Origin of the sequence: Paenibacillus sp. A3M_27_13 (genome assembly GCF_024213315.1) — a bacterium.
Taxonomy (GTDB): Bacteria; Bacillota; Bacilli; order Paenibacillales; family Paenibacillaceae; genus Paenibacillus; species Paenibacillus polymyxa_B.
Genome location: NZ_JANAVE010000009.1, coordinates 57,672 through 115,342 on the forward strand (window position 1 = coordinate 57,672; position 57,671 = coordinate 115,342).

The 57,671-nt window shown below is 45.6% G+C and carries 55 protein-coding genes (2 of these 55 cut by a window edge); 20 read left to right on the forward strand and 35 right to left on the reverse strand.

All coding sequences use genetic code 11. From position 1 onward, the window contains the following. The 3 genes in view from NLX82_RS23030 to NLX82_RS23040 are tightly spaced (each overlapping or abutting the next) and all read right to left on the reverse strand, a layout consistent with a single transcriptional unit that may run on beyond the window. Window positions 1–544, reverse strand: partial view of an ABC transporter permease subunit gene (locus NLX82_RS23030; protein ID WP_023986612.1) — the 5' portion only. The gene continues 224 nt to the left of window position 1, outside the view; the window shows 544 of its 768 coding nt (coding positions 1–544); it begins with the start codon at window positions 542–544; its stop codon lies off the left edge, out of view. Then, entirely contained in the window at window positions 541–1,254 is a 714-nt protein-coding gene (locus NLX82_RS23035) for an ABC transporter ATP-binding protein (RefSeq protein ID WP_023986611.1), read from the reverse strand. Before NLX82_RS23035 ends, NLX82_RS23030 begins: the two co-directional genes overlap by 4 nt. Continuing rightward, window positions 1,251–1,664 (reverse strand): GntR family transcriptional regulator, encoded by a 414-nt coding sequence (locus tag NLX82_RS23040; protein ID WP_023986610.1) that lies wholly within the window; start codon window positions 1,662–1,664, stop codon window positions 1,251–1,253. The genes NLX82_RS23035 and NLX82_RS23040 overlap by 4 nt, the downstream gene beginning before the upstream one ends. Window positions 1,665–1,876: 212 nt before the next feature. Here NLX82_RS23040 and NLX82_RS23045 point away from each other — a divergent pair, with 212 nt between their 5' ends. Together NLX82_RS23045 and NLX82_RS23050 are read left to right on the forward strand one after the other, a co-directional pair. Continuing rightward, the gene (locus NLX82_RS23045) at window positions 1,877–2,449 is read left to right on the forward strand and encodes a hypothetical protein (RefSeq protein WP_023986609.1); all 573 of its coding nucleotides are present in this window, start codon (window positions 1,877–1,879) and stop codon (window positions 2,447–2,449) included. Between the two features lie 190 nt (window positions 2,450–2,639). Next, the gene (locus tag NLX82_RS23050; RefSeq protein WP_023986608.1) at window positions 2,640–3,185 is read left to right on the forward strand and encodes a GNAT family N-acetyltransferase; all 546 of its coding nucleotides are present in this window, start codon (window positions 2,640–2,642) and stop codon (window positions 3,183–3,185) included. 51 nt (window positions 3,186–3,236) lie between these two features. On the opposite strand, the gene NLX82_RS23055 is transcribed toward NLX82_RS23050, so the two are convergent. Continuing rightward, window positions 3,237–3,569, reverse strand: coding sequence for a hypothetical protein (locus NLX82_RS23055; RefSeq protein ID WP_013308359.1), 333 nt, complete (start codon window positions 3,567–3,569; stop codon window positions 3,237–3,239). A 187-nt stretch (window positions 3,570–3,756) separates the two neighbouring features. On the opposite strand from NLX82_RS23055, the gene NLX82_RS23060 reads away from it, so the two are divergent. Beyond that, on the forward strand, window positions 3,757–4,575 hold the full coding sequence (locus NLX82_RS23060) for an alpha/beta fold hydrolase (RefSeq protein WP_023986607.1): 819 nt from the start codon (window positions 3,757–3,759) through the stop codon (window positions 4,573–4,575). A 109-nt stretch (window positions 4,576–4,684) separates the two neighbouring features. On the opposite strand, the gene NLX82_RS23065 is transcribed toward NLX82_RS23060, so the two are convergent. The 3 genes from NLX82_RS23065 to abnB form a co-directional block, all read right to left on the reverse strand. Beyond that, complete coding sequence (locus tag NLX82_RS23065) at window positions 4,685–4,900, reverse strand: cold-shock protein (protein ID WP_013308357.1); 216 nt, start codon at window positions 4,898–4,900, stop codon at window positions 4,685–4,687. A gap of 131 nt (window positions 4,901–5,031) precedes the next feature. Beyond that, the gene (locus NLX82_RS23070; protein ID WP_007428290.1) at window positions 5,032–5,232 is read right to left on the reverse strand and encodes a cold-shock protein; all 201 of its coding nucleotides are present in this window, start codon (window positions 5,230–5,232) and stop codon (window positions 5,032–5,034) included. 386 nt (window positions 5,233–5,618) lie between these two features. Further along, complete coding sequence (gene abnB / locus NLX82_RS23075) at window positions 5,619–8,054, reverse strand: arabinan endo-1,5-alpha-L-arabinosidase AbnB (protein ID WP_254349120.1); 2,436 nt, start codon at window positions 8,052–8,054, stop codon at window positions 5,619–5,621. A gap of 430 nt (window positions 8,055–8,484) precedes the next feature. Between abnB and NLX82_RS23080 the strand changes: the two genes are divergently transcribed. From NLX82_RS23080 to NLX82_RS23110, 7 genes are all read left to right on the forward strand, one after another. After that, window positions 8,485–8,829, forward strand: a complete 345-nt coding sequence (locus NLX82_RS23080; protein ID WP_023986605.1) for a DUF805 domain-containing protein — start codon at window positions 8,485–8,487, stop codon at window positions 8,827–8,829. Between the two features lie 153 nt (window positions 8,830–8,982). Next, window positions 8,983–10,578, forward strand: coding sequence for a spore germination protein (locus NLX82_RS23085; RefSeq protein ID WP_023986604.1), 1,596 nt, complete (start codon window positions 8,983–8,985; stop codon window positions 10,576–10,578). Window positions 10,579–10,614: 36 nt separating this feature from the next. Continuing rightward, window positions 10,615–11,820 (forward strand): Ger(x)C family spore germination protein, encoded by a 1,206-nt coding sequence (locus tag NLX82_RS23090; protein WP_023986603.1) that lies wholly within the window; start codon window positions 10,615–10,617, stop codon window positions 11,818–11,820. Between the two features lie 74 nt (window positions 11,821–11,894). Further along, entirely contained in the window at window positions 11,895–12,146 is a 252-nt protein-coding gene (locus NLX82_RS23095; protein ID WP_023986602.1) for a hypothetical protein, read from the forward strand. Between the two features lie 15 nt (window positions 12,147–12,161). Next, window positions 12,162–13,313: a GerAB/ArcD/ProY family transporter gene (locus NLX82_RS23100; RefSeq protein WP_068938339.1), complete on the forward strand. Its 1,152-nt coding sequence runs from the start codon at window positions 12,162–12,164 to the stop codon at window positions 13,311–13,313. Next, window positions 13,303–14,424, forward strand: a complete 1,122-nt coding sequence (locus NLX82_RS23105) for a GerAB/ArcD/ProY family transporter (protein ID WP_254349149.1) — start codon at window positions 13,303–13,305, stop codon at window positions 14,422–14,424. Before NLX82_RS23100 ends, NLX82_RS23105 begins: the two co-directional genes overlap by 11 nt. 255 nt (window positions 14,425–14,679) lie before the next feature. Beyond that, a complete protein-coding gene (locus NLX82_RS23110) occupies window positions 14,680–15,078 on the forward strand; it encodes a hypothetical protein (protein ID WP_023986599.1) in 399 nt (132 codons plus the stop codon). A gap of 127 nt (window positions 15,079–15,205) precedes the next feature. On the opposite strand, the gene pyk is transcribed toward NLX82_RS23110, so the two are convergent. Continuing rightward, window positions 15,206–16,621 carry a pyruvate kinase gene (gene pyk, locus NLX82_RS23115; protein WP_023986598.1) on the reverse strand — a complete coding sequence of 472 codons (1,416 nt, stop codon included), beginning with the start codon at window positions 16,619–16,621 and terminating at the stop codon, window positions 15,206–15,208. A gap of 179 nt (window positions 16,622–16,800) precedes the next feature. Here pyk and NLX82_RS23120 point away from each other — a divergent pair, with 179 nt between their 5' ends. Then, a complete protein-coding gene (locus tag NLX82_RS23120; RefSeq protein ID WP_028541943.1) occupies window positions 16,801–17,589 on the forward strand; it encodes a helix-turn-helix domain-containing protein in 789 nt (262 codons plus the stop codon). Window positions 17,590–17,687: 98 nt separating this feature from the next. Here the strand turns inward: NLX82_RS23120 and NLX82_RS23125 are convergent, their stop codons facing one another. From NLX82_RS23125 to NLX82_RS23155, 7 genes are all read right to left on the reverse strand, one after another. Next, complete coding sequence (locus tag NLX82_RS23125; protein ID WP_023986596.1) at window positions 17,688–18,092, reverse strand: hypothetical protein; 405 nt, start codon at window positions 18,090–18,092, stop codon at window positions 17,688–17,690. Between the two features lie 103 nt (window positions 18,093–18,195). Then, entirely contained in the window at window positions 18,196–18,783 is a 588-nt protein-coding gene (locus NLX82_RS23130) for a hypothetical protein (protein WP_028541942.1), read from the reverse strand. Window positions 18,784–19,157: 374 nt separating this feature from the next. Continuing rightward, entirely contained in the window at window positions 19,158–20,576 is a 1,419-nt protein-coding gene (locus NLX82_RS23135) for a sucrose-specific PTS transporter subunit IIBC (RefSeq protein ID WP_081326318.1), read from the reverse strand. A gap of 67 nt (window positions 20,577–20,643) precedes the next feature. Beyond that, window positions 20,644–22,119 (reverse strand): glycoside hydrolase family 32 protein, encoded by a 1,476-nt coding sequence (locus NLX82_RS23140; protein ID WP_254349121.1) that lies wholly within the window; start codon window positions 22,117–22,119, stop codon window positions 20,644–20,646. Window positions 22,120–22,303: 184 nt separating this feature from the next. After that, a complete protein-coding gene (locus NLX82_RS23145; RefSeq protein ID WP_053326521.1) occupies window positions 22,304–23,326 on the reverse strand; it encodes a LacI family DNA-binding transcriptional regulator in 1,023 nt (340 codons plus the stop codon). 166 nt (window positions 23,327–23,492) lie between these two features. Further along, window positions 23,493–24,335: an aldo/keto reductase gene (locus NLX82_RS23150; RefSeq protein WP_254349122.1), complete on the reverse strand. Its 843-nt coding sequence runs from the start codon at window positions 24,333–24,335 to the stop codon at window positions 23,493–23,495. A 31-nt stretch (window positions 24,336–24,366) separates the two neighbouring features. Continuing rightward, a complete protein-coding gene (locus NLX82_RS23155; protein WP_254349123.1) occupies window positions 24,367–25,563 on the reverse strand; it encodes an MFS transporter in 1,197 nt (398 codons plus the stop codon). Window positions 25,564–25,750: 187 nt separating this feature from the next. Here NLX82_RS23155 and NLX82_RS23160 point away from each other — a divergent pair, with 187 nt between their 5' ends. Beyond that, the gene (locus NLX82_RS23160) at window positions 25,751–26,116 is read left to right on the forward strand and encodes a winged helix-turn-helix transcriptional regulator (protein WP_028541937.1); all 366 of its coding nucleotides are present in this window, start codon (window positions 25,751–25,753) and stop codon (window positions 26,114–26,116) included. A gap of 76 nt (window positions 26,117–26,192) precedes the next feature. Here NLX82_RS23160 and adhP read toward each other — a convergent pair whose 3' ends face one another. After that, window positions 26,193–27,209: an alcohol dehydrogenase AdhP gene (adhP, locus tag NLX82_RS23165; protein WP_023986589.1), complete on the reverse strand. Its 1,017-nt coding sequence runs from the start codon at window positions 27,207–27,209 to the stop codon at window positions 26,193–26,195. Between the two features lie 217 nt (window positions 27,210–27,426). Here adhP and NLX82_RS23170 point away from each other — a divergent pair, with 217 nt between their 5' ends. Continuing rightward, window positions 27,427–28,263 carry a carbonic anhydrase gene (locus NLX82_RS23170; protein ID WP_254349124.1) on the forward strand — a complete coding sequence of 279 codons (837 nt, stop codon included), beginning with the start codon at window positions 27,427–27,429 and terminating at the stop codon, window positions 28,261–28,263. Window positions 28,264–28,374: 111 nt separating this feature from the next. Here the strand turns inward: NLX82_RS23170 and NLX82_RS23175 are convergent, their stop codons facing one another. After that, on the reverse strand, window positions 28,375–29,661 hold the full coding sequence (locus NLX82_RS23175) for a Gfo/Idh/MocA family protein (RefSeq protein ID WP_028541935.1): 1,287 nt from the start codon (window positions 29,659–29,661) through the stop codon (window positions 28,375–28,377). A 138-nt stretch (window positions 29,662–29,799) separates the two neighbouring features. Between NLX82_RS23175 and NLX82_RS23180 the strand changes: the two genes are divergently transcribed. After that, window positions 29,800–30,636 carry a helix-turn-helix transcriptional regulator gene (locus tag NLX82_RS23180; RefSeq protein WP_053324428.1) on the forward strand — a complete coding sequence of 279 codons (837 nt, stop codon included), beginning with the start codon at window positions 29,800–29,802 and terminating at the stop codon, window positions 30,634–30,636. A gap of 79 nt (window positions 30,637–30,715) precedes the next feature. Here the strand turns inward: NLX82_RS23180 and NLX82_RS23185 are convergent, their stop codons facing one another. From NLX82_RS23185 to NLX82_RS23210, 6 genes are all read right to left on the reverse strand, one after another. Next, window positions 30,716–31,819 (reverse strand): hypothetical protein, encoded by a 1,104-nt coding sequence (locus NLX82_RS23185; protein ID WP_254349125.1) that lies wholly within the window; start codon window positions 31,817–31,819, stop codon window positions 30,716–30,718. 433 nt (window positions 31,820–32,252) lie between these two features. Beyond that, entirely contained in the window at window positions 32,253–32,981 is a 729-nt protein-coding gene (locus NLX82_RS27835; RefSeq protein ID WP_254349126.1) for a LytR/AlgR family response regulator transcription factor, read from the reverse strand. A gap of 414 nt (window positions 32,982–33,395) precedes the next feature. After that, entirely contained in the window at window positions 33,396–34,694 is a 1,299-nt protein-coding gene (locus NLX82_RS23195; RefSeq protein ID WP_367995896.1) for an ABC transporter substrate-binding protein, read from the reverse strand. A 217-nt stretch (window positions 34,695–34,911) separates the two neighbouring features. Then, entirely contained in the window at window positions 34,912–37,584 is a 2,673-nt protein-coding gene (ppdK, locus tag NLX82_RS23200; RefSeq protein ID WP_254349128.1) for a pyruvate, phosphate dikinase, read from the reverse strand. A 271-nt stretch (window positions 37,585–37,855) separates the two neighbouring features. Then, window positions 37,856–38,413, reverse strand: a complete 558-nt coding sequence (locus tag NLX82_RS23205; protein ID WP_254349129.1) for a GNAT family N-acetyltransferase — start codon at window positions 38,411–38,413, stop codon at window positions 37,856–37,858. Window positions 38,414–38,548: 135 nt separating this feature from the next. Further along, a complete protein-coding gene (locus NLX82_RS23210; protein WP_068938346.1) occupies window positions 38,549–39,577 on the reverse strand; it encodes an iron ABC transporter permease in 1,029 nt (342 codons plus the stop codon). A gap of 118 nt (window positions 39,578–39,695) precedes the next feature. Between NLX82_RS23210 and NLX82_RS23215 the strand changes: the two genes are divergently transcribed. Together NLX82_RS23215 and NLX82_RS23220 are read left to right on the forward strand one after the other, a co-directional pair. Further along, on the forward strand, window positions 39,696–40,571 hold the full coding sequence (locus NLX82_RS23215) for a hypothetical protein (protein WP_231517208.1): 876 nt from the start codon (window positions 39,696–39,698) through the stop codon (window positions 40,569–40,571). Beyond that, the gene (locus NLX82_RS23220; RefSeq protein ID WP_076265106.1) at window positions 40,564–41,178 is read left to right on the forward strand and encodes a hypothetical protein; all 615 of its coding nucleotides are present in this window, start codon (window positions 40,564–40,566) and stop codon (window positions 41,176–41,178) included. Before NLX82_RS23215 ends, NLX82_RS23220 begins: the two co-directional genes overlap by 8 nt. A gap of 70 nt (window positions 41,179–41,248) precedes the next feature. On the opposite strand, the gene NLX82_RS23225 is transcribed toward NLX82_RS23220, so the two are convergent. The 9 genes from NLX82_RS23225 to NLX82_RS23270 all read right to left on the reverse strand — a co-directional run bounded on the left by NLX82_RS23225 (window position 41,249) and on the right by NLX82_RS23270 (window position 50,969). Beyond that, on the reverse strand, window positions 41,249–41,704 hold the full coding sequence (locus NLX82_RS23225) for a hypothetical protein (RefSeq protein WP_069080540.1): 456 nt from the start codon (window positions 41,702–41,704) through the stop codon (window positions 41,249–41,251). 49 nt (window positions 41,705–41,753) lie between these two features. Beyond that, the gene (locus NLX82_RS23230) at window positions 41,754–42,716 is read right to left on the reverse strand and encodes an ABC transporter ATP-binding protein (RefSeq protein ID WP_316243178.1); all 963 of its coding nucleotides are present in this window, start codon (window positions 42,714–42,716) and stop codon (window positions 41,754–41,756) included. After that, window positions 42,709–43,746 carry an ABC transporter ATP-binding protein gene (locus NLX82_RS23235; protein ID WP_076265109.1) on the reverse strand — a complete coding sequence of 346 codons (1,038 nt, stop codon included), beginning with the start codon at window positions 43,744–43,746 and terminating at the stop codon, window positions 42,709–42,711. Before NLX82_RS23235 ends, NLX82_RS23230 begins: the two co-directional genes overlap by 8 nt. 58 nt (window positions 43,747–43,804) lie before the next feature. After that, a complete protein-coding gene (locus NLX82_RS23240) occupies window positions 43,805–44,650 on the reverse strand; it encodes an ABC transporter permease (protein WP_013308329.1) in 846 nt (281 codons plus the stop codon). 4 nt (window positions 44,651–44,654) lie between these two features. Continuing rightward, entirely contained in the window at window positions 44,655–45,605 is a 951-nt protein-coding gene (locus tag NLX82_RS23245) for an ABC transporter permease (protein WP_023986565.1), read from the reverse strand. Between the two features lie 72 nt (window positions 45,606–45,677). Further along, window positions 45,678–47,297: an ABC transporter substrate-binding protein gene (locus tag NLX82_RS23250; RefSeq protein WP_028541924.1), complete on the reverse strand. Its 1,620-nt coding sequence runs from the start codon at window positions 47,295–47,297 to the stop codon at window positions 45,678–45,680. A gap of 156 nt (window positions 47,298–47,453) precedes the next feature. After that, window positions 47,454–47,816: a DUF1304 domain-containing protein gene (locus NLX82_RS23255; RefSeq protein ID WP_028541923.1), complete on the reverse strand. Its 363-nt coding sequence runs from the start codon at window positions 47,814–47,816 to the stop codon at window positions 47,454–47,456. A gap of 130 nt (window positions 47,817–47,946) precedes the next feature. After that, window positions 47,947–49,458, reverse strand: a complete 1,512-nt coding sequence (locus NLX82_RS27660; protein WP_302055945.1) for a methyl-accepting chemotaxis protein — start codon at window positions 49,456–49,458, stop codon at window positions 47,947–47,949. A 257-nt stretch (window positions 49,459–49,715) separates the two neighbouring features. Further along, complete coding sequence (locus NLX82_RS23270) at window positions 49,716–50,969, reverse strand: cation:dicarboxylate symporter family transporter (RefSeq protein ID WP_023986561.1); 1,254 nt, start codon at window positions 50,967–50,969, stop codon at window positions 49,716–49,718. Between the two features lie 211 nt (window positions 50,970–51,180). On the opposite strand from NLX82_RS23270, the gene NLX82_RS23275 reads away from it, so the two are divergent. Together NLX82_RS23275 and NLX82_RS23280 are read left to right on the forward strand one after the other, a co-directional pair. Continuing rightward, window positions 51,181–52,485 carry a sensor histidine kinase gene (locus NLX82_RS23275; RefSeq protein ID WP_076159906.1) on the forward strand — a complete coding sequence of 435 codons (1,305 nt, stop codon included), beginning with the start codon at window positions 51,181–51,183 and terminating at the stop codon, window positions 52,483–52,485. 5 nt (window positions 52,486–52,490) lie between these two features. Then, window positions 52,491–53,420, forward strand: a complete 930-nt coding sequence (locus NLX82_RS23280) for a response regulator (protein WP_023986559.1) — start codon at window positions 52,491–52,493, stop codon at window positions 53,418–53,420. Window positions 53,421–53,623: 203 nt separating this feature from the next. Here the strand turns inward: NLX82_RS23280 and NLX82_RS23285 are convergent, their stop codons facing one another. After that, complete coding sequence (locus NLX82_RS23285) at window positions 53,624–54,127, reverse strand: MarR family transcriptional regulator (protein WP_028541919.1); 504 nt, start codon at window positions 54,125–54,127, stop codon at window positions 53,624–53,626. Window positions 54,128–54,446: 319 nt separating this feature from the next. Between NLX82_RS23285 and NLX82_RS23290 the strand changes: the two genes are divergently transcribed. Both NLX82_RS23290 and NLX82_RS23295 read left to right on the forward strand, forming a co-directional pair. Further along, entirely contained in the window at window positions 54,447–54,944 is a 498-nt protein-coding gene (locus tag NLX82_RS23290) for a DinB family protein (RefSeq protein ID WP_023986557.1), read from the forward strand. A 203-nt stretch (window positions 54,945–55,147) separates the two neighbouring features. Beyond that, window positions 55,148–56,347, forward strand: a complete 1,200-nt coding sequence (locus tag NLX82_RS23295; RefSeq protein WP_279835009.1) for an MFS transporter — start codon at window positions 55,148–55,150, stop codon at window positions 56,345–56,347. Window positions 56,348–56,370: 23 nt separating this feature from the next. Here the strand turns inward: NLX82_RS23295 and NLX82_RS23300 are convergent, their stop codons facing one another. Next, entirely contained in the window at window positions 56,371–57,192 is an 822-nt protein-coding gene (locus tag NLX82_RS23300) for an endonuclease/exonuclease/phosphatase family protein (RefSeq protein ID WP_028541917.1), read from the reverse strand. Between the two features lie 5 nt (window positions 57,193–57,197). Beyond that, window positions 57,198–57,671 carry the final stretch of a PTS transporter subunit IIBC gene (locus NLX82_RS23305; RefSeq protein ID WP_076159890.1) on the reverse strand. Its footprint extends 1,191 nt past the window's final position, so 474 of the gene's 1,665 nt are visible here — the last part of the coding sequence; the start codon falls outside the window, past its right edge; it ends in the stop codon at window positions 57,198–57,200.

Sequence of the window (57,671 nt, forward strand, 5' to 3'; positions counted from 1 at the left end):
AGGTGCTGTATTTGGTACTGGCCGTCAGCAGACCCAGCGCAATAACCAACGGTGTGAAGGCGATAATCATCACAAACCAGTTCAATCCAGCTATAATAAAGGACGCTGCATCCGCAAACGTATAAGGCTGGATGGTGGATGAGATGAACAGCGCGTACAGAGAACCTACCACAAACAGGGACAAGGTCACGACCACGGCTTGTAAAATAGCAGCAATCCATTTGGCGCTAATCAGCCACATACGCGGATAGGGCAGAGTCAGCCACCATCCGTAGGTGTCATTCTCCCATTCTCTTCTCAGACTTCCCACACCCATGAAAATGATCATGTACGGCAAACCCAGGGTGACATACCACAGCCTTGTCAATTCGAGTTGGTTATGAAGCGCGAAATACAAGGAAATAACGAACGCCGCAATTAGAAATAATGAGAAATACACAAGTCTCCACGATCTCGGTAGTCGATTGCGGCTCTGCTTTCTCCAGCTTCCTTTATTTCGAAATTCATGGCGTATCAAATCTTTGAACAGCCCTGATGAATTCACGCCTTCCACTCCTTTTTGTACAAATTGCGGAACACCTGATTCAGCGAGCCATGCTCTGCACGCAGATCGTCCGAATCACCAGACCATATAACCCGTCCGCGGTCCATCATGACCGTGTAGTCAAACAAGCCTTCCACTTCCTGAATATCATGCGTGCTAATGAGTATAGACTGCTGGCGACCCTCCAAATAATCAATAATCCCAGCCACAATCGCCTCTCTGGAGAGGACATCAATGCCCGCAAACGGTTCATCCAGGATCATGAGCGGAACCTCACGCGCCAGACATAAAATCAGTAGCACACGTGCCTCCTGTCCGCGACTCAACCCGGCCATTTTCAACTCCAACTCCACGTCCATATGATCAGCAAGTTTATAAGCATCTTTTATATTGAAGCCAGGCAAAAAGGATTCCCCCCACTCCAGTGTCTGCTGCACCGTATGATTGGGGTACCAGCGAGCCCGGTCAGGCAGGTAGGATATACCACGATTGGTTTCCCAACCCGGCTTTTGCCCCAACACCTGAAGCTCGCCCCCATCTGGCCGAATTAATCCGGTGATTGCTCGAAAAAAGCTGGACTTCCCACAGCCATTGGGTCCAAGCACCCCTACAATGCGTCCCGCCGGAATGACGACATCCAAGTGGTCCAGCGCTTTTTTACTTTCATATTGCTTCGTCAGATGACTCGCAACCACAATAGATTCCGTCATGCCCCTTCGCCTCCTCCCTCGTCATTTCCGTCCTGTTTGCTTCGTATATACTGCTGTACATCTTCCCACGATAACCCCAGGCTGCTCATCTGTCCGAGAAACTGATCTATATACGTTATAGCCAATTGTTCCCTAAAGCTGGCAATCCGTTCACTGGACGAAGTAACATAAGTGCCTAACCCGCGCCGCTTCTCAGTCAATCCGTCCCGCTCCAGCTCCTGATACGCCCGCATCACAGTATTCGGATTCATGCGTAGTTCCTGCGCCAGATCACGAACAGATGGCATTTTGCTTCCCATTTCGATCTCCCCTTTAGCAATGGAGCTTCGTACTTGATTTAATATTTGCTCATATAATGGCTGACTGAAGTCAATTAAAAACCGGAACGAGCCAACCCGTTGTTCTTCCATGGGTGTTTCCCCCTAATCGGCTGCATCTATCGTGCCTGTAGTGTATTATATCACTTAATACACGTAATACAAGTACCATCTTACTAAAATGTTAGTCATGCTTCCAAATTTCATTCAGTAAATGCTCAGCTTGCACTCAGATAGCATTCAAGTTGATGCCTTATGATGTATCACGTACCAAACAAACCATAACCGAAAGGTGGAAAATGAAGATGAAGAGCACCAAGAAAGCAATTTTGGCTGGAACGATGGCCTTGGCATTTTTAGGAGGCGGTGCACTATACTCCACAAGCGCAGCCCATGCTGCTTCAACTACACCTGAGAAGGCTCCCATTGCAGACAAAGCACAAGCACCTAAGGGTAACCCCGGAGATGCTAACGGCCCTAAAATGGCAGGAGGAAACTATGCTGAGAACAAAGCTCTCCTGAAATTATTGAAATTGTCCTCCAGTCAGTTGGATACACAGTTGAAAGCAGGTAAATCCCTTGCTACGATCGCCAAAGCACAAGGCGTGAGCGTAAATTCCGTTATTGATGTGATGGTTTCAGATATGAAAGCGAAACTGGCTACGGAAAAACAAAACGGCAAGATTACAGCAACTGAATATAACCAACGTGTCTCTAATCTAAAAAAAATGATGACAGATATGGTGAATGGCGTAAAACCCTCCAAACCACCAGTAGATGGCGGTAAAGCGGATGCAGGTAAAGCTCCTGCCCAAGGAGATGCAGCCAAGGCTCCTGCTAAAACCAATGCAGCTAAAGCCTCTGCTAAGCAGAAATAGCTAAAGCCACCCATGTATAATAAATCTCTATCCGGCTTCCCTGTACGGATAGAGAAATCAATAAGCCTGTCCCCTGCTGCGATACAACATAAGGAGACAGGCTTATTTGTCATGTAAACAAGATAATATGTGGTAGACTAACATGATCCAGAGGTCATTTTTCACTAAAATTCATAATAAGGAGAATGTAATGAAAATAAATAAACAGGAATTTGATATACGAGGAATGAGCTATACGATCAGATCTGCCATGATTCAAGATGCGAAGAATTTGTCTGAAATCCGTTTGCTGATTGATGGAGAGACTGAAAATTTAGACAGAGAGAAGGGAGAAGCGTTTATAAGTACATCCGGTTTTGAACAGCTCATTGAATCAGATACAGAGAATAACAGAAACCTATTTTTAGTTGCGGTAGTTCATGATAAAATCGTCGGCTTTTCAAGATGTGAGGGCCATGTTCTGAGCAGATTCTCTCATAAAGTTGAATTTGGCGTATGCGTACTAAAGGATTTTTGGGGTTATGGGATCGGGACGTATCTTTTAAAAAAATCTATTTCTTGGGCTGACTCCAATGGCATCAAGAAAATAACTCTACAAGTTTTGGAAACGAATGATAAAGCCATTGAGCTCTATAAAAAACATGGATTTGAGATCGAAGGGTTATTAAAAAACGATAAGGTTCTTTCAGATGGCAAATACTACAACACCATAATCATGGGGAGATTTCATAAATAAAAAAAGACCCTGTTCAACAGGATCTTTCATCTTTGTATCGCCACACATCCCCTAGTAGCGATAATCATCATAAGGATTGCGATTACGATACTGATCACGCGGCTGCTGGGCTGCGGTAATCATCAAAAATATGCCTGAGATCAAATGCATCAACCAGCCCACAATCGGAATCCATCCAATAACCGAGGTCACGATCCCTAAAATAGATCCATAATAAGACTCTCTATTCGTCACCGATAGCACCAACGTAACAATGTGGAAAATCAGCATAAAGAACAATATAGTATACGCGGAATTTACGACGAGCAGCCCGCCCAAAACGGGAATAGCTAAAAACAGCTCCAATCCGCCTGTAATCCATTTTAATGTTTTTGATGGTGTCATTGTTCCACTCTCCCGATGCTGTTTCATTCCATAATTATATCCCATCCCTATCTAGGATGACATACATTTTTTAACATAATATATGCTTATATCGTGACAGTCTCATCCCTTTTTCGAATGAGCTAAGCCCTGGCTACATATATGTGAGAGAGAATGAAATTTCGTGATTTCTAAAGGGGTGAACACGATGGGATATTATATTGAGGTGGAACGCGGCGTGAAGCTGTATGTCGAGGATATTGGAGAAGGCATCCCTGTTCTGATGGTTCACGGCTGGCCGCTGGATCACCGAATGTACGAATATCAGGCCGCCTTGTTGCCTGCTTACGGGTATCGCTGTATTCAGGTTGATCTTAGGGGGTTCGGCAAGTCTGATCGACCATGGCATGGATACAATTATGATCGATTGGCGGACGATCTGCTGGCTGTTATGCAGGCGCTTCAGTTAAACCAGGTACGGCTGATCGGTTTTTCGATGGGGGGAGCTGTGGTCACACGCTACATGAGCAGGCACCGGGGATTTGGCGTCAATCAGTTGATCTTGATCGGAGCAGCTACGCCCCGATTCACCCCAACCAGCGACTTCCCTTACGGTACTCCTGTCACAGAGGTAGATAAACTCATCAAACAAGCCTATACAGATCGTCCACAACTGGTAACTTCTTTTGGCGAGATGTTGTTTGCCAATCCCGTTAGCCAGAGCTTACGCGATTGGTTACGTGATCAGGGTTTCGCGGCTACAGTTCATAGCATGGCTTGTACTTTGTATTCACTGCGTGACTCTGATTTGCGCGCTGACCTACCATGTATACACGTGCCTACTTGGATTCTACACGGCAAGCTGGATCGGGTCTGTCCTTTCCCCCTGGCTGTCCAAACTCAAAAAGGAATTGCCGGATCAAAGCTTATTCCTTTCGAACGAAGCGGGCACGGTGTATTTTACGAAGCGCTACCCGAATTTAATTCTATCTTACTGAGCATACTAGCCCCATCCTCCACACCATAATTGAAAACCTGTTCATTCTTATGTATAATTCATATTTATAAAAAACAAAAAAGACGCCTCAGCGCCGTTAATGGCTATGGGGCATCTTTCACTACAAACATTTATCCGTTTAGGATTGTTTGGTATGATTAAAGCTCGTATTATTTAAAACAGCCAGCTTTTTCTCGCCCTTCACCATGGCAGAACCGCAAATGGGGCATGTCGGCTCGACAGAAAAAGCGAAGTTATCCCGCATCCAGCCGTTACATGTATCGCTGGCGCAATTCCAGACAGTTGTAATTTCCTCAGGAATCTCATCCATTGGCTTTTTCCGTGAATTGTACATAAACATCCCTCTTTCTTCATGATTTATAAAGCGATAAGATGTAATCAGTTCAAAAACGGTCTTGTGAACAGATAAAAACAAATGCCCCAAACGCTATGTTCGGGGCATCTGAAGTAGGCTGTAATTTTAAATTACAGTTTTACAACGTTCTCAGCTTGTGGTCCACGGTTTCCTTCAACTACGTTGAATTCTACGCGTTGGCCTTCGTCCAAAGATTTGAAACCTTCGCCTTGGATTGCGGAGAAATGTACGAATACGTCGCTTCCACCTTCAACCTCGATGAAACCGAAACCTTTTTCTGCGTTAAACCATTTAACTGTACCTGTTTGCATGGAATTACCTCCAAAATGTATTTATATGACCTTTATTTTTGACAAATAAAAATTCACATATTGCACAAGGTTATTTCAACCTAAAACAATAACCCTCTACAATATGTGAATCTCAGGTCACAATTTCAATATACTCATATTACCATAAGTGTATTGAAAACGCAAGCACTGGTGAATTTAATTTATGCAGAGTGCTTATGTCTTCTATTGCTGCTTCAAAGCTGTGTTCATTCGGCGGGAGTGAGTCATTAACGCCTACTTAAAACATTATATCCGCAGTTGCTTCCTATTATACCAGCAATCAAGAAATAAATATACAAAACATTGTGCAGGAGACGAACTTCTTACTAAAAGCTCATCTCCTGCGTTTATTTGCTCATTTTGAATTACAATTCTGCCAGTGCTTTAATTTCCTCTGCTGTCAGCGCTTTGTTATACATTTGAACTTCATCCAGGCTGCCATTGAAGTAAGCATCGGCGGCAAAGCGGCTTTTGCCGAGATAAGCCTCGCTCGTCAGCAACTCATTGGGATTAAAGGTAATGCTGTCATTAACGGCTACTTCCTCACCATTTACATACAGCTTTCCTGTATTCCCTTTCAGTGTAACCGCTACATGCGTCCACTGGTTTAGAGGTAATGATGATTTGGAAAGCAAGCTTTGATCCGTACCCTCATGGATTGTAAACTGGAGCACACCGTTTCCTTGGGAAGGGGTAAGAAACATATGCCGGGCTTGGCCGTTGCCGAAGTCAAAAATCCGTTGCCAAGCTGCACCGCCCTTCCAGTTCACCCAAGCGGAAAAGGTAAAATCCTTCGCATCTGTTACTGTATTTGGTAGTTGCACGTAACCATCCTTACCGTTTAGGACAAGCGCACCGCCAAGCTTCCCGTCTTTATCCCATGCAGCACCACCATAAGTCTTACCATTGAATTGATTGTATGTGCTGTCGACAACCGAAGTTCCTTGATCTTCACTCCACGAATAGCGTGCGAGCTGAGGACCTTGGGCCTGCCCGGGAACAATGGCTGTAAAGTTTTTCTTGGCTGTGGCTTTGTCCTTTTTGATGGTCGCTGTCAATGTAACTGTTACTGGCTGAGAACCGGCTTCTGGACGGTATACTTCACCTGTCACAGAAATATTCTCCGGGTGGGTGGATTCCCATGAAATAGTGGTATCTTGTGCTGCTTGAGTAGGTAGCGTCAGATTATAAAGAACATTGCTCGTATCGCCCAGGCTCAGATCCTTCTGCACAGCAGCTACAATTTTGCTGGCCTTCAGGTCAGGCTTTAGCGAACCCCATACCGCAACACCCTTGGAGGACAACGCGGTAAAAGCAAGCGTCTTGGCACCTGTGTCTGGATCACGGTGCCGCAGGAATACACCTTTGTACATCGTGCCCTCTGCTGTAATTTCCAGCTGATTGCCTGCCCCCAACTTCCATGTACCGTTCACTCCACCAGACAGCTTGCCGCCACTATCCAGACTGACGTTAACGGCTTGCTTAATATTTGCCGAAATTTCCTTCCCGTGATTTACATACGAATATTGACCGAGGACATCCTTTTCTGACAGCTTTTTCAGTGAATCTTCATCTCCCGAATAACGATAAGGAGCAACCACAGGCCAACCGTCAGCGTTCATGAACATTTCATGTACCCGCACTTCAAACTGTTCGCCTCTCCCCGGGAAACGGGAATGGAAAATGACAAAATGCTTTTTCGTCTTGGGATCATAATAAGCCGAGTTGTGTCCGGGTGACACATAACCTGCACCCAGTCCAGTACCCGGATCACCAATTTCTCTTGGAATCAGGTAATTACCTATCAGTTTGACACCGTATGGTTCAATGGAAGCGTCATCAAAAAGTGGTTTATCAGGATTCGCCTTGACCTTGATCATATCATTGCCTTCAGCATCGTAGAAAGGACCATCCGGTGTTTTGGACCGAGCCACCCGCAAGTTGTATCCGCCATCCGCTGACAATCCACCATAGGACAGGAACAAGTAATAGTAGTCCGTTTGCGGACTGTATTGTATGTACGGCCCTTCCATACGAGCATGATTACCGCCTGTCAGCTTTTTACCGTAGCCTTGACCAGGGAGCGGCCTCCCTGTTTTTTCATCCATCTGCATAATGAAGATGCCTCCTGAGTAGGAGCCATATACCATCCACAGTTTGCCGTTCTTATCATAAAAGGTGTCCGGGTCTACGGCATTTGGATGCTTGGTTGCGTCATAGATCGTCCCATCCTCACTCGGTTGGTCCCACATGCCGGATTTTAGAAAAATGCCTTTATTCTTATAAGGCCCTTCAATTTTATCAGCAACTGCTAGGCCCATTGCTGAACGCGGTGAGTCACCCTTGCAAGCGTTATAATACATATAGAACTTGCCATCTGCCAGTTGAATGACATCAGCTGCCCACAGGGTGTCTGTCTGTGCCCAATCCAGTGCTTCCTTTAATTCTTCTTTGACGTTGGGAATCAATGCATTACCATTCGCCACTCCTGTAGCAATCGTATCCCAATTCATGAGGTCTTTGGACTTGGCAGCCGCTAGATGTGAGCCGAAAATGTAAAATGTGTCTTTCACTTTCAGAATGGATGGATCATGTACGGAAGTCTCCTTGAAAGAGACAGCCTTTTTACTTTGAATTGAAAAGTTTTCTAGGTCTTGAGCTTGAAGGGAAGTTTGCCCCACATTTTGAATTCCATCTGTATCTGAATTGAGTGTTTGCTCGGCGCCTACCAAAGAAGCAGGCAACAACAGCGCACCTGCCAGTGAAGCTGCTGTTACTTTACGAACAAATGATTGCTTCATAAATCAATCTCCTCTCGTTTTGAACATCCCTGATAACATAAAAAAATATTGAGAAAGCGGTCAGGATTATGTTTGTATTAACTTCTTCAGCCTCGAATTTAATGTTGCTCATCCCTCCTTTTTCATCATTAAAGCGCTTTCACTTGATTTGAAAATAAAAGCACCTTCTGTTAAGAAGGACGTTTCAAACCTAGCGGTTAACCGTACCTCTATATTATTCAATGGATATGGAAAATTCAATATGTAATTTTATATTTTTATAAATTATTCATCGAATTATTAACATTAATAAATGTATTGCGTAAATTTCTAGTTTAAAGTTATAATTTTACAAGTAAAATTTTATATGTTTCCTGCCGATATACCTAAAAGGACAATTTTACGGATACTGTAAAGAACCGTTTAGATTTTATAAGGAGGTGAAAAATATATGCAATGGTATTTAAATGCATTAAAAAACTATGTAGGATTCCAAGGTAGAGCAAGACGTACAGAGTATTGGATGTTTATCCTATTTAGTGTAATCGTTAGCTTTGTAATCAGTCTGATCGATAGTCTTGTTGGCTTATCACCGATATTGACTTACATTTATTCTTTGGCTGTCCTGCTGCCATCCTTGGCCGTCCTGGCCCGTAGACTGCATGATACAGGCAGAAGCGGATGGTGGATTCTAATCGCTCTGATTCCTCTGGTAGGGTCAATTATTTTGATTGTATTCACATGCCAAGACAGTCAGCCTGGCGACAATAAGTATGGGAAAAACCCTAAATTGTAATGGTTGTAGATGTTAAAACCTCTTTCACAAAAGTGAAAGAGGTTTTTTTTCATATCCGCCTCTCCCCCATCGAAATTTCAGCAGTAAGTTTATCTGGAGACCCCTGCGTCCATACTGGATTAAAAAGTATCCTCAAAGAGAGGGAGAACGTTCATGCGTTTTCGGAAAAGAATCCCCCCTAACAAAGTTAAAAAGCCGCCAGTCCAGCACAGCGAAAGTAAGTCTGAGCATTCAGGAGAGCAGCTCAGTGCGAATATCGGAAGCAATCTTCAGCAAATCAGACAAGCACTCGGTAACAGCACTGACATCATCATAAGAGAAGTTCGTATCGGCAAAGATGGTGACCAGCTCATTGCAATTCTCTATACGGACGGTTTGGCGGACAAAAATATAGTCTCCGACTTCATTATGGAATCGATGATGCTGGATAGTAGCTTGTCCAGAGACGTAGAGTGCAGGCTCCAGAACTCCTCTAGTGTCATGCAAGTATTGAAAGATTATGCCCTAACCATTGGAAGCATCCGGGAGATTATCGACTTTGAAACCTTATATAACGCGCTGTTGTCCGGGGATGCTGTCATTTTGATTGACGGTGAGACACAGGGAATAGTAGCCAGCGCACGTGGATGGAAGGATCGCGGTGTCACCGAGCCTGCCTCGGAAAATGTCGTCCGTGGGCCGCGGGAAGGATTTTCTGAGACACTGCGCACGAATACGGCATTGATTCGGCGTAAGATTAAAGATCCGAATTTGTGGCTGGAAACCAAACAAATCGGTCGTGTAACCCAGACCGAAGTCGCTGTCATGTATATCAAAGGGATCGTGAACCCTAAATTGGTCGAGGAAGTGCATGAGCGATTGAATCGCATTGATGTAGACGGCATTCTCGAAAGCGGTTATATCGAGGAGTTAATCCAGGACGAAACTTTCACCCCTTTTCCAACAGTATATAACTCCGAACGTCCAGACGTCATCGCCGCCGAGCTGTTGGAAGGAAAAATCGCGATCCTGGTGGATGGGACCCCGTTTGTGCTTGTCGTACCTGCGCTGTTTGTTTCCTTCCTGCATGCGGCGGAGGATTATTATCAGCGTGCGGACATCAGCAGCTTCATCCGGGTTCTTCGTTACACCGGAGTTTTTATCTCCCTGTTAGGTCCGTCCCTATATATTGCCATCACTACGTTTCATCAGGAAATGCTGCCGACCTCACTGCTGATCGGTCTGGCAGCACAGCGGGAGGCCGTTCCCTTCCCCGCCTTTATCGAAGCACTCATGATGGAATTAACTTTTGAAATATTGCGGGAAGCTGGAGTTCGTATGCCGAAGTACATCGGGGCAGCCGTCTCTATCGTAGGCACACTCGTCATCGGGCAAGCTGCCGTCGAGGCGGGCATCATATCTGCAGCAATGGTTATTGTCGTATCGATTACGGCGATTTCAAGCTTTGTTCTCCCTGCCTATAATATGTCCATCGCTTTTCGTATGCTGCGGTTCCCCTTGATGGGACTTGCCGCTTCCTTTGGGCTGTTCGGGATTATCGTTGGAGGCATTGCCCTGGTCCTGCATATGTGCAGCCTTCGTTCGTTCGGTGTTCCCTATATGACTCCTTTTGCACCTCTAATACCGACGGACACCAAAGACACCATATTTCGGTTTCCTCACTGGATGATGACTTCACGTCCACGGTTAGTCGATCAGAAGAATGTCAAACGTCGAAACAGCGCTCCACCTCGCAAATCAAGGGAATAAAAGAAAAGAGAAACAGTCGGAAAGGAGTGGATAATCATGAAGCGGAAGATAGCGATTCTGTGCCTGATTCTTGCACTCGTTTTACTTCTGACGGGCTGTTGGAATCGCAGGGAGTTGAATGAACTTGCCATCGCCGTTGGTATGGGGATTGATAAACAAGGAGATCAATTCCGGGTCTCTCTCCAAGTGGTGGACCCTGGAAAAGCATCGGCCAAAAAAGGAGCAGGCGGTGGTGCTCCAGCCACCTTGTATACAGAAGAAGCGGATACCATATTTGAAGCGATCCGAAAAATAACAACGATTAGCCCCCGGAGAATGTATTTTTCTCATCTGCGTATATGTGTAATCGGTGAATCGATGGCCACCGAAGGAATGGCGAAATCTTTAGATTTACTCTCCAGATATCATCAGTTCCGAACCGATTTTTATATTGTAGTGTCCAAGGGCACTAGTGCGGAGGATACGTTAAAAATTATGACACCTTTAGATCCGATTCCCGCAAACGACCTTTTCTCCTCTCTGGAAACATCACAAAAAAACTGGTCACCCAGTACGACAGTAACTTTGGATGAATTGGTATCAGCACTCACCAGTGAAGGAATGCAGCCTGTCTTGACAGGACTCCGAATCGTTGGCAATAAAGAAACGGGAGAAACAAGCGGCAATGTGCAAGAGATCGCCCCATCCGCCCGATTACAGTATTCCGGACTTGCTGTATTTAGAAAAGATCGATTAATCGGGTGGTTAAATGAAACTGAAAGTAGAGGCTACAATTTCATCCGCGGCAAAGTGCAGAGCTCTGTCGGCTTTGTAGCTTGCCCCAGAGGCGGCAAAGTCGTTTCGGAAATCATTCGTACCCAAACAACTATAAAAGGGAACGTTTATAGGGGGGAGCCCCAGGTCAATATAAAAATGCAGGTTGAGGCCAACGTGGGAGAAGTCGAGTGTAATGACCTGGATCTGACCCAGGTGGGGACGATTTATGACATTGAGAAGAAAGAGGAAGAAAAGATAGAAGAGATTATGAAAATGGCTGTCAGAAAAGCTCAAAAATCATACAAAGCTGACATTTTCGGATTCGGTGAAGCCATTCACCGCGCTGACCCGAGAACCTGGAAATCCATTAAAAAAAATTGGGATTATGAGCACTTTGCAGAATTACCCGTAAATATCAAGGTCAATTTCAAGATTCGGCGCTTGGGCACGATTGGCAGCTCATTTTTGAATGATATTAAGGAGTAAATCCCTTGTCAGATACGGCGGGGGATCTGGCTCCTGTATAGAACCTTACCCTACAAAAGAAGGTGTTTCCCAAGATGCTATCTCATATGGTGAAAGTTCTGGGCATATTACTAACCGCTGCTGCAATCAGCTTGATCGAGGTCCCCTACATGTGGAAAAAGGGGTTAAAAAAAGAGCTTTGGTTATTCTCCATCCTTCTCCTTTTTGCCGTCGGAATTTGCTGCGCCAAGGCATTAAACTGGCTTATTCCAACTCCTCTGGATTGGATAACAGCGGTATATAGACCTTTCAGTGATTTCCTGACCCATATCGGTCTAATAAAATAAGACGAGGTGAAATAGGTGCCCGCACAGATCAAAATCTCAGCACGCCAAATTATGATATTAACGGCTCTATTTACGATCGGGAGTGCAATCCTCATCATTCCTTCAGGCATGGCGTTGGTAGCCAAACAAGATGCGTGGATTGCCGCGCTCGTCGGGGTCGGGGCCGGGCTCCTTGTCTTGTATTTGTACAGCAAGATTGCAGCTCTGTATCCAGAGATGACTCTGATTGGGATTATGGAAACCCTGCTCGGAAAATGGTTAGGCAAAGCCGTCGGTCTTCTGTTTTTCACCACACTTTTCATCAATGCTCCCGCTCCCGTTTTATTTTATTTAGGGAATTTTATGACTACTCAAATGATACCAGAAACACCAATTCTAGCGGTAAATATCCTTTTTGCGCTTATTATATTGTTGGCTGTTCGGCTGGGCCTGGAAGTGCTGGTCCGTTCTGCCGAACTGATGTTTCCGTTATTTACTCTTCTTTATATTTCTTTTACAGGTTTAGTGGTGTCCAATATTAAATTAGAAAACATTCAACCTGTATTAGAGGCGGGATTGGGACCTATTTGGCCTGCTGCCCTGTCCTTTGTTAGCACTGTGTTTATACCTCATATTATTCTGCTCATGATCTTCCCGGCTTCTGTAAATCGTTCCGATCAAACCCGTAAAGCTTTTTTCATAGGCAGCCTAATTGGCGGATTAATGTTGGTCGTGGTGGTTGCACTGGCAGTTTTTGTATTAGGTCCTGATTTAACGGCAAGAAATATTTATCCTAGCTATGCGTTAGCCAAAAAAATTAGCATCGGCAATTTTTTACAGCGTATCGAAGCAATTATGGCTACCATGTGGTTTATTTCACTCTTTTTCAGAATCACGCTGTACATGCACACTACTGTGACAGCAATAGCCCAAATCTTTCGTTTGAAAAACGACCGGCAACTGGTGCTTCCTCTCGGGATGATTTTAGTCATCATGTCCGTCATCGTGTATCCCAATGTCCCATATCAACAAATCTATGATACAAAGACGTGGGTTCCTTATTCACTATCAATCGGGTTGTTTCTTCCCTTACTGCTGCTCAGTATACATGCCCTGAAAAGGTTGGGGACAAAGAAGAATAACAAGCCGGATGATAAACGTGAAGATAGAGGTGAAGATGGTGCCTAAGCAAGTTAAAATCTCCACACGGCAATTGTTGATCTTAACGATATTATTTACAATCGGCACTGCAATCCTCGTCATCCCTTCCGTTATGGCCGCCACTGCTAAACAGGATGCATGGATCGCAGCACTCGTCGGAGTGGGCTCCGGGCTGCTGTTGATATGGCTGTACAACACGATTACCATCCTGTATCCACAGATGACCCTGATTGAAATCATGGAGACCCTTTTGGGCAAGTGGTTGGGGAAGTCTGTTGCTCTGCTGTTTATGGTTATGTTTTTTCTGGGGGGTCCTGCTGCGGTGTTGTATGATTCGGGGAATTTTTTGACTACTCAAATGATGCCGGAAACGCCGATGCAAGCGGTCAACATCCTCTTTGCGCTCATTGTATTGATGGGCGTGCGCCTGGGACTGGAAACGGTAGCCCGGTCTGCTGAACTATTGTTTCCCTTGTTCATTTTGCTGTATACAGCTTTTGTCATTTTAGTCGTATCCAATATCAAACTGGAGAACGCCCAACCGATGCTGGAGAAGGGAGGCGGACCTGTTTGGTCTGCCGCCTTGTCCTTTATTAGTATTGCGTTTCTGACCCATATTGTTTTTCTCATGATTTTTCCGTTTGTCGATCAGCCCGATCAAGCGCGCAGGGCTTTTTTAACAGGGGGACTGATTGGCGGGTTGATTTTGGTTGTGGTCATTGTATTGGCCGTTTTGGTTTTCGGCCATGAATTAACAGCAAGAAGTATGTATCCGAGCTATTCATTAGCCCAAAAAATAAACATTGGAAATTTTCTTCAGCGTATTGAAGCGATCATGGCCGCTATGTGGTTTATTTCGCTCTTTTTCAGGCTGGCTCTGTATATGCAATCGATTATGATAGCCATTAGCCAAATCTTTAATCTAAAAGATGATCGTCCGCTGATCTTCCCTATCGGAATGATCCTGATCGTCATGTCGGTGATCATATACCCAAATGTCCCATACCAGCAATCCTGGGATGCAAAAATATGGACACCTTTTTCCTTATCTATGGGCCTTTTTCTGCCTCTCCTGCTGCTCTGTATGCATGGGATACGAAAAATCTGGTCAAAGAAAAAAATAGGGACCGAAGGATAGATCACATCCATCGTACGAGCCCTCCTACGAGCATCGGTAAAATTTTTTTGCTGTTACCTGTTTACATCCTCCTCTTTTAGTTTATTTTAAACGAGTATTAAGCTGGCGCTAAGATTGGGTGTGTATGATGTATATTAGAATCTGGTAACTACATAAGCCGGATCGGCTAAAGGCATAAACATTACTCCCGTTGGATATCCATATAAGACTCCACCCTGGCAGAAATTGAATGAAACACAAAGGAGATTTACACTTATGAATCGAAAACGAATTATGGTCATCTGTACACTGTTGCTGGCGTTATCTATTGGGCAGTCTTCTACTTGGGGAAGTCGGGCTAATGCTGCTACACTGGCTCCAGAGAGAGCCCCTCAGGTACAGGATAATGAAGCTTCCAAGGATGATGAACTTTTGAAAACACTGGGCGCATCCTCGGATGAGCAATTGTATGATGCGTTATATAACGGTCAAACCTTGGCAGATATTGCACAATCCAATAAACAGGACGCACAGGCTGTTGTTGATTTACAGGTAGCTCAGTTAACGGAGCAGTTGGATCAACGACTGGCCAATAAGAGCATTACGCCTGAGCAATACGAAGCCCATAAGGCAGAATTGACACAGGTCGTTGCTAAAAGTGTGTTCGGGCTGTAAGCAGTGACACACTTGGCCCGCTTTACGCCGTAGTCCATGCCCCCTCAGAGATGCTTCCGAATTCATGTCAAAAAGGCGCTCCCCGATGGGATGAGCGCCTTTTGGCTTGTCTATATTTTGTTTTAACTTACACTTGATATACTCGGATCAAGTTCGTAGTACCTGCCTCAGCGACTGGAACACCTGCCGACAGAACTACAGTATCCCCTTTATGGATATAACCTGCATTCAGCGCGTTACGGATGGAGGATTCGAACATTTCATCCGTTGTAGCTACTTTATCCCCTTTGATCGGGAACACACCGGATAACAGGCAAATTTTAGCGAATACCGTGTTATTCGGAGTAACCGCAATAATAGGTGCCTTCGGACGATATTTGGATACCATACGTGCCGTGAATCCGCTGGCAGTCGACGTAATAATCGCTTTCGCATCCAGTTCCAGGGACGAACTCACCGCTCCCTGACTAATCACTTCCGTAATGTTGGTGCTTTGACGTGCTCTGCGCTTATCGAACTGCTCCTGATAATCGAATTGTGATTCTGCTCTGGCAGCTACAGCGGCCATGGTCCGTACAGACTCGACAGGATATTTACCTGCAGCAGATTCGCCCGACAGCATAACAACATCGGCTCCTTGCATAACAGCATTAAACACGTCACTAACTTCGGCTCTCGTCGGACGTGGGTTCACCTGCATGGATTCCAGCATGTGGGTAGCTACGATAACGGGCTTGCCGACCAGATTACACTTGTCTATCATTTCTTTTTGCATCACAGGCACATCTTGAATCGGCACTTCGACGCCCAGATCGCCACGGGCTACCATAATGCCATCGGAAGCTTCGATAATATCATCCAGGTTTTCCATGCCTTCAGCATTTTCGATTTTGGAATAAATTTGTACATGCTCAGCATGATGTCCCTTCAAAATCTCACGGATTTCACGGATATCGTCGCCTTTACGCACAAAAGAAGCCGCAATAAGCTCAACGCGCTGCTCCACCCCAAATTGGATGTGCCTCACATCTCGCTCCGTCACGCCTGGAAGGGTTGTATGAATCCCTGGCAGGTTTACACCTTTTCTCGGCTTCAAAATACCGCCGCTTACAATATTACAAATCATTTCCGTACCCTCGATGGAGGTTACAGTCAGATCAACCAAACCGTCGTCAATGAGAATGCGGTCGCCTGGTTTGATGTCCTTCGGCATATCCGGGTAATTCACTGAAATACGATGCTCGTCCCCTAGAATCTCTTCTGTGGTCAGAATGAGCTGGCTACCTGGTTTCAACAGACAAGATGCCTCTCTCAGCTTGCCAATCCGTATTTCTGGTCCTTTAATATCCATCATGACAGGTATAAAGGTATTCATTTCCTTCGCAGCCTGCCGCACATTTTCGATACGTTTAACGTGATCTTCCAGTTCACCGTGAGCCATATTCAAGCGGGCTACAGTCATACCAGCCTGAATCATTTCTTTTAACAAATGAATGGAGTCACAGGCAGGTCCCATAGTACAAATAATTTTCGTTTTAAGCATAGTAATGTCATCCTCCTGAATGTCTTTACTGTATGGTTTTCTATTCCACTTTGCTTCTCTATCTACATTAAACTTATATGGCTCTATTCTACCTGTACCCGTGCACCAAGACTATGAACTATAGTATGATGAATGTACTACAGTATAATGAATATTGAAGACATCGGGGAGTGAGTTTCGTGATTACATTGGTGGATATACGGCAGGACAACGGTGTGGACTGGTATGAAAAGGCTAGTGCAAATAGCGACAACGATGACTTACTGTTCATTTTGGTCACCTTTGGCAAATGTGTATATTGGGTGAACGATTGCAAATTCATTCTCGGTAAGGGTGAAACACTGCTTTTACCCGGTCATCTGGATTACTATGGCAAGAGCATTCCTACGCTTTTTCATACCAAGTATGTGATACATTGTCGCAAAACATGTACGAACAGCACACTTCCCATACTGAATACTGACAAGCCGTTGTTGATCAAACCTGGATGCTACGATATGCTGCATGAACGGATCAAGTCGATGTACTATCAATGGACTGAACACCCAAGCTACTACACCATGATGGCTGACTGTCTGCTGACCGAGGCCATGATATATATGAATCAGGAATGGGACAAAGGCGCCATTTCTTGCGATCGAGAGCGACATGTAGAACATATGAAACAGTATATCCAGAACCATTACCGGGAAAAGGTAACCAAGGAGGAGCTTGGCGACGCCATCCGTAAAACCCCCAATTATGCCGCGACGCTGCTGCGTGAGGTAACACGCCAAACGATCAGTGAGCATGTACATACACAACGTATTAAAACCGCCATCTACATGCTGACCGAGTCCCGGCTAACGATTCGTGAAATTTCGGAGTATGTGGGATATAGTGATGTTTCCTATTTTCATCGAATCTTCAAACGGTTGACAGGCTGCTCGCCGTCCGAATTTCTGGATGAACGTTCCTCAATCGTTTAGAACTACAGAAATAGGATTATGGGAAGATGATACGAAGCAATTTTAAATTTGAAGCTAGAAAAAAGAACGCTCATTTTTTCGAGCGTTCTCTGGGAAAATTAGTTTTCTTCCTCTTTTTTTTCGTAGGTGAAATTTCTTAAAATGACCTGCTTTGTTTTAGTAGTTATTTCTTCCCCCTTATTATCCAAATTTGCAACCTGATCGCTTTGAAACTTGTTTGGAACCTTAACGGGATAAAAATCTCCGTGCTCAGTTAACAGGACATGGGGTTGTTTAGATTGAGCTAGATGAGTTAGTTCTTTCTTTCTCTCTGGTGAGAGCCAGTTAGAATCATCGGTTGCCTTAGTCTCAGTTTTGGTTACACTGGTTTTAGAATCGCCGGTTACTTTAACCTCAGTTTTAATTTCATTAGCAAAAGTTTGGCTTTGAATGACGGTTATAACCCCTCCGATAAGAACAGTTAGACCTAAAACAACAACACTTGTTCTTAGTCGCTTGTTCACACGCACACACCTCCCTTCCCAAAAGATGTATTACGTATTTTAAAAAATATTAGTATTATAACGAGTTCATAAAAAAACATAATAATCGTTAAATAAAATAGTATTAAAACGTAACGTATCCATTTCCTGAAATCGTATAATCATTGAGGTTAAGTACCATTACCTGATATTGTCCAAAACCTGGAGCTTTAATTTGAAAATCCCTATTTTCATCTGTATATCTTCCATAAACGGCAAAAACCTCTCCCAGATAATTTTTGTTCACGAGCAGGTAACCTACTTCAGGGCTAGACCAAGAACTACCATCTGCCCATTGTACTACATGGAAATTCAGGATAGCTGCGTTATTAACCGAAAACTTATTAGAGTAAATAGCCCCATCGTCTCGAGAATGGTGACTAAATGACCATGCTCCCAATGACATAGGAGAAATCTTTTGATCGAGTTGAGTCTTTTCTTTTTCAACAGCAATTGATTCTATGGGTTTCGCATTTTTGATAACTTCATTATATTCTTCAGGCGTCAAACCGCTCAATAGTGAATCCGAATTAGCAATTGAAGAATATGCTGGAAAAAAAGACTGTGGGGAAGATTCTTTAGCCGATGAAGAGGAATCTGCATAGGAGCTTGCTGGGGTCAATCCGATGGCTACCAGCATGACAACTAACATAGTTACAAGAAATTTTTTCACGAATAATTGCCTCCCAAATACTAAATTTTAACAACATTTATATAATAACACACAAAATACCCATAGTGTGCATACTATTTGTAATTTTTACCTAATTGGCACAATATTTTGTCTCCTTCCAGAAGTCTGACAGATAAAAATGGACAACCATTCGGCATAAGGGAACATTTTCAGTCTATTGAGCGTTTGAAAACGGACTAACGTCCAAAGTCAAATTACGTAACCGGATACGTAATGATAAAGTCTATAAAAAAAGGTCTCCCCACCTGGAAGCTTCTCTAGCATCCCTTTTCAACAAGGGCCAAGAGCGCTCCAAAGTAGGGCGACCGTTATAGTTCATTCATATGCGTATCCGTGCTTATTTTGAAATGATATTAAGTTGAAGAACCCGCTGTTTTGACCTCTTCCAACATTTTATCGTTATAGCCAAACATCCAGGTCAGGACAAACGCTACCACCATAGCAGCCAAGTTCGCCAAAATGTAAAGCGGAAGCTGATGATTCATGTAGAGCAACGTGCCCGGAATGACCGTAACTGCCATACCTGTAGCCGCCAAATGGAAGACCGAAGCGATAAAACCGCCAACCGCACCACCGATGAGGCCCATGACAAAAGGCTTCATGTATCTCAGGTTGACCCCGAAAATAGCCGGCTCCGTAATCCCTAGAAAAGCAGACAACGAGGAAGGAAGTGCTAACGCTTTCAGCTTGCTATTCTTCGTTTTCAGTCCAACCGCCAGACAGGCAGCACCTTGAGCAGCCATAGCGCAGGTAATGATGGCGTTAAAGGCGTTTACGCCGTTCTTTTCAAGCAGTTGAATCTCCAAGAAATTAAATATATGATGCACACCTGTAACGACGATAATCTGATGCAAGAAACCGATGACAATCCCTGCAATACCGAAAGGTAAATCCAGCACAAACGTTGTTCCGTGCAGCACCCATTCTTCGAGTGAATGGAAAATTGGACCGATGGCAAATAATCCCAAAGTGATCATGATTAACAGTGTTAAAAACGGTGTAAGAATCAGATCTAGCGCTTCAGGCACCCGTTTGCGCAGCGCCCGCTCCAGCTTGGCTCCGATCAAGCCCACGAAGAAAGCTGGCAATACTGAGCCTTGATAGCCCACCACAGGAATGAATCCGAACATCGTCAACGGGTGAGCTGAGCCGTCCGCAACACTATAAGCGTTGGGCAAGGCCGGGTTTACCAGCATCAGACCAAGAACGATACCCAGTACTGGACTGCCACCAAATACTCTAAAGGCTGACCATGCGACTAACGCTGGCAGAAAAGCAAAGGCCGTATCCGTTAATACTTGTGTGTATAATAGAAAATTGGGTGAAATGTCCTGTGGCGTCATGCCGAGTAGAGCGAGAATTTGCGGCTGAGTGAGCAAGCCACGTAGCCCCATGAACAGCCCCGTAGCAACCAGTACAGGAATAATCGGTACAAACACATCGCCAAAGGTACGGATGGAGCGTTGGAAGACGTTTCCTTCTTTTTTCGCCTGACTCTTCACCTCTTCTTTAGATGAACCGGTTACGCCAAGCTTTTCGACCTCTTCAAAAATTCGATTTACCGTACCCGTACCAAAAATAATCTGATATTGCCCGGAATTGAAAAAAGCACCCTTGACCTTGTCGATCTCCTCAACTTTTTTCTGATCAATCTTCTCCTTGTCATGCACCATAATTCGCAAGCGCGTCGCACAATGAGCAAAAGATGCAATATTTTCTTGCCCCCCGATTGCCTGGATCACTTCTTTAGCTATTTCTCTGTTTTCCGCCATGATGTTCATCCTCTCGTTCATTCCGTTATGTTTGATGATTAACGAACCACTTGATGTTTTAGCCTACTCATGTAAAATCCCATTTTACCGCCTGGAAGAGAGCCTCTCCCTTGTCGGCAAAAAAGCGTATTTCGTCACTCTCTGGATGCGGAAAAATACGACTGGTGAACACCTCTTCCCCATCATTGACGAAAATCTCAACTGAAGACGTATCTACAAACAAATGTAGTTTGATATGATCTTTATCCCATGAACACTGCCGTACCTCACCATACGAAGTGGCTACAGGCTCACCTGATTGCGAACGGTCCAATATTAGTTTGCGGCTGACGGCATTATATTTAATCACCGTTTTCTCAGTCTCACTCGCACGGAATTCAATACCAAACACCTTAGCGCTCAAAAGATCTACCTCACAGATCAGCTCATAGGCCGTACCTGTAAATCCTTCATAGGTTTTGCTCTCTGAGAATAACGTGTCAGCTACCCGATCCTCACGATTTCTACGTAGCGTAGTTAGCTCAGGGATCGGCCGCTGCAAGAGTTTGCCCTCATGAAGCGTAAGCTCCCTTGGTAATGTCAGACAATGAGCCCATCCGTTCGGATCTGTGGGATATTCGATATCCGGCAGGCCCATCCATGCCACCATAATACGCCGCCCCTGTGGGTCAATCATCGTCTGTGGCGCATAGAAGTCAAAGCCTCTATCGAGCTCGTGGAATGCACCGTGCTCCAGTCTTCTTGTCCCGGTATCCAACGGCTTGCCGATTACATAGCCCGATTGATAAATATTGTGATTTTCATCCCCAGAAGGCTCCAAGCCCTGAGGAGAAAAGATCAAGACCCCCGCTTCGTTCAGTTCAAAATAATCTGGACATTCCCACATGTAGCCAAACGATTCCAGGCCTGTGCACAATTCTCCCTCAAACTGCCACGTACGAAGGTCGGTTGATCGGTAGAGGACGGCGCAGCCTGTTAAATTCGTTCTCTGGGCACCAATCACACAGTAAAAGCTATCGCCGTCTTTCCATAGCTTGGGATCACGAAAATGGTCTGTATACCCTTCTGGCACATTGGAAATAACGGGGTGCTCCCATTTAGTAATGTGACCTTTATAGTCCATAACAGCCATGCATTGATAAGGATGTCTGATCCAATCTTCATCTCGTGCATTTCCCGTATACAGCATATATAACTTGCCCTCATGCTCCAGTGCGCTGCCCGAATAAGCCCCATGCGAATCAAAATAATCCCCAGGTGCAATACCAATGCCCGCACTATTCCATGTGACCAAATCTTTGGATTTCAGATGATACCAGTATTTCATCCCATGATCCGTTCCGAGCGGAAACCACTGATAAAATAAGTGGTATTCACCTTGGTAATATGAAAAGCCATTGGGGTCATTGAGCAAACCTGTCGGTGGCTGGATATGAAACACCTGCCGCCAGTGACATTGCTCCACTTTCTCCTCCAAGCTGGCTATTTCACCGGGCTCTGCCTGCTCGATCATTCGATACTTTTGTTCTCTTGTCATTTTCATAGGTGTACCTCATTTTTATTAAAACTTTCGCTTCAGGAACCGGTTCCAACTCAATGAAAAAAACATTCTATCGGGACCGGTTCCCATGCGATAAAAAAAATATACTCATCCATGGATTTGCAACCGATTCCATTTGTGCCCGAATGATATGGAACCGGTTTCGAAGAAATTATAATCCACTTGTTCAGCGTTTGTCAACGCTTTCTCTTTCGATAAGGGAATAATTCATGACCGTCACTTTTTCTACCGATTTATGTTCTACCAACCGCATAATATTTTGCGCTGCTACACGTCCAGCCTTCATATACGGATATTGAACGGTTGTCAGGGCAGGGTGAATGACCTCCGTAATATCGTATCCCCCAAAGCCAGTTACCGACAAATCTGACGGAATGACAATCCCTCTGGAATAAGCCGCATTGATTACGCCCAGCGCGATATTATCCGTAGCACACACCATTAACGATGGCTTGAAATGGTCCAAAATGGCGGATGCAGCAATCCGTGCATCGGACATTTTAAATCCGGTCTCATAGTATCTGATATCATACCCTGCTGCTCGCATCGCATCGTCCGTATGAGACTCAGCAGGCAATGCATCGCGAACAGCCTGCCTAAAGCCCTCCTTGCGCTGCACACCGACGGCAACATCCTTTTCAGTAACACCAACGTAGGCAATTTCGCGGTGTCCCTGTGACAAAACGTACGTGCCGATATCATATCCTGCACGATAGTCATCATGGATAAGGCTATGAAGCTGCTCGTGCTGCTGGCCCACCAGCAACACCGGAATACCGATGTCACGAATCGCGGTCAGATGGTCGTCTGTAATTTGAGCAGCCAGCAAAATGATACCCGAAATCTTTTGTCGGCCCAGCTCATAAATAGCTTCAATTTCACGCTGTACATCCTGGCTCGTATTAGAGATCAGCATCTGATAATGCTGAGAACGCAGCTCCTCATCAATCCCCATCAGCGTATGGGATGTCGCAAAAGAATCCAGACGCGGCACAACGGTGCCGATAATGTTGGTCCGCTTCGCCTTAAGACTCTGGGCAAAGGCATTGGGCACATAGCCCGTAGCTTTAACCACTTTTTCAATTTTACGTTTCGTATCCACGCTGACAGACCCGCCGTTCAAAAAACGAGATACCGTGCTCTTGGATACACCAGCCATTTGGGCTATATCTGCAATCGTCTTATTCATGAAGTCCCCCGGAGATTTTTCATATTCATATGCTTCCAAAACGTCTCTTTTCACATAACCCTATAATACCATATGGCGGGATTGGATTGCTGTGGCTCCAGACCCATCATGCACAAAACGCCGTCCCTTCTGAAGAAGGAAACGGCGTATCATAATGAACGTAATTTTAAAAATCAAAGTTATCCGGATCTGGACCTACTCGAAGATCGGCATTTAACGCCTGAATTCGATCCATATCCTCGCGTGTCAGTTCGAAGTCAAAAATGTCGGCATTTTCGACGATCCGATGCGCCTTGGTAGACTTGGGAATGGTGACAACTCCCTGCTGCACATCCCAGCGTAAAATCACTTGCGCCACCGATTTGCCATACTTGGTCGCTATGTCTTGCAGTACCGGATGATCGAGCAATTGGCCTTGCATTAACGGGGACCAGGCTTCCATTTGAATGTCGTTCTTTTGACAGAATTGCAACAGCTCGGCTTGGGTTAATTGTGGATGGAACTCCACTTGATTGATCATTGGCTTAATTTCAGCATCCTTCATGAGATCTTCCAAATGATGAATCTGGAAGTTGCTGACTCCAATCGCCTTAATCCGTCCTTCTTTATACAAGGATTCCAACGCTCTCCAAGCTTCTTTATACTTTCCTTGAACTGGCCAATGAATCAGATATAGATCCAGATATTCCAGACCCAGCTTGTCCAGACTGGCTTCATAAGCTGCTCGTGTCTCTTCATAGCCTAAATCTGCATTCCACACTTTGGACGTGACGAACAGATCTTCTCTGGACAGATTATTTTCCTGAAGGGCTTCCTGAATAGCCTGCCCTACACTGCTTTCATTCGCATAGATTGCAGCTGTATCTATACTGCGGTAGCCATGCTTTACAGCAGCCTTTATAGCATCGACCAGCTCCGAACCTTCTTCCACTTTAAATACCCCAATGCCAAACCAAGGCATGTGAACTCCATTGTATAACAATGTTGTGCTTTGTAAGTTTTGTGTCATTTTGTATCTTCCTCTCTATTTTTTAAAAGCTTTAACCTGTAATGGTGGTTGTATCCCTTTTTTCGAGCATACGACTCCAACCTGTGAGCAGAACCGCAACGAAAACCATAATGCTCCCGATCCAGGCCGTATGAATGAGACCGAGTGAATCCGTTACAATCCCGCCTACATAAGCTCCGATGGCTATCCCTGCGTTGAAAGCTGCAATATTAACAGCAGAGGCAACATCGACAGCTTTGGGTGCAAACCTTTCGGCCAACATGACTACATATACCTGTAGCCCGGGCACGTTCATAAACGCAAGCAATCCCATAAAGAAGATCGTAATCAGTCCTGCCGTTTTAAAAGGTGCCGTGAACAACAGGAGAAAAAGGATCACTGCTTGAATCAAAAACATGTAAAACAAAGCTGAAAGCGGCTTGCGGTTGGCTGCTTTTCCGCCAATAACATTCCCGATGGCAATCGCAATTCCATACAGCAAAAGTATAAACGTTACCGTACTTTGTTGAAATCCGGTTATGTCGTGAAGTAATGGAGATAAATAAGTAAACACCACAAATGTGCCTCCATACCCCAAAGCTGTAATGATAAATGCGAGTAGCAAGCGACCATTGGTAACCAGTTTGACCTGCTCGCGGAAAGGAGTCTTGTTCCCTTTGCGCAGCGTAGGTGGCAGCAGAATCAGATTGGCGATGAGTGCCACTACACCGACGACCACAATCGCCATAAATGCAGCCCGCCAACCCCATTGCTGCCCAATGTAGGTACCCAAAGGTACACCTGTGACTGTGGCTACGGTCAACCCGGAGAACATAATGGAAATAGCACTCGCTCGCCGATCATCCGGCACAAGATCGGCCGCAATGGTGGAACCGATAGACATGAACACCCCATGGGCGAACGCTGAGATCACACGTGCAATCAGCAGCAAGGCAATTCCGCTAGAGACCGCAGCGAGGCTATTACCTGCAATAAATATAATCATGATCCACAGCAGCAACGTTTTACGGGGAACACTTGATGTTAATGAAGTCAAGACAGGTGCCCCGATGGTAACCCCTAATGCATATAGCGTTACAGTTAGTGCAGACATCGTTACAGATATATGCAAGTCTTCAGCAATCAGGGGAAGTAGTCCCACGCTGATGAACTCGGTTGTTCCAATCGCAAAGGCGCTTACGGCTAGAGCCAGTAATGGCCAGATACTTCGTTTTGATTCTGGCGACATGTTTTTCACTCCTATCTATAGAAATCTTCGACCAGCAGATGTTATTATGAGTTATTCAAGCAAATATGAACAGTACGTACTTTTTAGTGATATAGGTACTAAAAAGTACCCTAGATAAAGTTCTTTTTGATTAAAACAGGCTGTTAAGGTATGTATAACAGAAGTGATACACATGGGGGGATCTGCATTGGGGAAGAAAAAATACAACATCTCTGTTGAGGCGACGTTAGAGGTGATTGGCGGGAAATGGAAATGCGTGATTCTGTGTCATTTGACACATGGAAAGATGCGGACAAGCGAATTAAAACGGATGATGCCTTCCATAACACAAAAAATGCTGACTCAGCAGCTTCGTGAATTAGAGGAAGACGGCATTGTCAATCGGATTAGCTATAATCAGGTTCCACCCAAAGTGGAGTACGAGCTTAGTGAATATGGATGTAGTCTGAAAGGCATTTTAGATTCTCTTTGTGCTTGGGGAGAAAGACATATTATTAAAGAATACGGGGATAAATCTACGGTTTTGGAAGATAACATTCTGAATAAGCTGTAAAGCCAAAAAGAGCGCCTGCATACATCAGCAGGCGCTTCTCTCTCCGAATTCCAAGGGTTACGAATTGGACATCATTTTAATTTGTGAAATCGATGACCATGCGTCCTTGGATTTTGCCCTGCTCCATCTCCTCGAAGATCTCATTAATGTCTTCGATCGGACGTTTTTGTACAAGAGGGACGACTTTACCTTCTGCAGCGAACTGGAACGCTTCTTTAAGGTCTTCACGAGTGCCGACCAAGGAGCCAATAACTTGAATGCCGTCCAGAACCAGACGTGGAATGTCCAGATCCATCTTATCAGTTGGAAGACCTACAGCTACAACACGCGCGCCAGCCTTTACAACGTCGATGGCCTGGTTGAAAGGTGTTTTGGCAACAGCAGTAACCACGGTTGCATCCAGACCAGCACCGTTTGTTAGCTCCTTAGCTCGGGCGACCGGATCTTCTTTCATGCTGTTAACGATATAGTCAGCACCAATTTGTTTAGCCAGTTCTAGTTTTTCATCACTGATGTCAAAGGCTACAACTTTAGCATTGAATACATTTTTGGCGTATTGCACAGCCAGGTTACCCAAGCCGCCAATGCCGAAGATACCGATCCATTGTCCTGGTTTGATTTCACTTACTTTAACTGCTTTATATGTTGTAACCCCTGCGCAAGTTACACTACTTGCAGCAGCAGGGTCAAGACTATCTGGTACTTTGACTGCGTAGTCAGCTGTGACAATACATTGCTCTGCCATTGCACCGTCTACCGTATATCCGGCATTTTTAACTTCACGACACAGCGTTTCCCGCCCGGTTAGGCAATATTCGCAGTGACCGCAGCTTTCGAACATCCAGGCAATACTTACGCGATCACCAATCTTAAGACTGGTTACTCCTTCGCCTAATTCAATGACTTTTCCAATACCTTCATGCCCCAGAACTCTGCCTGTGACATCACCGAAATCTGCATTTTTCACATGTAAATCTGTGTGGCAAACTCCACAGTATTCGACTTGGACTAACGCTTCCCCATGCTTCAGGGAGCGTAAAGGTTTCTCTTCTACACTGACTTTCTTGTCTTTTGTAACAATTGCTGCTTTCATGTAGATCTCTCCTTTAATTAGATATGGAATTATTTTGTAATGCACACTTCATTATTATAGTAATTTTTGCCCAAAAAGGACAAATATAAATCTAACTTAAAACTATTTAATCGAAAAACGCTTCTTTCTAAGTCCTTGGACCCTTGTAGGAACTTTGTACAATAATTTACAATGTAAAAAGTTTCACATACTCTATTTGGAAGAAGGATAAAGAAACATGAAAAAAAACTGGAAAGGTTGCCTGTTCAGCATATTTGCCATTATCTTGGTCGCGTCGGTAACAGGATGCAATTCACAGCCCGCCATTTCTAGTACCACCAGCACTTCATCCTCATCGGCTAACAACGCTCATGCAGTTGTTCAGAAAGGCCCACACTGGTCCTATGCAGGAGAAGAGGGACCCGAGCATTGGGGAGTGCTGGAAAAAGATTTTGTTGCTTGTGGTAACGGCCACGAACAATCTCCTGTCAATATAGAGCATACCCATCTTGAAGCATCGCAAACGCAGCAACCTCTGCAAGTTCATTACACCAATACGAAAGCATCCATTTTAAATAATGGGCACACTGTGCAAATCAGTGTTGCCGATGCCAACAATAACATCGTGCTGGACGGTACTAAATTCACTTTAAAGCAGTTTCATTTTCATCACCCGAGCGAACACCAAATAGATGGTAAAAATGCTGAAATGGAGCTTCATTTTGTCCATCAAAGCGACAACGGAAGCACAGCAGTCTTAGGGGTCCTTATCCAAAGTGGCAAAGAAAACAAGGCTTTCAACCGCATCTGGTCCAAACTGCCGAAAGATATTTCCCAAGAAGCAGCTCTGGATGAAGAAATAAATCTCGCTACGCTGCTGCCAAAAGACCTGCACTCCGTTCGTTACAACGGATCGCTGACTACCCCGCCATGCACAGAACATGTCAATTGGACAGTGCTGGAGCAGCCTATTGAAATGTCCGCAGACCAAATCAACCAGTTTGCTGCCATTTTCCCCGATAACCATCGTCCTGTACAACAGCTGGGAACCCGGGAACTGACTGCCGATAAATAATAAAATAAAGTGCCGTAAGATGTAAGGTGCATTCTATATATAAATACAACCCAAAAGCCCCCTCTATTCATCTAGTTAGAGGGGGCTTTTCGGTATTAAATTTACTGCTCATTACAAGCGCACCAGTTCCTCCACCTTCACCGGCTGACCTGTACGCATAGAACGGTTGGCGGCGATGCCTGTTAAAATGGACCATGCACCGTCGATATGTGAGGCCGCACGATGAAACCGATCCTCTGCCGGCTTATCAAAAATATCACGCAGCATAACTGGATCTCCTCCGCCATGCCCCCCCTGGCCTTCCTCCACTTCGACCTCATAAGGTGCTGCAAAGTGGGGATAGATGGTGATGGTCTTCTCTTTTAGTGCACCCTCATCTGCCTTGCTGCCGCCGGAATTAACATAGGATTGCTCGGATACCCGAACCTCCATCCGTCCCTTTGTGCCGTTAAATACGATGATAAAGCCCTCCCAAGGCATGTAAGCATTCAGTGAATAGTTCATCACCGTCTTGTTCTGATACTTCACCATGACACTCAGCGTATCTTCAATGCTGATATTGTCGCCAAATACGCTTTGATCCCGCACATAGCCATCCTCATGCTCAGCATCCAGATACATGCTTTTTAGATGTTCGTTACGGTCCAGATGTAGCGCAAAGGGGTCATTTTCCGCTGCCTTGCTGCCGTAAGCTCGTTGATAAAAATCCGTCACGCCACGCTGCTCCGCATTTTCCCGTCCGTAAAATTTCAGATCCCCCATCGCATACACCGTCTCCGGTTTTGAGCCAAGCCAGAAGTTCATCAGATCAAAATGATGCGTCGACTTGTGCACCAGCAAACCGCCGCTATTGCGCTTGTCTCGGTGCCACCGACGGAAATAATCCGCGCCATGCTGTGTATTCAGCAGCCATTCGAAATTGACCGACAGCACCTCTCCGAGCGTTCCGTCCATGATGACCTCACGGATTTTCGTATTGTGTGGTGCATAGCGGTAGTTAAAGGTGACGCGCAGTTTCCGTCCCGTGCGGTCTATGGCATCCAAAATGTCTTGGCATTTATCTTCATCCACCGTCATCGGCTTCTCGGAAATGACATCACAGCCCAGTTCCATCGCCCGGATAATATACCGATGATGCACCCGGTCAATGGTCGTGACAATGACGATATCTGGCTTCGTCTCCGCGATCATCCGATCAAACTCGTGAGCTTTATAGGTCGGAATCGGCTCATGCTCGTATTTCTCCTGCAACAGCCGATTGGCATAATCCATTCTCGTCTGATTGACGTCACAGAACGCGATCAGCTCCGAGGTATCTTTGAAAACGGTAACAACTTCACCGTAAAAAAATTCGGCTCTTCCTCCGGTACCCACAAGTGCATATTTGATTTTAGGCAATTGGTTCACACCCTTTACATGAATTGCTTTTATTTTATAGTATAAGAAAGAGCGAAATCTTCGCTTTTATTATGATTTTTCCCATAAAGTGTACATATATTATCCTTATGCATTTTTTTATTAAAGGAGACTATCGATATGATCGCTACACCCCGTTTTGCCATCGAGCAAGCGCTACGGACGGTGCCGTTCAGCATGTCCACTGACCATGTCCACCAAGCGCACGAAATCTATTATTTGCTGGCAGGAGAGCGCTACTACTACATTAATCAGCGGGTTTACGCACTCCAGAAGGGCGATCTGATTTGGATCAGCAAACATGATTTTCACCGTACGAGTAACAAGGGTAGTGGTAGCCATGAACGGATTTTGATTAACTTTGATGAAGAATTTGCAGCCTCGTCAATGAATGTCTCTCCCTCCAGCGATCAGAACCAGCTTCTTCTGCCAGAAAAAAGCTTTCTGCTTCGCCCCTCCGCGGAAGAACAATGCGAGCTGGAGCATCTATTCCGGCAAATGCTAGATGAATACCACCAAGAACATGCCTACCGCCAACTATATCTCCAAAGCTTGCTACTCCAGCTCCTTATCCGCATCCGGCGCATACAATCGGCCACTGCCGATACCATTGCACCGGAACGTAGCGAAAAGCAGCAGCGCGTGTACTCGGTCATTGCATACCTGCATGCTCATTATGACGAGAGCCTGTCGCTAGATCAGCTGGCTGAGCATTTTTATATTAGCAGCACGTATTTGTGCCGTATTTTCAAGCAGACAACAGGTTTTACTTTAGTAGAATATCTTCAGGATGTGCGGGTGCAGCAGGCTCGTGCGTATTTGAGAGAAACGAGCTGGAAAGTAACCTCCATTGCTGAAAAAACGGGCTTTGACAGCATTGCTCACTTTGGTCGTGTATTCAAGCATCTTACCGGGCACACCCCGCTACAGTACCGAAAAAAATACAAAAAGGAGTAGAGGAATGCCCCTACTCCTTAACTCCCATCAAGGTGATGCCTTCAATAATTTGCTTTTAGACAATGATGAAGATTTCGATTTAAGATATTTTTTGTAGCTTGGTAAGCGAATAGGTGCGGCCACCATCTGAAGTATAAAAATAATTGAATGGACTTAAGAACTCGCAAACCTGGAATGTGTCCAAATTAATAACGATGTAATTAGGACCATACGAAAAATCGGCTTCCCCTGTTCCAAAGGTTCTCGGAGTTTGAAGACCCGAAGGATCGGTGTAATCCATAATATGGGTTACATCTCCTTTTACATTACGATAATAGCTGTTACTATACAGCCATGACCCCTTATTGATTTCAATCAGTAATGCATTTGGAGCAGAATAGGGTGCACTACTAGAGAACGACCCCAAATATACGCCCTTTACTTCAGCTACTGAAATGCTCATATCTCTAGCGGAATACCCATTTGGGGTATACCAGGTTTCGTGGTTTTCCCAATTGAGTCCCGTTAAGATATTATCTCCGTTGCTGCGGATCGTTGAAAGATCATAATACAATACGACTCTGGAAAGGTCAGCTGTACAATTGATAATGGCAGAGGCACCCGATGGATTGGAAGCATTCCACATCAATTTATAGCTGCCTTTTTCTTCACCTGTCGCAGAACCAATTACAATCGCATATTTACCTGCCGGGATATTAATGTATGCTTGACCTCCGTTTGCTTTAACACCCCATCCAGTAGAACTGCCTAACGAGCCGTTGGCATTGACATTGTACAGAATAGCCAACAGATTTGGATTGCTGGAATCCAGCTTTAGGAATGATAGCTGCTTTGCAGTGAGAGAAACCGCGTAGCTATCAAATGAATCACTGAGAGTGCCATCTCCTACAAATACAGGTTCAGAGATACCCCATGCGCTTTGCGGTTTAACGGTTATGCTCTGGGTTGAATCTGTGGAAATCTTTTTCGCTTCGTCCGGAGATATTTCATCTAGATTTTCAAATTTTTGAGTATCCATTGCAGAATACGGTATCGAGGACATGGATTGAATTTCTGCCTTCTTCGTCTCTTCCTTAGCCGCTTGCGACGTTGTTTCACTTGCCGCGAAAGAGGGAACTACTGAAACACTGTACATGAGCAGTATTGCCAAAATAAAACTAACACTTTTTCTGACAAATTTCATAATGTACTCCTTTCACGATTGAGATACTTATTTTCAAAAAATTAGTAAGCTTCGTTCTAGGAAGTCATCTACATGATCATCTCTAAGATGCATAACGTAAAAGTCTATATCACTCGCATTCTCCTTTCGTAGTTTTGAATATGAGTCAATCGTTTCTTCTGTTGTGTCTAGATTATTAAATAGTACAGAAGAAATTTCAATGGACTGGCGTAGATAGTATGTTGATGTCGTAAACAGCATGAAATACGAGTAAATTTCCGTCCGGACAACTAAAAGAGGGTGTCGCAAACCAGCTGTAAATTAGCTGTTTCGCGGCACCCTTCATTAATTTGGGCATGCCTTTCTGATGATAGGACTGATTACGCCAAGGGTATCAGTACGACGCTACATTTCGTTCAAAAGACTTCAAGGAAGCATACTGTATTTATAATATTCACTGCAATACATCATCTGAATATACCTCAAGCAGGTTAGTAATATAATTCCTGCTCACAGGGAGATTGGTAATCTCATGACCATTAAAAATATCGACGGAATATGGATAAGTTATTTTTACTCTGTAGATTTTAGATTTTGCAATTACATACGACCTATGTATCTGGATAAAATTTTCACAGCCTAATAACTGCATCACTTTGTTTAAGGTTCCTCTAAGATAGATTTCCTCTTTTGTTGTATGATAGATTATCGTATGATTATTCACTTCCACAAAAACTATATCACTTTGACGAACACTATTTATGGTGGACTCTGCTATGATAGTGAACACTCGCTCCGGTTTTTTTTGCTTCATTACTCTATCCAAAAATAGCGAAAGTCGCTTCTCGTCAATAGGTTTTTTCAAGAAGCCCATTGCTTCCACTAAATATCCGTCAATAGCACGAGCAGAATCAACGGTAACAAAAATGATAGGTACCCGATTGCCCATTTTTCGGATATGCTTTGCTGTAGTCATCCCATCAATATCTTCTTCACTACTTAGCGAAATATCGAGCAAAACTACGTCTATATCTATGTGAGCATTAAGATATTGAATTAATTTCTGGGACGAATAAAAATCAGCACATTGCAGCTCTATATTTTTATTTAAAGCCCACCGAGATATAGACGCTTTTAACGCATCGCGCCAATAACATTCGTCTTCACAAATTACGACCTTCACGGCATACCACTTCCTTCATTTGTACAGTTAAGATACAAGTGTTGAAAATTTATGGTCGGTGGCTACAGCCTGCCGGGCTTTACCGAATTGCTTGATATGTGATTCTATGACGGGGACGGGCAATTCATCTTCAGACGGGTTTCCTTCATAATACGGCGTAGCACGAGACGACTTATTTGGAATCTTTTTTCCCTCGACAACAACAACTTCTACATGGGCGACTCGAATTCCTTGCTTGTTTTTAAGGCGAAACTCTGACTTTTTAAGGGGTAACTAATCAGAACCTGGAAAACAATTTTTAACAAAAGCTTAACAGACCCAGAAGCTGGGGGCCAATGAAAAGGCAGCCCCACAGCGCTTGATGCTTTTTCTGCATCTTGTCACCTTCCTCCCCGGTCACAGCCCATCCCGTGCCTACTTGACCGCCTTGGATATGATCTGATTCAACTTTTCAATGGTTGCCGCAGCATCCTGCTTGCCCAGGAACATCAGGTCGATGGTTTCCGTGATATCCGAGTTCAACCCCGGCGCCTGAGCATCATAGGCCAGTGCAGATCCATGAGCATGCCCTATGTTACATCCCTCAGTCAAATAGCTTGAATGCTCAATTGTCGCCTTTTTCTTAATGCTCTCATCTGCCGCAGCAAGTGTACCCATGGCATTCCCGCCTTCAACCAGCCGCGCCTCCTGCCCCTTCACAGAGACGTAGAATGCTGCCAGCTTCATGGCCTCTTGCACATGCGGACTATTTTTGTTTACAGCTACATAGGCAACCGGAATGGCGACGGGCTCATTCTTACCGGTATTGGATGGCCAGTAGATATAATCGAAGTCGAGGCTTTTATTTTGACTAAACAAGGGCTCCAGCCATCTTCCCGCCGCCAGCATGCCGACTTGATTGGACATGAACATCGCGTCAGCCCCTTGCCCTTTGGGAAGCGAGCCGAGATATACCGCATTTCCCTTTTTCACCATATCGTACATAAAACTGAAGGCTTCCTTGCCCTTTTCATTGTGGTCCAGCACATATTTGCCTTGTTCATCAAAGATCTGACCGCCATTCGACCACACCCATGAATACCAGTGAGCCCACCAGTTTTCCGCAATATAACCCTGCTTTCCAGCTGCCTTCAGCTTGGATGTAACCTCCTCAAAAGCATCCCAGTTCCACTTGCCTTCGTCATAGTATTCTTGCGGCGTCTTCACGCCTGCTTCCTTAAATACCTTTTTGTTGTAATACATGACCATCGGGTTGGAGTCGGGAGTGACCCCATAGATTTCCCCGTCACGCTTTGCCGGTCCCCACAATCCTTCCGGAAAATCCTCAGCCTTCACATCACTCGCATCACTATTTAAAAACTCACCCAAAGGCTGCACCTGCTTCGCCCCGATCAAACGCGCAATCGTCGGTTCATACGCATAAAACACATCCGGTCCGCGACTTTCCTGAAGCTGTGTCAGCAGCTTTTGCTCATATTGGTCTCCCGGCACAGGCACCAGCTTAACCTCGATATATGGGTTTTCCTTTTCAAATGCATCCAGCGCCCGCTGATACACCTTCACCTCCGCAGGATTACCCCAAGCCAGCATCGTAAGCCGCACTTTTTGCCCGTCTGTGTTCTTTATTTTGGGAGAGGTACTGCATGCCGCTGCAAGCAAAAACAGAACGCTGAGGAAAAATCCAATCTTTATCCAGCTCATGTAATTGTCCACCTTAACCGCCTCCTGTAGCTTCACTTGGTTGTATGTCTTCTTTTTTGAAACGCTTACAAAACTTTCCCTATCATCATATGTAGGAGGGCGAGACACGATATCCCCATTTTCATTTCTATATAAAATTTATTGTTCTCGACGAGATCTGCATATCAATGTTGCTGTAAAACGAACAAGGCAGCCTTTGAAGCAAGGCTGCCTTGAATATGCTAATAAGCTACAAAGCGGACAACGATCCCTCAGGTTGCTCCGCTCTGACAAGCAAAGCTGCTTGGGCAGCGGCAATGCGGGCAAATGGCACCCGGTACGGTGAGCAACTGACATAGTCCAGTCCGCTGCGGTGACAAAAGAGAATAGACTCACTATCCCCGCCATGCTCGCCGCAGATACCTGTCTCCAGAAAAGGCTTTTTTGCCCTGCCTTTGACAACAGCCCATTCGATCAGCTTGCCTACGCCATCCTGATCCAACACCTGAAAAGGGTTCGTTTCCAGTATGTTTTTTTCCATATAGGAGCCGAGGAATTTACCTTCAGCATCATCTCGACTGTAACCAAAGGTCATTTGCGTCAGATCATTGGTTCCAAAGGAGAAAAAGTCCGCGTACTGGGCCACGCTATCTGCCAGCAGGGCTGCTCTTGGAACCTCAATCATGGTGCCCACCCGATACTTGAACCACTTAAATTCCTCGCTAAGCACCTGAACGGCTACCTTATCAACCAGTTCCCTCATTTGCTTGAGTTCATTGGAGTGACCGACCAGCGGAATCATAATCCCCGGTCTCACATCCACGCCCCTGCGTAGTGCCGCTTCCGCGGCCTTAAAGATCGCTTCAATCTGCATGTCGTATATCTCTGGAAACAGAATGCCCAGCCGAACACCGCGCAGACCCAGCATAGGGTTAATTTCCCGTAGTTCATGAACCTTGGAGATAGTGCTTTTAAGACGTTGGAGCTCCTCCGCATGGCCGCCGGAAAGCACAAGCTCCCGATGTCGCTCCTGAAGCTGTTCCAGATTCGGCAGGAACTCATGTAACGGCGGGTCCAGCAGGCGAATCGTCATCGGTAAACCGTCCATCGCACTGAACATAGCCTCAAAGTCAAATTGTTGCATTTGGAGCAGACGATTCAAATGAAGAATCCGCTCCTCCTGATCATCGGCCAAAATCATCGCCTGAACGATAGGTAGACGATTGCCAGAGAAAAACATATGCTCCGTCCGACATAGCCCGATGCCTTCGGCTCCAAATTCACGGGCTTTGACTGCGTCGAGTGGCGTATCCGCATTAGTGTAGACCTTCAACGTCCGAATGCCGTCCGCAATCTCCAGCAGCTTCAGTAACTCCGGTGTAATAACCGGCTCATTGAGCGACAGACTGCCTTGGTACACCTGTCCGGTGGTCGAATCGAGTGAAATATCCTCCCCTTCCTGAAAGGTCAGGGTACCGATACTGACGCTCCGACTGCTCAGATCAATGCTCAGCGCGTCACAACCGCAAATGCAGGGTTTACCCATGCCCCTTGCAACCACAGCAGCATGGCTGGTCATCCCACCTCGACTCGTCAGCACCCCTTCGGCGGCAATGATTCCGTGAACATCATCGGGTGAGGTCTCCACACTGACCAGGATGACTTTTTGCCCATCCTTCGTCCAGTTCACTGCCGTATCCGCGTCGAATACAATACGCCCACTCGCTGCGCCAGGCGAGGCTGGCAAACCTTGGGTAATTGCCTCCAGCGGTGTGGAAGTATCAATGGAGCGATGCAGCAGCTGGTCCATGTGGGACGGTTCGATCCGCTGGATAGCCTCCTCTTTGCTGATAATCCCTTCCTCCACCAGATCCACAGCTATTTTTACAGCCGCCTGCCCCGTTCTTTTGCCGCTGCGCGTCTGTAGCAGATACAAATTGCCTTTTTCAATCGTAAATTCGATATCCTGCATATCCCGGTAATGACACTCCAGCAATGAGGCCAGCTCTTCCAGACGATCATAGACTAGCGGCAGCTCTTCCAAAAGTTGTGGAATAGGGTTAGGCGTTCTTATTCCTGCCACGACGTCCTCTCCCTGAGCATTTACCATATACTCACCGTACAGTTCCTTCACACCTGTGGAGGGATTGCGGGTGAAGAGCACTCCGGTTCCGCTATCGTTGCCGAGATTGCCAAACACCATGGCCTGAATGCTCACTGCTGTTCCTTGTTCATCTGGAATGCCGAAAGCCTTCCGGTAAACCTTGGCACGCATATTGTTCCAACTGCGGAATACAGCCTCCACCGCCAGTTGCAGTTGCTGATACACATCCTGTGGAAACGGCTGTCCACTCCGCTCTGCGACAAGATCTTTATAATTTGCGATCAGTTCCTTCCATTCTCCTGCGCTAACCTCTTGGTCACTGACACGCCCGTTGGTTTGCTTGCTCTGCTCCTGAAGCTGATTAAAATGGATGGAGTCTATCCCTAGCACGACCTCGCCGAACATTTGAATAAATCTGCGGTAACAGTCATAGGCGAAGGTTTCATTTCTCGACTGTTCTGCCAATCCACGCACGGTTTCATCATTCAGACCCAGATTCAGAATCGTATCCATCATACCGGGCATTGAGGTTACCGAGCCTGAACGGACAGATACCAGCAAAGGCCGCTCCGTATCTCCGAATATAGCCGACTGCGCTTCCTCAATGTCGTGCAGGGCGATTACGATCTCCCCCAATAAGCCCTCCGGAAGCTTGCCGCCTGAAGCAAAGTAGGCTCGGCACGCCTCGGTGGTCACCGTAAAGCCGGGAGGGATCGGGAGACCCAGTGTCGTCATTTCCGCGAGATTAGCGCCTTTTCCTCCTATTAGCGCTTTCATCCCCAACTTACCTTCGTTAAATGAGTACACTCTTTTCAGCATTAAATTCATTCCCTCCACTTATCGAGATACATGCCTGAATTAATCTATATGTCTATTTAAAGTTGTAACACAAATCAGGAGGAAACTTCAATATATATGACGTAATATATACCTATAACATTCATTTATGATGTTTTAATCAATGAATAAACTTATTTATAAAACACTTTAATTCGGAATTAGACGTATATCGGGATAGAATGACACGACTTAAAAAAACAAAAAGGACATCTGTTTAGACGTCCCTTTGCTCAGCTCAGATTTTATTTTTCTACATCTCTGTTAGCCTCTTTTCAAAAATATTATAGCCGTTCGTTTCGCCTATATACGTATAACCGCATTGTCTGTAAAACTCGCTAAGCTTGTCATTGCCCGCAATACAGTCTAAACGGATTCGATCCTTGCCTGTGAAGTGGATGCCTTGTCCAATCCATTGCATCAGCTCACGGCCTAGCCCTTTCCCAGTGCTATCGCGATCCACAACCAAACGATGCAGATATACTGAGGTTCCTCCTTCAGAATCCGTTTCGTCTAGTCCCCACAACTTACGGTCCCATGCACTGGGCTGCTGCTGCAAGATCACTGCGCCTGCCAGGCTATGATCCTCTGATGCTCGGAAAATAACCACTTCTCCGCGTGCAATAGCGCCGCCCAAGTTGTGATCATCTTTTCCTTTTAGTAAGCGTCCCCATTGTGTGGAGCCTTTGCTGTGCAGCCATCTGGCCGTCTTTAAAATTAACTCCTGAACCTCAGCCTGATCTTCAGTGCTTGCCTGAAAAGCCATTAATTCTGGTGTGACGGATGATTTGACAATAGTCATTGATGTCATGCTGCACCTCAACTCTCAAATTTTCCTTATGTATAAAATATAGCATAAAAAATGAGCGTCTGATGATCTGGCAGAGCACCTATGATAACAGTCCAGTAATCTGGGACAAGTTTTCTCGTTCAAAATCTACTGCTTTCAAGCAGGGAGCTTCTTTTTCCATTCTATCCATACCATAAAGATCAAAAAGGGTATGCCGATACAGGCCAGCACCGGGGTTACGGGAAACCCAACAGGCTCGTTGATTTTAGCGGAAATGACTTTGGCTAGCATCAACAGACCTCCCCCCCAAAAGACGGAGCCCAAAATGAGAAGCCGTGGACGGTTTCCGATCATACAACGCATGAAATAAGGCACAATAAGTCCTATATATCCGATGGTACCACATGCCCATACAGTAACGGCGGTCAACACAATCGCGAAGGGAATGTATAGCGGACTAAGCTGCTTGGGGAATGCAAAGACAGAGCACACAACGAGAATTGTAAGCAATGCAAGCCAAAACGTGAATGATCCTTCTCTTATTCCCCAACCTCCCTGAGAGATTGCCCACTCTTGCTGATATTCTCCATATTCTCCAAGTAACACAATAAATCCCGACGCTGAACGAAGGACAACATCAATAATGAAACCAATCATGAATAAATGAACTCCCGCAGACCTTCCTCGAATGAAACGGACTTTATTCAATGTAAATACAATGAATCCCCCAAATACCGCTCCTGCAATACAAAGAGCCATACTACCAAAAGAGTCTATGTCCATCCCAAGTAAAAGGACAACACATAGCCCTACCATTGCCCCAGGCATAAGTCCGGTTAAGGTTGGTGATGCAAATCGATTAGCTGTTCGTAATTGTAAAAGAGTTCCTGAAACGGCCAGACATCCCCCAAGCAACAACATATCCAATGCAAATGGCATACGAGTATGGTATACAACTTCCACAAGCATAGGATTGGGATTTGAAGAAAACAACACTTCCAATACCTCTGCATAGCTGATAGGAAATATACCTGTGATTAGCGACAGAAACAAACCAAGGATCAATAAAATAAATCCTGCAACCAAGGTCAAAACAATTCTTTGTGGACGTGATGGAGCTGCGTTCGGTTCAGCAGCAATCGTCCCACCTCCACGTTCACCCACATGTATTTCTTGTTCACTCATCAGATTTAAAAGATCCTCTTTCCTCATTTACCATAAAATATGAATATCACTATACTCTTATCGGTCATTTATGGTGAAAAATGTAACCTTTCTAATCATTTTAACCGATGATATCCGTATGAGAAAAGATGGAAAGGTTGTGAATGAGGTGCCAAGCCGTAATCCATATCTCCTCAAAAAGATATTTGGCATAAACAAAGAACGTATACTCATCTTCGCGCTGCTGCTGATCCCGGCTATCGCTGCCTTTATTGGAACACGGCCTATGCCTGCACAGTATATTTTGCAAGGAGAAATGCATCCGGTCAAAGATCTTGGCGTTCAGGGAAGCGTGTTTTTTGCGTCTGTTCAAACGGGTATTGCTAACAATCTCCTGGAGCGTTGGAATGTATATTCCAGTGAAAATGTATCCGGGGGAGCGATTACATTTGAACCCCTTGCCCCTGATGAAGTGGACTCTTATTTGAAGGACCTCACAGAGACGGACACGCTAAAATATTCTGCCATGCAAGCCGTACATGCAGCGACGGAATTAAGCGTAGACAGCGACACAGCTGAGGCTACGGCGACGTTCTCGAATCTTAGCAAATTGGAGGATGCTCGCTATGCGGAGCTATTGACTCATTTGCAGGATCTTTCGGGAAATTCCTTGGGTCTGATGACAGGCATCGGACTGTATGAGGAAGCCAATAACATCGACTTTTCAGATGGCGGACGTCACAAAATCGCAGGCTCTGGCACGATGGAAGAATACGGAGATGTCGGATCGGTCGGTGGACTGGAGCAAAAGCTGCTGGGAGCCGAGGCTGCAAAGGTTGATCTATTTTTCGTACCGGCAGATTATGAATGGTACGGTGAGGAAGGCAACGAAGCAGAAGCTGCCCGAGTCCAAAAGGAGCATGGACTCAAGCTACGCATTATCCCCGTAGAAACACTGGAGGATGCTATCGTGTATTTGAAGCAACTAGACTGGGAGGAAGTACATCTTGAATGATTCAGATTCCAAAGCATTCCCGTCCAAGACAGCTGGCAGTGTACATCAAGCCTTACTAGCAGTGGGCACTATGGGTGAATTTCTCATCCTTATTTTTACGTTAGTGTATATTTACGCAAATGATTTTTATTACGATCATCTATACGAGCTGGAGCAAAAATTTACAGTTTTTAGCTTTGTTTTATACTACATGTGTTTTGTAACCTATCTGATCTGGCTAGTTCAAGTACATAAAGCCATCCGGCAAAAGCATTCCGATTATCCGATTCGTACCGTGGGAGCCATTGCTCGCATGATTCCTTTTATTAACTTGTGGGGATTCTCCAATACATTCACCCATATTTATAGCTACTTTGCGCTCCACCCCGAATTGGAGCGCAAAGCGCGTTATATTCAAAAGATGATTGTTCCGCTATATTTTGTCTGGTTTGGTGAAGGGATTATTAACCGGATTCTTATCTTACATTTTTCCCATATGGAGTCGATGTCCATGTTGCTGGGAGCTATCATGCAAACCACCAGAATGGCCTTCTTTTACTGCATGACACGGGTCATTCACAATAGTCTGGTCATGCTGAATAAAAAAGATGAAGAAGGATTGCATTAAAAAAACGAGCTGGCCTTCACGGTCAGCTCGTTTCAATCTCTGGTGAAGTGTTTTACTCCATAAACAATATTTAATTCGTCTGTGAAGCAGGTACAATTCGGTATAATCCTGAAGTCTCGCCAGCCGCGGGACGTACTTCCTGGATGAACCATCCTAACGACAGCACTCTCTCCAGCCGATCATACTCAGCCTTCGTCAGTTCGGATGTAACAGCTTCGCTTCCTTCCTCCAGTGACAGCTCAGGCTCCCGCCCGAACGCAACGGCAATCCACGAACGAATGCCCCGGATCGTATTGTACTTGATCTGATATCCGTCCGTTACCGCGCTGACAAACACTTCCGGCTCTTTGGACGCCAGCCCGGTGACAAGCTCTGTATAATCAAAATCGGATGGTCCGTCCGTTGGCAGCTCATTTTGCTGCACCCGACGGATTAATTCGTCTTGGGACCAGCCTAAAGAGCGTAATGATTCCAGCAAGAGTGCGTCCCATTGGGAAATACGTACTCTTTTCGTCAATTCAGTCATCGTTTTTTACCTCCTTTGGGTCATGCACATCGTACAACCGCTCTTAACCCTAACGGTTAACCGGGTATGCTACATAATGGCCGGGACTGATTTCTCTCAGCTCGGTTGCATTGTTGTTATCCTTGTCCCATACTAATGAGCCGTCTGGTTGGGCCAAGCCCCCCTCCAGTCCCTCCCGCTCTCCGACTGCTCTCGGATCAGGCACAGGGATGGAGGACAGCAGCGCCTGCGTATAAGGGTGAGCGGGCTGCTCATACAACTCATCTGCATCAGCTACTTCTACCAGTCGCCCATGGTACATCACACCGATTCGGTCTGAAATATGCCGCACCATCGACAAGTCATGGGCGATGAACAGGTACGTCAGCCCGAACTCCTGCTGGAGATCCTCCAGCGTGTTAATGACCTGCGCCTGGATGGACACATCCAGTGCCGAAATCGGCTCGTCACAGACGATGAACTCGGGGTTCACGGAGAGAGCACGAGCGATGGAAATCCGCTGGCGCTGCCCGCCGCTGAACTCGTGCGAGTAGCGATACAGATGCTCCCGCTTCAGCCCTACCTTTTCAAGCAAAGCCACTACAGCATCCTTACGCTCACTCCCCTGATGCAATCTGTGAATATCCATCGGCTCACCGATCAGGTCAAGCACGTTCATACCCGGATTAAGAGAGGAATATGGGTCCTGAAAAATGCTCTGAATGCGCCGACGTAGCGGCTTGAGCTGTTTGTCGTTCAGCTTGGAAATATCTTGACCGTCAAAGCGTACCGTACCTTCTGTATAATCGTATAACCGTGTCAGACAGCGTCCAACTGTTGATTTCCCACTACCTGACTCACCGACCAGTCCGAACGTCTCACCACGCTTGATTTGAAAGCTCACGCCATCCACCGCCTTGAGCACCTCAGAGCTACGCCCTAACAAATCCTTTGCGGTCACAAAATGCTTCTTAAGCTGGTGTACCTCTACCAAGGGCTGATGCTCACCCAATACATCGTTTGCTTCACTCACCGTTATTCCCCCCTTCCGCTTGCCCCGCTTCGGGCGTCTCGTAGACTCCAGCAGGCACTGCGTCCGGCTCGTTCAACCAGCAGGCTGCTCGCTGATCCGGGCGCAGCTCCACCATCGGCGGCCGCTCCACACAGCGGGCAAACGCATGCGGGCACCGTTCCATGAACGGACAGCCCGATGGCGGGTTCAGCAGGTCTGGCGGCGTGCCCTCAATCGGCACCAGCCGCTCGCGGAAGCCGTTCGTGCGCTGGGGCACAGAACGCAGCAGGCCCTGCGTATACGGGTGGCCCGGACGATAAAAGATATCATCCACGCGCCCCTCCTCCATCACCATACCGCCGTACATGACGATGACACGGCTACACACCTGGGCGACGACGCCCAGATCATGGGTGATCAGAGCAATCGACATGTCGGATTGCTGCTTCAGCGTCTTGAGCAGCTCCAAGATTTGCGCCTGAATCGTCACGTCCAGCGCTGTAGTCGGCTCATCTGCAATCAGCAGCTCCGGGCTGCACGAGAGCGCCATGGCAATCATCACCCGCTGGCGCATCCCGCCACTGAATTGATGCGGGTATTGGTTCATTCGGCGCTCCGGCTCGGTAATGCCTACTTGTCGCAGCAGTTCTACAGCTGCTTGCGTAGCCGCTTCCTTGCTCAGTCTTCGATGTCTGCGGATCACCTCAACCAGGTGATAGCCAACCTTTTTGACCGGATTCAGTGAGGTCATCGGGTCCTGAAAGACCATCGCAATCTGGTTTCCGCGTATTTTGCGCCATTGCTTTTCCGTCAGAGCGGTCAGACTTTGTCCCCGATAACGGATATCGCCGCTCAGCCGCTTGCCCGGCGGGGCGATCATCGACATGATCGCTTTCGCTGTAACACTTTTGCCGCTGCCGGATTCTCCTACGATTCCTACCGTTTCTCCAGCATCAATATGAAAACTAACCCCTCGAACTGCCTGATTTTCCCCTTCACGAGTGAAAAAGGAGACCTCCAGCTGTTCGACGGACAGTAGATGTTCCGTCATTGTGTTTCGCTCCTTCCTGTCGCTCCTGGAGCCATTTGTAATGGATCTGTGCTATGAATCATCGTTTTACTAATTTGGGTTCAAAGCCTACACGCAACACATCTCCCAAAACATTAAAGCTCAACACAGTCAGTAAAATAAGTAGACCTGGGAATAATGCCATATATGGGGCCTGTGCAATATATCCTTGGGCATTATTCAGCATACTGCCCCACGTAGCGTTCGGTAGCTGAACACCAAAGCCGAGGAAGCTCAGTGACGATTCCATCATAATCGCTGAAGCGATATTGTTCGTCGCCCCTACGATAATTACCGGAATCAGATTCGGTACGATGTGCTTCATAATAATACCAAACGTACTTTGTCCCGAAGCTTTGGCGTATAGTACATACTCCCGTTCGCGCAACGTCATTGTCTCTGCACGAACCACCCGGGCAATGTTCATCCACATGAGCAGGGCGATAATGACAATGATATTGCCGACGCCCGGCTTCAAAAACACACTCAGCAGCAAAATAACCAAGAAAGACGGAATCGACATGATCAGCTCCAAAACCCGCATAAGCAGATTGTCGATCCATCCTCCAAAATATCCGCTCACAATACCTACCACTGCACCGATACTGGTCGCAATAATCATGGACGCGAAGCCTACCAGCAATGATACACGTCCACCGTACAGTGCTCTTGTAAAATAGTCCCGCCCATAATCATCCGTCCCAAACCAGTGTGCCGCTCCCGGCGGTTGGAGACGCTCTAGCACGTTCAACTTATTTGGGTCCTGCGGCGATAAAAATGCGAAAATCGCCCCCAGCGAGAATACGATCAATAGTATGAGGGCGACGGCGCCCATTTTGCTCGTCATCAGCTCGATCCCGATGTTGCGCCATTTGCTCCGATTCATGAATTCACCTCGTTGATTTAATTCTCGGGTCCGCAATGCTGTATAAGATATCTGCAAGCAGATTACCCAGGATCAGCAGCAGAGCGGAAAATAAAGTAATCCCCATGATGACGGGATAATCCATCCCTTTCACCGCCGTCATACCCAGCGAGCCAATGCCCGGCCAGGAAAATACCGTCTCCGTCACAATGGCTCCAGCCACCAGGTCCGCAACCGACATTCCGAGCAGTGTAATGATGGGCAATAGCACATGCTTGAGCACATGTCGAAACAAAACCAGTCTTTTTCCAGACCCGAACGCGTATTGAATCTGCACATACTCTTCCTTGAGCTGCGTAATCGTGCTGGAACGGATGTACCTCACATACACAGACAGAAAGCCGAAAGCCAGTACAAAACATGGTAAAATTCCATGCTTAATCACATCCAGCACCGAGTCCGTACCGATGGTACGCATCCCTGTACTCGGAAGCCAGTGCAGATAAATCGCAAACAAATAAATAAGTAAAATACCGAGCCAAAACAGCGGAACAGATATCCCGATGTACGACATCAGATTAATGAGCTTGTCGATCCAGCGATTCCGATTAGCCGCAGCCGTCAAACCGAGTGGAATTGCAATCAGCACAGCCAGTATGATAGATGCGCCCATTAACCCGGCTGTAGCCGGTAGACGATCGAGAATCTGATCCAGCACAGGCTGGTGATTAATTAGCGAGTAGCCGAGATCACCCGTTAGGCTCTTTTTAAGCCATAATATGTACTGCACATAAGCGGGCTGGTCCAGCCCCAAGCTATGCCTCATTCGTTCAATGTCTTCCAGATGCATATTCGGTGTAACAAAAGAGAGAACCGGATCACCTGGAGCCAGCTTGATCAAGCCGAAGCAGACGATGGACACAAAAAATAGCATCGGTATAACTTGCAGCAACCTTCTGGCGATGAGTTGTCTCATACGTTTCCCTTCCCCTTGCTGTTTTCGAAAAAAATAAGCTGGTTAGCCCAGCTTATTTTTGAAAACCCTGTCTTATTTGTGATAAATTTTGGACAAATCCTCGAAAATCACGACCGGCTTCAACACAGCCTGATCAATACCGCCATACTGCTTGTCGAAGGCTACAATAGTCTTGGTGTAAGCAATCGGGTAGATGACAGCATCCTCAGCCAGCAGCTCCTGTACCTTTTTATAAATTTCTCCACGTTTAGTCGTATCCGACTCACCCGCGCCCTCTTCCAGCAGCTTATCCACTTCTTTATTTGAATAATGCGAATAATTGGAGGACGATCCGGTGCTATACAAAATACGATACGCGTCAGGGTCATACCCCATGATATAGCCGCTGATCGCCAGATCGAAGTCCTTGGCATTCGTATCGACGAACTTTTGTGACCATGCTGAGGAATCCATGCTGTTCACGTCCAGCTGAACGCCTATGTCCTTTAACTTCTGCTGGATATAGAGCGCTTGTGCTTCCTGTACCTTGTTGCCGCCCGGAATGATAATGCGCAGCTTCAGTCCTTCAGCTCCAGCCGATTTCAGCAGCTCCTTCGCCTTGTTCACATCATTATTGAAAAATGCAACGTCGTTCGTGTGATACAGTACATCCTGTGTCAGAGCAGATTTCGCAGTATCTGCATAATCCTTGGAACCATAGGAGACTTGAATCAATTCATCCTGATTCAATGCATAAGAAAGCGCCTGACGCACTTCTTTTTTGTTCAACTGCTTCGTATCACTGTTTTCATTAAACATCAGATAAGCCAAGCGACCTTCGCTGTAAGGGAAAATGTCAAACTTATCTGTTGCTTTAATGGTCTCTACATTTTGCGGATCGAGATAGTTTACATTGATCTCACCATTTTGAAGGGCCAAATTCGCAGCATTCGAATCTTTAACAATCCGGTATGTTACTGAATCCAGATGCGGCTTGCCGCCAACATAGTTATCGAACCGTTCGAGTGTAACGTACTCACCAGTTTTGTACTCTTTAAATTTGAAAGGACCTGATCCAATCGGAGAGTTGTTTTTCGTGCTTTTCTCAATATCCGCTTCATTCTCGAAAATGTGCTTCGGAATCGGGGATACCTGTACCAGTGCTGCCTCAAAAGCAGGAGCTGGCTGAGGAAGCTTAAAATCGACCGTTGTATCATCAACCTTGCTCGCCTGTACCGGTTTGCCATTAACCATAAAATTACTTCTCAAAAAGCTGTGCTGCTTCTCGTCCAAAATTTTGTTAATGGTGAAAACGACATCGTCAGCTGTCAGCTTCTCGCCATCATGCCAAGTCAGATCTTTTTTCAGTTTTAGTGTATAAGTCAGCTTGTCTGCTGAAGGAGTCAGACTGTCTGCCAAATAAAATGTCTTTTTGCCATTGTTCACTTGAAACAATGGTGCGAATATCGCCTGGTCTATCGTCAGACTTACCCGATCACCCGCATAGTTTGGATTCAGCACCACCGGATCAGCTTGTACGCCAATGATCAGGCTGCCGCCATCTTTAGGCTGTCCGTTATCAGCTGTTGTGGTAGCTGTACCAGGCGTATTCCCATTCGTCTCAGACGTAGATCCAGAATTCCCGCCGGAGCATGCACTTACAACCAACATTAATACAATTAATACCAATACACCAGTCAAATTACGACGCATCGCTCTAGCCCCCGTGTCCTCTTAGTATGTAATAAATTTATTATAAATCGGAATAGTCGGATTTACAATCGATCAAAAACTGTTTATTCCCCTTGTCATTAGCATTCCAGACATTATGTGATCGAATCTAGAAAAAAACACCCGGTAAGGGTGTCTTCAGAGTATCCACAAACTGATCAGTGCCAGGATGGCAGGCAGGCCTTGCTTTAATAAAATAGACTTATTAGCAGTTAATGCACCATACAACGCAGCCACTACCACACAAATGACAAAGAATAATTGGATTTCCCGCCCGATCACAGTATCCGGATAGAACAAGCCCCACACCAATCCGGCTGCCAAAAAGCCGTTGTACAGCCCCTGATTTGCAGCCAAGGATTTGCTTGCTTCCGCCAGCTCCTTCGAGGTGCCGAACGTACGCATCGCCCGCGGAGTCGTCCACAGAAACATTTCCAATATTAGAATGTACACATGCTCCAGAGCTACAATTCCGACCAATATTGAACTAAGTAAGCTCAAGTATATTCCTCTTTTCCACATAAAGTTACTATGAGGTGATTTTTAGATCTATTCTCGAAAAGTATAGTTCATCTTCCAAAAACAGTAAAGAGACCGAGCCTAAGGCCCGGCCTCTTTTCTACATGAAGCCTTACATCGTTCTCGCAAAATCCAACAAAGCTTTGGACATGCTGTTGATCTCGTCTGTAGATGCATTCACTTGCTGCGTTAGCGCGGCTTGTGTTTGTGTCAGCGTAGACATGTTACCGATATTGTGCAAAATCCGCTCGATGAGTGTCTTCATTTCGTCCAGACTAGTCTCGATATTTCCGGTCGCATCAGCACTGTGAATGGCAAGTTTTCTCACTTCATCTGCGACTACCGCAAAACCCCGCCCCTGCTCGCCCGCACGCGATGCTTCAATGGCAGCATTCAGACCCAGCAGATTTGTTTGATTCGCAATCTCTTTAATGAAGTTGGAAATGTTTTGGGTTTCTTCTGCACTGACTTTGGCTTGATTCGCTGCCTCTGTCGATTGCTCCTGAGCCGTTGCCAGCTCCTGCGCCTGGTTACTAACCGAGTTAACGCCGTTCACCATTTCCGTAATGGAATCGGAGAGATGCTGGATTTTGAGCGTAAGCTCATCCGCGACAGCCTGCTTTTCCTTTTCCACTGTGATATCACGAATGGTCCCGGCAATACGAATAGGCACTCCCTTGCTATTGCGTATGCTTCTTCCACTGTTTTGATACCAGCGATATTCGCCATTTTTACTTTGCAAGCGACACACCATGTCATATGGCGTACGATCTGAATAGTCATTTAAATGATCAACTACAGCCTTAAACGCATGCTCGGCATCGTCAGGATGTATACGCGAACTCCAACTGCTTAGTACACTCGGGAAGTCCTGCTCATCCTTAAAGCCCAAGGTGTGGCGGAATTGCTGGGACCACCAAAATATATTATCCGGGTTCTCAATGTCTCCATCAGCCAGAATGACATCATATGGAGCCTCCACCAAAACACGATTGATGAGATCATATCTTGTAACTAGAGCCTGCAACTCCTCGGACTTAATCTTCTGGTCGTGCACATCCAATAGAGCACCCGCAATTCGAAGCGGCACTCCCTGCTGATCGCGGATCGTCGTTCCGGTAGCCCGGAACCAGCGGTATTCTCCATGCTTCAGCTTCAAACGATACTGTACGTCATAAGGAGTCTTTCCCGTAAAATCCAGCAAATGATCTGACAAAGCCGCCAATGACCTGTCATGATCTTCGGGGTGCAACCGGGATGCCCAGCTGTTTAATACATTGGGGAAGTCCTTTTCGCTCTGATACCCCAGCATAGCACGAAATTCTTCTGACCATGTGAACGTATTACTTGGATTGACGGGATCACCCGCAACCACCTCCATGTCCCATAAGCCAATCTCTATAGCCTTGGTAACAAGCTTCAGACGGATGTCAACATGTTGAGCATCCTTTTTCATGGACTCAAGCGCTTGGTTGACATTGTTTGCGATTTCTTGAACCTCGGAAGATTTGGTTGAAACTTGTATTGCGGCGGAATAATCCTTCTGCTGTATTCTTTGTGAAAGTTTGCGGCTTTCTTCTACTAAAGGAGCAAGTGAGTCGGTCTCATTTTTTTTAAAAAACATATATGCTCTTCCCTTCTAAGCCAATATATAAAACGATATAGTTTAATATCGGAATTTTATTAAGAATCATTATAAATAAATCTAAAATTGCATAGGTAATAAGAATCATTTTTATGTCCATATACCTATATATTCATACAAAAAACATCGAAAAATGTCGAAAAAGGAAAGGTCTTAATAAGTCTGGAAACGAAAAGAGCACCTTCGCAATACTTCACAAAGGTGCTCTTTCTGTCAACTATTCAGTTCGTCGCATCTTATTTAATTGAAGCAACGTATTCTTCGCCCTTTTCTTTATCATATTGGCCTTCCCATTTGGACATGACCACAGCGGCAAGCGAGTTGCCTAATACATTGACTACCGTACGCGCCATATCCAGAATGCGATCAATACCAGCGATAAAAGCCAAACCTTCCAGCGGGAGATTCACTGCTCCAAGTGTAGCAAGCAAAACGACAAAGGAAGCACCCGGCACCCCTGCAATACCTTTGGATGAAATAATCAAAACTAGCACCAGCGTGATTTGTGTCGTGATTGGCAGGTCAATACCATACATTTGGGCAATAAAAATCGCAGCCAGTGCCTGATACAGGGTGGAACCGTCCAGATTAAAAGAATACCCTATCGGAATGACAAAGGAAGTAATTCCTTTAGGACATCCGAACTTCTCCATCTTCTCCATGATCTTAGGCAGAACACTTTCCGAACTGGCCGTCGAATATGCAAGCAACAGCTCACTTTTCAAAATTTTAATCATGGTCCAGAGTCGGGTACCGCAAAGCTTGGCAATTATTCCAAAAACAATCACAATGAACAGCGCCATGGAGCCGTACACCGACAAAACAAGCTTCAATAATGGCCATAACGAGGCCAATCCAAACTTGGCCACTGTCGTTCCAATAAGTGCGAATACTCCGAACGGAGCCAGGCGCATGACCTGATTGGTTACCCAGAACATGGCGTCGGCTACGCCTTCAAAGAAATTCAGCACGGGCTTGCCCTTGTCACCAATCGCCGCTACCCCTAGTCCAAACAGTACGGAGAAGAATATAATAGCCAGCATATCTCCCTCGCCCAGAGCTTGAATAATATTGGTAGGAACAATATGCACAATCGTATCTATAAAGCTATGGCCTGACTTCTCTGCAGTCTCCACATAGGAATGAATATCACTCTTGGCCAGGTGGGACATATCCACGCCGTCACCCGGTCGAACCAAGTTGGCAACAAGCAGTCCGAAAAGGATGGCGATTGTCGTTACAATCTCAAAGTACAGAATAGACTTGCCGCCAAGTTTACCTAGTTTTTTCATGTCTCCCACGCCGGCAACGCCGATAATGAGCGTCGAGATCACAATAGGCACGACAATCATCTTGATCAAGCGGATGAAAATATCGCCGATTGGCTTTAAGTAGACTTCCACCCCTGAATTGCCGTAAAATAAGGCACCAATAATAATACCTAAAGCCAGACCGATAAAGATTTGCATCGTCAAATTAATCTTTTTCACTTCGTGTCCCCCCTGGCTGATTTGTATATTTTTGCAGTATGCTGTTCTTAATATTCAAATGATGTTATTTATACTACAATCTGATCTATAAAAAACGACAATTATCTACAGCCACATTTATTTTTTTCTATAAATTCACAAACTTTAACGGCGAGCCTGTGAATTTAGCTCACATTGCCTTTCTGATTGAATACCCAGGAGGTGAATATGGATGAAGTTGAATACGCTCCTTTTCCTGCTCATGCTTGTATTTGTACCGCTCGCAGGTGAGCTGAATATTCACCCGTTCGCTAATACATTCCGTCTCAGCTTTGGTACGCCTGTATTTTTTTTCTTTCTGTTATCTATTCGTCATATTCCGCCTGCATTATCAGGAGTGCTTGCAGGGATAGCTGTAGTGGCCTTTCGCATCTTACTCAATCATTACACTCAGCCCGGTCTTCCCTTCGAAGAGTTGTTGACACTACATGGCCCTACCTTTTTTTATTACATGGTCTACGGTCTGCTCTTCCAGGTCCTTAACATTAATGCTGAGCCTTACCGCGCACTCCGCGTGGGCATCCTCTCTGTAGGGATTGAGGTTGCCGCAAGTGTGTCGGAACTTAGCGTCCGGTGGAGCATGGACGGCGATTTCTGGGACATCATTAAGATCAGCAAAGTAGCTTTCATGGCTATGATCCGCAGCTTCTTCGTGCTTGGGTTTTATAATATGATTCGGTTAAATCAATCGGTTCAGCATGAAGAGGCACAAAGGCAGCAGACAGAGCGAATTTTACTCCTTGTATCGGACTTGTATGAGGAGTCGGTCCAGTTAGGCAAAACACTATCACATGCAGAACAAATCACTCGTGAAAGCTACGAGCTGTACCGTGAGCTACAGCAGGATGAATCTCTGAAGGATAGAGAACATTACGCCAGACAGGCACTTCGTATTTCCGGACAGGTTCACGAGATCAAAAAAGACAGCCAGCGGATTTTTGCTGGTTTGTCCAAGCTGATTGATGCCGAAAGCGGAGTCCATTACATGGCTTCTCAAGAGCTTGGGGAGCTAATCATCCGAACGAACAGCAAATATGCGCAATCGCTGGACAAGTCTATTCGTTTTACCCTAGATGTCGATCCTTTGTTACCCAAGCTGCATGTTTATACCGTTTTGACACTTATTAATAACCTGACAGCCAATGCGGTTGAAGCAATGAAGGACAACGGAAGGATCGACGTTTCCATTCGTTGTCTCCCGGGAAAAGAGGATATAGCTTCCTTTAGTGTTACCGACAACGGTCCGGGTATTCCTCAGCGGAAACGGGAAACGGTCTTCACACCGGGGTATACGACCAAGTATGATGAGGAAGGACAGCCGTCGACCGGTATGGGATTGTTTTATGTGCGTGAGGTCGCGGAGAGCCTTGAAGGAACGATTGAACTGCAACAGGATGAAGAAGAGAATACAGATAGATTACAGACCACTTTTAGAATTACATTGCCTTTACGGAAACTGACGGAGAAAGGAAGATAGCCCGGATGCGTTTTTATATTGTGGATGACGATCAGGGAATTCGTTCTATGCTGGCAGATATTATTGAAGACGAAGGTCTAGGGGAAGTCATCGGGGAAGCAGAGGATGGTACCTACGTGAATAGCGGCCTCCTGGAGTTGAACCGGATTGATGTATTGCTGATTGACCTGCTGATGCCGCTTCGTGACGGCATTCAGACCGTGCGTGCACTCGGCGATCAATTCAGCGGCAAAATCATTATGATTTCTCGCATCGAATCCAAAAACATGATCGGCGAGGCGTACTCGCTCGGTATTGAATATTATGTGGCCAAGCCTTTGAATCGACTGGAGATTATTGCAGTTATTCATAAGGTGGCTGAGCGTCTGCGCATGCAGCAATCGATTACGGATATCCAGCGCACGCTTCAAGGGTTGTCGATGTTCACATCGAATAACCCAACGGCAACAATTGAACCGACCCGAAACATCGTAACTTCCGGGCAGTTTCTGCTCTCTGAAATGGGGATGATCGGGGAAGCCGGGAGTATGGATCTACTGGACATGCTGGAATTTCTGGACCAGTATGAGGAGGAAACAGGCAATCTATCTCCCTATCTGTTCCCGCCGTTGAAGGATATATTTGCCAATGTGGCGTCCAAACGGTTGGGGGCTTCAGCCTCAGCAGTAGAGCTGAGTAAGGAAATCAAAGCATCGGAGCAACGTGTCCGCCGCGCTATTTTCCAGACGCTAAGCCATATAGTATCGCTCGGATTGACCGACTATACGCATCCTAAATTTGAAAATTATGCATCCAAATTTTTTGATTTTACAGAAATCCGCAAAAAAATGCTGGAGCTGCAAAACAATGTGGAGCCTTCACTGTCCCAAGCCCGCATTAATACGAAAAAGTTCGTACAGGTGCTCTATATGGAAGCAAAACGGCTATTACACTAAGCATTTTGCATAAATCCCAAGAGTATTCACAAATCAGCAATATATAGATCGGAACGGGTTAGTCCGTCTAAATATTGTACCTTCGAGCGTTGGGAATCGAATTATGCAAACTGCTGACATTAAAAGAAAAGCACCTGCATCTCCCCATGTATCTATTACTCGGAGATAAAACAGGTGCCCATCGTTGATGATTCGATATCCCTTTAGTCCAGACTCTTGTCCTGCCACTCCATAGCTTCCAAGAGATCTACACCATCGGACAGCAGACGTTTCAAGACATTCAGTTCTTCCGAGCTATAACGATTTAAAAATTCAAATAACTGCTGCTGTACCTTAACATGCAGTCGTTCATGCACAAGAAAGAGTCTTTTCCCCAACGGGGTTAACCGAAAATAAATTTCTTTCTTGTTGTCGTTAAGCTGGGTTCTGCGAATCCAGCCTTCCTTGATCAGCTTGGTGCTGACTTTCGAAACTGTACCCTTGCTCAGCTCAATTCGATCCGCTAATGTCGTAACATTAATCGGCTCATGCCTCCCGATACAGTCAATGACGTGCACATCCGTCAGATTGAGCGAAGCAATTCCATCAAAATGCTCGTGGATTTCTTCGAGAATAGTCATGCTCTCTCTCTGCTGATGCTGCTCCAGCTGGTGATTCATCTTAATGAGCAAATCATAAACATGCTGAACTGATGTCGCTTTCTCCATACGAACAAATGGTCACTCCTTTGGCATACTCCTCCTTTCATTATAGCCCATTTTTGTTTCATAGAAAACAATATATGTATACGGAAAGCTCCCCTTTAACATTTCCGTATATATACAAAATATATCTAGTGTAGATACTTTATTTCCCTTGAAACAATTTTATTTTAGTGAAATTGAGAATGATTATCAACCCTTTTTTAAAAGTTATTTCTGTTTCACTCCAAACTAAGTAGGTATTTTCATTTTGAAAAATATAATTGTATAATCGTAAAATGAGAATAAGCTAGAAACAAGTTCTCCATAGAAGGGATGATGATACATGTCGGATGCAAACCAATTATTCGGTCAAGCACTGGTTAAATCACTGGTCGGGGAACGTGGACATATTCGAGTAGCTCGGGCTTTACCAGACATCGACGTCGAGCTGGCAGGGAAGAAAAATGCAGAAATGCCTTACAGCATTTACCAACTGCTGAAGCATATGATTTACTGGCAGCAATTTATGTTGGAGCATTTGGAAGGACGGAAGCCCCAGCTTCCGGGGAATGTCATGGAAAGCTGGCCCGAAGAGACTGGACCGCAAAGCGAAGAGGCATGGCAGGCTGTTATTAATGAATTTTTACAGGGCGTGGATCAGGCTGTGCAGATTGCCGAAACCGCGCAACTGGATGATTCACTAGCTCATTTCCCAGGTGAAACGAAAGCAGGACTTCTGCGGAATATCGCTTCCCACAATTCATATCATTTGGGTGAAATCGTACTGCTACGCCGGATTTATGGAGCTTGGCCACCACCAGGAGGCGGCTTTCCCGCTTAAGGCAACACCACGCTCTAATCAAGATTTCCCCCATCCGCTGCTTCATACCTCCATCATTGCATTGGGATTTAGGCACCACGAGGAACTCGCTTGCGTACCCTATATGGGGACCCGCTAACTCGACCTGAAGCCGTTTATCCGTAATCAGGTGCAATCCGAATAACGGTTCCCATGATGCAAGATCAAAGAGAGGTTTCGAGGTTATGGTGAGACACTTATATTTAAATCGTAATATCGCCTGTATGATCGTGATCAGCCTTATTGCTAACATGAGTGGGAGTATGATCCTTCCACTCTTTGCTATTTATGTAGAGCAATTCGGGATATCTACACTCGGCATGAGTATTTTATTTTCTCTGTTTTATGTGGGAAGATTTCTTGGTGGAGGCATGGCAGGACGAATTTATGAAAAGATTGGCGCAAAACGCTTGGGGTTGAGCCTACTCATTGCCGAAATCGCTTGTATGCTCCTGTTTCCGATTGCAACAAGCTTCATCATTCTATCCATACTGAGACTCCTCCAAGGCTTGGTAGCTATAGGGCTAACCGTCTTTGTAAGAGTCACGATCAACCATATGAGCACCGCAGAGAATCGAGGCACACTCAATGGATATATCAGCAGCAGTGAAGGTGCCGGTATGATTTTAGGGCCTCTTATGAGTGGAGCTATTGTTTCTTATTTTTCTTTATCCGTTCCATTCTATTTCGTTGCTTTTTTTTCCTGTATATCCTTCGTTGCCGTTTCAAGAATGACTTTCCTCAGTTCTCCCTTAAAACCACAAGAACAGCATTCGCTCCCTCTGAAACCCAAAGAAAAAACCATGTTAACGAAACAGTTACTTGTCTATTCTACCGTTCATTTTCTTGAAATGAGTGCTTTCGCTATATTTTTAACGTACTTCTCCATATATGCAACCTACAAGCTCCATTGGAGCCCCGCAGAAATTAGCTTAGCTTTTACAATTATCGGTATATCGACCTTCATATCAGCACCCTTTATTGGCAAATTATCTGATCTACTTAAGGATCGCTTGATGCTTTGTATCATCGGTCTATTGTTGATCATGGTGGAAATCATCTTATTTCTTTGGTTCACAGAACCGTGGATCGTATACTTAGCGATGTTCATCGGAGGTATAGGAGGAGCCAGCTATCTAGATTCCTTTTACTCGCAACTAGGGGATGTTATTCCTGAGGAAAATAGAAGCTCGTTTATCGGCAACGTCGTATCTTTGTCCGAATTGGGGGCCATTGTGTCTCCGATCATCGCAGGTGCACTCATGGAACGGTTTAGCATCAACACTCCCTTTTACTACAATTTGATTTTGGTGTTGATCGCTATAGTTATCCAATATGTCATTCGATTCAAGTCGAAATCTATAAGAAAAAGGCCAATTGCATAAGCAACTGGCCTCCTTTCTTTTCATCACAGCTCTAACTCAACTGCAACCCCAAAATGATCCGATACAACTGGTCCTGTCTTCCCGTTCAGTACAACGGTTGAGGATTGAACCTGTGCAGCCTTATTGGAGAAGATAAAGTCAATGCGGAGCGGCTCCGCGTTACTTTCCCAGCCAGCAATAGCTTTAATCACCGTGTGGCCTTCATCACGTACTGCTGCATTCGGATAGGTGTCCGACCAGCCGGATTGCAGTACATAGTCATATCCTTCTCCACGCACTTCGGCCGCGTTGTTGAAATCACCCATCATAAACACAGGAGTCGGAGCAAAAGAATTTAGCACTTTGGTTGTACGATCCCATAGTCCACGGAAGGATTCTTCATCATTCCACCAGTTATAATGTCCACTTACAAACCAGGCCTGTACTCCGTCCACCACAGTTTGAATGCCGACAATTTTACGCGAGCGGTAGTTGTCATAATCCTGTAGCGAGGAAACATATTCGTTCACCGTAGCTGTAATCGGTGTTTTGGACAGAATCGCCAAACCCTCGTCGTATTTGGCAAAACCAACATGCGCGGGAGCCCACGTCCAATGATAGGCGTTGGACAATAGCCCGTTCAGCACATAAGCATAGTTATCACGCTTAATGACAACTTCAGGATCTGCGCTATAGTAAGCGCCCAAATCGTCCGGCGACAAAGGAGTCTCTTCCATGGACTGGTTCACTTCCTGCAAAGCAATGACATCAAACTGCTGTTCATCAATAAAAGCAGCCAGTTGCTTTAGCTTATCGTGCTGGTTTTCTTCCATCCAAGCATGTGCATTTAAGGTTAACAACTTCAAAGTAATCACCTGTTGAGTATGTCTTGTATATCTGATTTAAGCACATCAGCCTTCGGTCCGTAAACTGCCTGCACCCCATTATCTACTTTTATCAAGCCCAAGGCACCCAGCGCTTTCCACGTCTTTTCGTCCCCAACGGCATCTGTATCCTTCACCGTCACACGCAGACGGGTCATGCAAGCGTCCACCTCGACAATGTTCTGCTCACCCCCAAGCGTCTTGATGATATCCGTAGCCAGTTGATTTTGAGTGGAAACAGCTGCCACACCATCTGTCTTCGTATTCCCCACCTCGGAAGTGCCCTGAGGCTCCTCATCCGTATAGTTCCCCAGTCTTCCCGGCGTAGCCATTTTGAATTTACCGATCATAAAATAAGCGATAAAGTAGGTTGCTACCGCAAACACCACACAAGTCAGCACGAAGTTAATAATATCCTGCACCAAACCCGCATTTATAGACAACGGTAATCGGGTCAGCAG

Coding starts and splice junctions, on each gene's coding strand:
- NLX82_RS23035 (WP_023986611.1), bottom strand. CDS start 1,254: ATGACGGAATCTATTGTGGTTGCGAGTCATCTGACGAAGCAATATGAA.
- NLX82_RS23040 (WP_023986610.1), bottom strand. CDS start 1,664: ATGGAAGAACAACGGGTTGGCTCGTTCCGGTTTTTAATTGACTTCAGT.
- NLX82_RS23045 (WP_023986609.1), top strand. CDS start 1,877: ATGAAGAGCACCAAGAAAGCAATTTTGGCTGGAACGATGGCCTTGGCA.
- NLX82_RS23050 (WP_023986608.1), top strand. CDS start 2,640: ATGAAAATAAATAAACAGGAATTTGATATACGAGGAATGAGCTATACG.
- NLX82_RS23055 (WP_013308359.1), bottom strand. CDS start 3,569: ATGACACCATCAAAAACATTAAAATGGATTACAGGCGGATTGGAGCTG.
- NLX82_RS23060 (WP_023986607.1), top strand. CDS start 3,757: ATGGGATATTATATTGAGGTGGAACGCGGCGTGAAGCTGTATGTCGAG.
- NLX82_RS23065 (WP_013308357.1), bottom strand. CDS start 4,900: ATGTACAATTCACGGAAAAAGCCAATGGATGAGATTCCTGAGGAAATT.
- NLX82_RS23070 (WP_007428290.1), bottom strand. CDS start 5,232: ATGCAAACAGGTACAGTTAAATGGTTTAACGCAGAAAAAGGTTTCGGT.
- abnB (WP_254349120.1), bottom strand. CDS start 8,054: ATGAAGCAATCATTTGTTCGTAAAGTAACAGCAGCTTCACTGGCAGGT.
- NLX82_RS23080 (WP_023986605.1), top strand. CDS start 8,485: ATGCAATGGTATTTAAATGCATTAAAAAACTATGTAGGATTCCAAGGT.
- NLX82_RS23085 (WP_023986604.1), top strand. CDS start 8,983: ATGCGTTTTCGGAAAAGAATCCCCCCTAACAAAGTTAAAAAGCCGCCA.
- NLX82_RS23090 (WP_023986603.1), top strand. CDS start 10,615: ATGAAGCGGAAGATAGCGATTCTGTGCCTGATTCTTGCACTCGTTTTA.
- NLX82_RS23095 (WP_023986602.1), top strand. CDS start 11,895: ATGCTATCTCATATGGTGAAAGTTCTGGGCATATTACTAACCGCTGCT.
- NLX82_RS23105 (WP_254349149.1), top strand. CDS start 13,303: ATGGTGCCTAAGCAAGTTAAAATCTCCACACGGCAATTGTTGATCTTA.
- NLX82_RS23110 (WP_023986599.1), top strand. CDS start 14,680: ATGAATCGAAAACGAATTATGGTCATCTGTACACTGTTGCTGGCGTTA.
- pyk (WP_023986598.1), bottom strand. CDS start 16,621: ATGCTTAAAACGAAAATTATTTGTACTATGGGACCTGCCTGTGACTCC.
- NLX82_RS23135 (WP_081326318.1), bottom strand. CDS start 20,576: ATGGCGGAAAACAGAGAAATAGCTAAAGAAGTGATCCAGGCAATCGGG.
- NLX82_RS23140 (WP_254349121.1), bottom strand. CDS start 22,119: ATGAAAATGACAAGAGAACAAAAGTATCGAATGATCGAGCAGGCAGAG.
- NLX82_RS23145 (WP_053326521.1), bottom strand. CDS start 23,326: ATGAATAAGACGATTGCAGATATAGCCCAAATGGCTGGTGTATCCAAG.
- NLX82_RS23150 (WP_254349122.1), bottom strand. CDS start 24,335: ATGACACAAAACTTACAAAGCACAACATTGTTATACAATGGAGTTCAC.
- NLX82_RS23155 (WP_254349123.1), bottom strand. CDS start 25,563: ATGTCGCCAGAATCAAAACGAAGTATCTGGCCATTACTGGCTCTAGCC.
- adhP (WP_023986589.1), bottom strand. CDS start 27,209: ATGAAAGCAGCAATTGTTACAAAAGACAAGAAAGTCAGTGTAGAAGAG.
- NLX82_RS23170 (WP_254349124.1), top strand. CDS start 27,427: ATGAAAAAAAACTGGAAAGGTTGCCTGTTCAGCATATTTGCCATTATC.
- NLX82_RS23180 (WP_053324428.1), top strand. CDS start 29,800: ATGATCGCTACACCCCGTTTTGCCATCGAGCAAGCGCTACGGACGGTG.
- NLX82_RS23185 (WP_254349125.1), bottom strand. CDS start 31,819: ATGAAATTTGTCAGAAAAAGTGTTAGTTTTATTTTGGCAATACTGCTC.
- ppdK (WP_254349128.1), bottom strand. CDS start 37,584: ATGCTGAAAAGAGTGTACTCATTTAACGAAGGTAAGTTGGGGATGAAA.
- NLX82_RS23205 (WP_254349129.1), bottom strand. CDS start 38,413: ATGACATCAATGACTATTGTCAAATCATCCGTCACACCAGAATTAATG.
- NLX82_RS23210 (WP_068938346.1), bottom strand. CDS start 39,577: ATGAGTGAACAAGAAATACATGTGGGTGAACGTGGAGGTGGGACGATT.
- NLX82_RS23215 (WP_231517208.1), top strand. CDS start 39,696: ATGAGAAAAGATGGAAAGGTTGTGAATGAGGTGCCAAGCCGTAATCCA.
- NLX82_RS23225 (WP_069080540.1), bottom strand. CDS start 41,704: ATGACTGAATTGACGAAAAGAGTACGTATTTCCCAATGGGACGCACTC.
- NLX82_RS23235 (WP_076265109.1), bottom strand. CDS start 43,746: ATGACGGAACATCTACTGTCCGTCGAACAGCTGGAGGTCTCCTTTTTC.
- NLX82_RS23240 (WP_013308329.1), bottom strand. CDS start 44,650: ATGAATCGGAGCAAATGGCGCAACATCGGGATCGAGCTGATGACGAGC.
- NLX82_RS23245 (WP_023986565.1), bottom strand. CDS start 45,605: ATGAGACAACTCATCGCCAGAAGGTTGCTGCAAGTTATACCGATGCTA.
- NLX82_RS23250 (WP_028541924.1), bottom strand. CDS start 47,297: ATGCGTCGTAATTTGACTGGTGTATTGGTATTAATTGTATTAATGTTG.
- NLX82_RS27660 (WP_302055945.1), bottom strand. CDS start 49,458: ATGTTTTTTAAAAAAAATGAGACCGACTCACTTGCTCCTTTAGTAGAA.
- NLX82_RS23275 (WP_076159906.1), top strand. CDS start 51,181: ATGAAGTTGAATACGCTCCTTTTCCTGCTCATGCTTGTATTTGTACCG.
- NLX82_RS23280 (WP_023986559.1), top strand. CDS start 52,491: ATGCGTTTTTATATTGTGGATGACGATCAGGGAATTCGTTCTATGCTG.
- NLX82_RS23285 (WP_028541919.1), bottom strand. CDS start 54,127: ATGGAGAAAGCGACATCAGTTCAGCATGTTTATGATTTGCTCATTAAG.
- NLX82_RS23290 (WP_023986557.1), top strand. CDS start 54,447: ATGTCGGATGCAAACCAATTATTCGGTCAAGCACTGGTTAAATCACTG.
- NLX82_RS23295 (WP_279835009.1), top strand. CDS start 55,148: ATGGTGAGACACTTATATTTAAATCGTAATATCGCCTGTATGATCGTG.